The sequence below is a fragment of the Streptomyces sp. NPDC007896 genome (assembly GCF_042959425.1).
GTDB lineage: Bacteria > Actinomycetota > Actinomycetes > Streptomycetales > Streptomycetaceae > Streptomyces.
Map to the genome: position 1 here is coordinate 228,355 of NZ_JBIBKX010000011.1, position 54,565 is coordinate 282,919.

64 protein-coding genes and 1 pseudogene (2 of these 65 running past the window's edge) are annotated in these 54,565 nt (G+C 67.9%); 53 read left to right on the plus strand and 12 right to left on the minus strand.

Translation table 11 applies throughout. The features are described from left to right. Nucleotides 1-104 carry the final stretch of a DNA-directed RNA polymerase subunit beta' gene (locus tag ACFZDJ_RS32500; protein ID WP_097285836.1) on the plus strand. 3,796 nt of this gene lie to the left of the window's left edge, so 104 of the gene's 3,900 nt are visible here — the last part of the coding sequence; the start codon falls outside the window, past its left edge; its stop codon occupies nt 102-104. Between the two features lie 80 nt (nt 105-184). Here ACFZDJ_RS32500 and ACFZDJ_RS32505 read toward each other — a convergent pair whose 3' ends face one another. From ACFZDJ_RS32505 to ACFZDJ_RS32530, 6 genes are all read right to left on the minus strand, one after another. Next, nucleotides 185-1,210, minus strand: a complete 1,026-nt coding sequence (locus tag ACFZDJ_RS32505) for a M48 family metalloprotease (RefSeq protein WP_391064131.1) — start codon at nt 1,208-1,210, stop codon at nt 185-187. Nucleotides 1,211-1,627: 417 nt separating this feature from the next. Beyond that, nucleotides 1,628-2,131 carry a Pycsar system effector family protein gene (locus ACFZDJ_RS32510; protein WP_390934988.1) on the minus strand — a complete coding sequence of 168 codons (504 nt, stop codon included), beginning with the start codon at nt 2,129-2,131 and terminating at the stop codon, nt 1,628-1,630. Continuing rightward, complete coding sequence (locus tag ACFZDJ_RS32515) at nt 2,128-3,522, minus strand: PE-PGRS family protein (RefSeq protein WP_391064134.1); 1,395 nt, start codon at nt 3,520-3,522, stop codon at nt 2,128-2,130. Before ACFZDJ_RS32515 ends, ACFZDJ_RS32510 begins: the two co-directional genes overlap by 4 nt. Nucleotides 3,523-3,546: 24 nt before the next feature. Beyond that, nucleotides 3,547-5,703, minus strand: coding sequence for a hypothetical protein (locus ACFZDJ_RS32520; RefSeq protein WP_391064137.1), 2,157 nt, complete (start codon nt 5,701-5,703; stop codon nt 3,547-3,549). After that, the gene (locus ACFZDJ_RS32525; protein WP_391064140.1) at nt 5,700-6,560 is read right to left on the minus strand and encodes a hypothetical protein; all 861 of its coding nucleotides are present in this window, start codon (nt 6,558-6,560) and stop codon (nt 5,700-5,702) included. The genes ACFZDJ_RS32520 and ACFZDJ_RS32525 overlap by 4 nt, the downstream gene beginning before the upstream one ends. Before the next feature lie 336 nt (nt 6,561-6,896). Continuing rightward, nucleotides 6,897-7,553 carry a Crp/Fnr family transcriptional regulator gene (locus ACFZDJ_RS32530; protein ID WP_249938426.1) on the minus strand — a complete coding sequence of 219 codons (657 nt, stop codon included), beginning with the start codon at nt 7,551-7,553 and terminating at the stop codon, nt 6,897-6,899. Nucleotides 7,554-8,154: 601 nt separating this feature from the next. On the opposite strand from ACFZDJ_RS32530, the gene rpsL reads away from it, so the two are divergent. The 6 genes from rpsL to ACFZDJ_RS32560 all read left to right on the plus strand — a co-directional run bounded on the left by rpsL (nt 8,155) and on the right by ACFZDJ_RS32560 (nt 16,390). Beyond that, a complete protein-coding gene (gene rpsL, locus ACFZDJ_RS32535; RefSeq protein ID WP_003948652.1) occupies nt 8,155-8,526 on the plus strand; it encodes a 30S ribosomal protein S12 in 372 nt (123 codons plus the stop codon). Nucleotides 8,527-8,528: 2 nt separating this feature from the next. After that, nucleotides 8,529-8,999, plus strand: coding sequence for a 30S ribosomal protein S7 (rpsG, locus tag ACFZDJ_RS32540; RefSeq protein ID WP_003992340.1), 471 nt, complete (start codon nt 8,529-8,531; stop codon nt 8,997-8,999). 39 nt (nt 9,000-9,038) lie between these two features. Beyond that, complete coding sequence (gene fusA / locus ACFZDJ_RS32545; protein WP_060900338.1) at nt 9,039-11,165, plus strand: elongation factor G; 2,127 nt, start codon at nt 9,039-9,041, stop codon at nt 11,163-11,165. 168 nt (nt 11,166-11,333) lie between these two features. After that, entirely contained in the window at nt 11,334-12,527 is a 1,194-nt protein-coding gene (gene tuf, locus ACFZDJ_RS32550) for an elongation factor Tu (RefSeq protein WP_101400105.1), read from the plus strand. Between the two features lie 109 nt (nt 12,528-12,636). Beyond that, nucleotides 12,637-13,119, plus strand: a complete 483-nt coding sequence (locus ACFZDJ_RS32555; protein WP_391064142.1) for a DUF6193 family natural product biosynthesis protein — start codon at nt 12,637-12,639, stop codon at nt 13,117-13,119. Between the two features lie 211 nt (nt 13,120-13,330). Further along, nucleotides 13,331-16,390 carry a glycosyl hydrolase 115 family protein gene (locus ACFZDJ_RS32560; protein WP_391064145.1) on the plus strand — a complete coding sequence of 1,020 codons (3,060 nt, stop codon included), beginning with the start codon at nt 13,331-13,333 and terminating at the stop codon, nt 16,388-16,390. Here ACFZDJ_RS32560 and ACFZDJ_RS32565 read toward each other — a convergent pair. From ACFZDJ_RS32565 to ACFZDJ_RS32580, 4 genes are all read right to left on the minus strand, one after another. After that, nucleotides 16,380-17,636 (minus strand): cytochrome P450, encoded by a 1,257-nt coding sequence (locus ACFZDJ_RS32565; RefSeq protein WP_391064148.1) that lies wholly within the window; start codon nt 17,634-17,636, stop codon nt 16,380-16,382. The two genes, ACFZDJ_RS32560 and ACFZDJ_RS32565, sit on opposite strands and share 11 nt — an antisense overlap. A gap of 180 nt (nt 17,637-17,816) precedes the next feature. Continuing rightward, entirely contained in the window at nt 17,817-18,074 is a 258-nt protein-coding gene (locus ACFZDJ_RS32570; protein WP_391064151.1) for a hypothetical protein, read from the minus strand. After that, nucleotides 18,071-18,418, minus strand: coding sequence for a hypothetical protein (locus ACFZDJ_RS32575; RefSeq protein WP_390935008.1), 348 nt, complete (start codon nt 18,416-18,418; stop codon nt 18,071-18,073). Before ACFZDJ_RS32575 ends, ACFZDJ_RS32570 begins: the two co-directional genes overlap by 4 nt. 181 nt (nt 18,419-18,599) lie before the next feature. Then, complete coding sequence (locus ACFZDJ_RS32580) at nt 18,600-19,478, minus strand: helix-turn-helix domain-containing protein (protein ID WP_391064154.1); 879 nt, start codon at nt 19,476-19,478, stop codon at nt 18,600-18,602. 606 nt (nt 19,479-20,084) lie between these two features. Here ACFZDJ_RS32580 and ACFZDJ_RS32585 point away from each other — a divergent pair. The 8 genes from ACFZDJ_RS32585 to ACFZDJ_RS32620 all read left to right on the plus strand — a co-directional run bounded on the left by ACFZDJ_RS32585 (nt 20,085) and on the right by ACFZDJ_RS32620 (nt 27,757). Then, a complete protein-coding gene (locus tag ACFZDJ_RS32585) occupies nt 20,085-20,561 on the plus strand; it encodes a hypothetical protein (RefSeq protein WP_391064157.1) in 477 nt (158 codons plus the stop codon). After that, a complete protein-coding gene (locus tag ACFZDJ_RS32590) occupies nt 20,561-22,189 on the plus strand; it encodes a translation initiation factor IF-2 (RefSeq protein ID WP_391064160.1) in 1,629 nt (542 codons plus the stop codon). Before ACFZDJ_RS32585 ends, ACFZDJ_RS32590 begins: the two co-directional genes overlap by 1 nt. A 46-nt stretch (nt 22,190-22,235) precedes the next feature. Continuing rightward, nucleotides 22,236-23,477 (plus strand): type VII secretion-associated serine protease mycosin, encoded by a 1,242-nt coding sequence (gene mycP / locus ACFZDJ_RS32595; protein WP_391064163.1) that lies wholly within the window; start codon nt 22,236-22,238, stop codon nt 23,475-23,477. 147 nt (nt 23,478-23,624) lie between these two features. Then, nucleotides 23,625-24,068: a hypothetical protein gene (locus ACFZDJ_RS32600; protein ID WP_391064166.1), complete on the plus strand. Its 444-nt coding sequence runs from the start codon at nt 23,625-23,627 to the stop codon at nt 24,066-24,068. 8 nt (nt 24,069-24,076) lie between these two features. Continuing rightward, nucleotides 24,077-25,873 (plus strand): alpha/beta hydrolase, encoded by a 1,797-nt coding sequence (locus ACFZDJ_RS32605; RefSeq protein ID WP_391064169.1) that lies wholly within the window; start codon nt 24,077-24,079, stop codon nt 25,871-25,873. 64 nt (nt 25,874-25,937) lie between these two features. Further along, nucleotides 25,938-26,471 carry a hypothetical protein gene (locus ACFZDJ_RS32610; protein ID WP_391064172.1) on the plus strand — a complete coding sequence of 178 codons (534 nt, stop codon included), beginning with the start codon at nt 25,938-25,940 and terminating at the stop codon, nt 26,469-26,471. A gap of 209 nt (nt 26,472-26,680) precedes the next feature. Then, entirely contained in the window at nt 26,681-27,142 is a 462-nt protein-coding gene (locus ACFZDJ_RS32615; protein ID WP_391064175.1) for a hypothetical protein, read from the plus strand. Nucleotides 27,143-27,262: 120 nt separating this feature from the next. Further along, nucleotides 27,263-27,757, plus strand: coding sequence for a hypothetical protein (locus ACFZDJ_RS32620; protein ID WP_391064178.1), 495 nt, complete (start codon nt 27,263-27,265; stop codon nt 27,755-27,757). Nucleotides 27,758-27,899: 142 nt separating this feature from the next. On the opposite strand, the pseudogene ACFZDJ_RS32625 reads toward ACFZDJ_RS32620, so the two are convergent. Both ACFZDJ_RS32625 and ACFZDJ_RS32630 read right to left on the minus strand, forming a co-directional pair. Continuing rightward, nucleotides 27,900-28,131: pseudogene (locus tag ACFZDJ_RS32625) on the minus strand (transposase family protein); the annotation flags it as partial. 61 nt (nt 28,132-28,192) lie between these two features. Further along, complete coding sequence (locus ACFZDJ_RS32630) at nt 28,193-28,423, minus strand: hypothetical protein (protein ID WP_391064181.1); 231 nt, start codon at nt 28,421-28,423, stop codon at nt 28,193-28,195. Between the two features lie 1,385 nt (nt 28,424-29,808). Here ACFZDJ_RS32630 and ACFZDJ_RS32635 point away from each other — a divergent pair. The 38 genes from ACFZDJ_RS32635 to ACFZDJ_RS32820 form a co-directional block, all read left to right on the plus strand. Continuing rightward, entirely contained in the window at nt 29,809-30,321 is a 513-nt protein-coding gene (locus tag ACFZDJ_RS32635; protein WP_391064184.1) for a hypothetical protein, read from the plus strand. 95 nt (nt 30,322-30,416) lie between these two features. Next, complete coding sequence (locus ACFZDJ_RS32640; RefSeq protein WP_391064187.1) at nt 30,417-30,779, plus strand: hypothetical protein; 363 nt, start codon at nt 30,417-30,419, stop codon at nt 30,777-30,779. 587 nt (nt 30,780-31,366) lie between these two features. After that, complete coding sequence (gene rpsJ, locus ACFZDJ_RS32645) at nt 31,367-31,675, plus strand: 30S ribosomal protein S10 (RefSeq protein ID WP_003948644.1); 309 nt, start codon at nt 31,367-31,369, stop codon at nt 31,673-31,675. 17 nt (nt 31,676-31,692) lie between these two features. After that, on the plus strand, nt 31,693-32,337 hold the full coding sequence (gene rplC, locus ACFZDJ_RS32650; RefSeq protein ID WP_101400119.1) for a 50S ribosomal protein L3: 645 nt from the start codon (nt 31,693-31,695) through the stop codon (nt 32,335-32,337). A 5-nt stretch (nt 32,338-32,342) separates the two neighbouring features. Beyond that, complete coding sequence (gene rplD / locus ACFZDJ_RS32655) at nt 32,343-32,999, plus strand: 50S ribosomal protein L4 (protein WP_037747970.1); 657 nt, start codon at nt 32,343-32,345, stop codon at nt 32,997-32,999. Beyond that, on the plus strand, nt 32,999-33,415 hold the full coding sequence (rplW, locus tag ACFZDJ_RS32660; protein WP_168510318.1) for a 50S ribosomal protein L23: 417 nt from the start codon (nt 32,999-33,001) through the stop codon (nt 33,413-33,415). Before rplD ends, rplW begins: the two co-directional genes overlap by 1 nt. Nucleotides 33,416-33,453: 38 nt before the next feature. Beyond that, on the plus strand, nt 33,454-34,290 hold the full coding sequence (gene rplB / locus ACFZDJ_RS32665; RefSeq protein WP_075028519.1) for a 50S ribosomal protein L2: 837 nt from the start codon (nt 33,454-33,456) through the stop codon (nt 34,288-34,290). Nucleotides 34,291-34,302: 12 nt separating this feature from the next. Then, the gene (rpsS, locus tag ACFZDJ_RS32670) at nt 34,303-34,584 is read left to right on the plus strand and encodes a 30S ribosomal protein S19 (protein WP_015035577.1); all 282 of its coding nucleotides are present in this window, start codon (nt 34,303-34,305) and stop codon (nt 34,582-34,584) included. Nucleotides 34,585-34,625: 41 nt separating this feature from the next. Beyond that, nucleotides 34,626-34,973, plus strand: a complete 348-nt coding sequence (gene rplV, locus ACFZDJ_RS32675) for a 50S ribosomal protein L22 (protein ID WP_003974262.1) — start codon at nt 34,626-34,628, stop codon at nt 34,971-34,973. Beyond that, nucleotides 34,973-35,809, plus strand: a complete 837-nt coding sequence (rpsC, locus tag ACFZDJ_RS32680; RefSeq protein WP_067367107.1) for a 30S ribosomal protein S3 — start codon at nt 34,973-34,975, stop codon at nt 35,807-35,809. Before rplV ends, rpsC begins: the two co-directional genes overlap by 1 nt. Nucleotides 35,810-35,814: 5 nt before the next feature. After that, nucleotides 35,815-36,234, plus strand: a complete 420-nt coding sequence (gene rplP / locus ACFZDJ_RS32685; protein WP_010986348.1) for a 50S ribosomal protein L16 — start codon at nt 35,815-35,817, stop codon at nt 36,232-36,234. After that, entirely contained in the window at nt 36,234-36,458 is a 225-nt protein-coding gene (gene rpmC / locus ACFZDJ_RS32690) for a 50S ribosomal protein L29 (RefSeq protein ID WP_003998824.1), read from the plus strand. The genes rplP and rpmC overlap by 1 nt, the downstream gene beginning before the upstream one ends. Further along, nucleotides 36,458-36,745: a 30S ribosomal protein S17 gene (gene rpsQ, locus ACFZDJ_RS32695; RefSeq protein ID WP_099921127.1), complete on the plus strand. Its 288-nt coding sequence runs from the start codon at nt 36,458-36,460 to the stop codon at nt 36,743-36,745. The genes rpmC and rpsQ overlap by 1 nt, the downstream gene beginning before the upstream one ends. A 200-nt stretch (nt 36,746-36,945) precedes the next feature. Continuing rightward, nucleotides 36,946-37,314 (plus strand): 50S ribosomal protein L14, encoded by a 369-nt coding sequence (gene rplN / locus ACFZDJ_RS32700; protein WP_003998823.1) that lies wholly within the window; start codon nt 36,946-36,948, stop codon nt 37,312-37,314. Between the two features lie 2 nt (nt 37,315-37,316). Next, entirely contained in the window at nt 37,317-37,640 is a 324-nt protein-coding gene (gene rplX / locus ACFZDJ_RS32705) for a 50S ribosomal protein L24 (RefSeq protein WP_067367101.1), read from the plus strand. Beyond that, nucleotides 37,640-38,197: a 50S ribosomal protein L5 gene (gene rplE / locus ACFZDJ_RS32710; protein ID WP_075028517.1), complete on the plus strand. Its 558-nt coding sequence runs from the start codon at nt 37,640-37,642 to the stop codon at nt 38,195-38,197. Before rplX ends, rplE begins: the two co-directional genes overlap by 1 nt. A gap of 5 nt (nt 38,198-38,202) precedes the next feature. Then, entirely contained in the window at nt 38,203-38,388 is a 186-nt protein-coding gene (locus tag ACFZDJ_RS32715) for a type Z 30S ribosomal protein S14 (RefSeq protein WP_003948630.1), read from the plus strand. Nucleotides 38,389-38,598: 210 nt separating this feature from the next. After that, on the plus strand, nt 38,599-38,997 hold the full coding sequence (gene rpsH / locus ACFZDJ_RS32720) for a 30S ribosomal protein S8 (RefSeq protein WP_055614920.1): 399 nt from the start codon (nt 38,599-38,601) through the stop codon (nt 38,995-38,997). 24 nt (nt 38,998-39,021) lie between these two features. Next, entirely contained in the window at nt 39,022-39,561 is a 540-nt protein-coding gene (rplF, locus tag ACFZDJ_RS32725) for a 50S ribosomal protein L6 (RefSeq protein ID WP_101400121.1), read from the plus strand. Between the two features lie 3 nt (nt 39,562-39,564). Next, on the plus strand, nt 39,565-39,948 hold the full coding sequence (rplR, locus tag ACFZDJ_RS32730; protein ID WP_168510320.1) for a 50S ribosomal protein L18: 384 nt from the start codon (nt 39,565-39,567) through the stop codon (nt 39,946-39,948). Between the two features lie 41 nt (nt 39,949-39,989). Beyond that, complete coding sequence (gene rpsE / locus ACFZDJ_RS32735; RefSeq protein ID WP_055513610.1) at nt 39,990-40,592, plus strand: 30S ribosomal protein S5; 603 nt, start codon at nt 39,990-39,992, stop codon at nt 40,590-40,592. Nucleotides 40,593-40,594: 2 nt separating this feature from the next. After that, the gene (gene rpmD / locus ACFZDJ_RS32740; RefSeq protein WP_060901490.1) at nt 40,595-40,777 is read left to right on the plus strand and encodes a 50S ribosomal protein L30; all 183 of its coding nucleotides are present in this window, start codon (nt 40,595-40,597) and stop codon (nt 40,775-40,777) included. 2 nt (nt 40,778-40,779) lie between these two features. After that, nucleotides 40,780-41,235, plus strand: a complete 456-nt coding sequence (gene rplO / locus ACFZDJ_RS32745; RefSeq protein ID WP_060901489.1) for a 50S ribosomal protein L15 — start codon at nt 40,780-40,782, stop codon at nt 41,233-41,235. 228 nt (nt 41,236-41,463) lie between these two features. After that, nucleotides 41,464-42,777 (plus strand): preprotein translocase subunit SecY, encoded by a 1,314-nt coding sequence (gene secY, locus ACFZDJ_RS32750; RefSeq protein ID WP_168510322.1) that lies wholly within the window; start codon nt 41,464-41,466, stop codon nt 42,775-42,777. Next, nucleotides 42,777-43,427: an adenylate kinase gene (locus ACFZDJ_RS32755; protein ID WP_168510324.1), complete on the plus strand. Its 651-nt coding sequence runs from the start codon at nt 42,777-42,779 to the stop codon at nt 43,425-43,427. Before secY ends, ACFZDJ_RS32755 begins: the two co-directional genes overlap by 1 nt. A gap of 176 nt (nt 43,428-43,603) precedes the next feature. Then, nucleotides 43,604-43,984 carry a hypothetical protein gene (locus ACFZDJ_RS32760; protein ID WP_168510326.1) on the plus strand — a complete coding sequence of 127 codons (381 nt, stop codon included), beginning with the start codon at nt 43,604-43,606 and terminating at the stop codon, nt 43,982-43,984. A gap of 204 nt (nt 43,985-44,188) precedes the next feature. Then, nucleotides 44,189-45,406 carry a hypothetical protein gene (locus ACFZDJ_RS32765; protein ID WP_391064190.1) on the plus strand — a complete coding sequence of 406 codons (1,218 nt, stop codon included), beginning with the start codon at nt 44,189-44,191 and terminating at the stop codon, nt 45,404-45,406. Between the two features lie 115 nt (nt 45,407-45,521). Beyond that, nucleotides 45,522-46,358: a type I methionyl aminopeptidase gene (map, locus tag ACFZDJ_RS32770; protein ID WP_168517699.1), complete on the plus strand. Its 837-nt coding sequence runs from the start codon at nt 45,522-45,524 to the stop codon at nt 46,356-46,358. A gap of 415 nt (nt 46,359-46,773) precedes the next feature. Further along, nucleotides 46,774-46,995, plus strand: coding sequence for a translation initiation factor IF-1 (infA, locus tag ACFZDJ_RS32775; RefSeq protein WP_003948620.1), 222 nt, complete (start codon nt 46,774-46,776; stop codon nt 46,993-46,995). Between the two features lie 70 nt (nt 46,996-47,065). Then, nucleotides 47,066-47,179, plus strand: a complete 114-nt coding sequence (rpmJ, locus tag ACFZDJ_RS32780) for a 50S ribosomal protein L36 (RefSeq protein ID WP_003998809.1) — start codon at nt 47,066-47,068, stop codon at nt 47,177-47,179. Nucleotides 47,180-47,388: 209 nt separating this feature from the next. Then, on the plus strand, nt 47,389-47,769 hold the full coding sequence (gene rpsM / locus ACFZDJ_RS32785) for a 30S ribosomal protein S13 (RefSeq protein WP_060901485.1): 381 nt from the start codon (nt 47,389-47,391) through the stop codon (nt 47,767-47,769). A gap of 64 nt (nt 47,770-47,833) precedes the next feature. Beyond that, nucleotides 47,834-48,238: a 30S ribosomal protein S11 gene (gene rpsK, locus ACFZDJ_RS32790; RefSeq protein ID WP_003956432.1), complete on the plus strand. Its 405-nt coding sequence runs from the start codon at nt 47,834-47,836 to the stop codon at nt 48,236-48,238. A 115-nt stretch (nt 48,239-48,353) separates the two neighbouring features. After that, entirely contained in the window at nt 48,354-49,376 is a 1,023-nt protein-coding gene (locus ACFZDJ_RS32795; protein WP_003966937.1) for a DNA-directed RNA polymerase subunit alpha, read from the plus strand. Nucleotides 49,377-49,556: 180 nt separating this feature from the next. Next, the gene (gene rplQ, locus ACFZDJ_RS32800) at nt 49,557-50,066 is read left to right on the plus strand and encodes a 50S ribosomal protein L17 (RefSeq protein ID WP_060895277.1); all 510 of its coding nucleotides are present in this window, start codon (nt 49,557-49,559) and stop codon (nt 50,064-50,066) included. A gap of 91 nt (nt 50,067-50,157) precedes the next feature. Then, nucleotides 50,158-51,015, plus strand: coding sequence for a tRNA pseudouridine(38-40) synthase TruA (gene truA, locus ACFZDJ_RS32805; RefSeq protein ID WP_168510330.1), 858 nt, complete (start codon nt 50,158-50,160; stop codon nt 51,013-51,015). 443 nt (nt 51,016-51,458) lie between these two features. Beyond that, nucleotides 51,459-52,874 carry a glycosyltransferase family 2 protein gene (locus ACFZDJ_RS32810; RefSeq protein WP_168517701.1) on the plus strand — a complete coding sequence of 472 codons (1,416 nt, stop codon included), beginning with the start codon at nt 51,459-51,461 and terminating at the stop codon, nt 52,872-52,874. Next, on the plus strand, nt 52,874-53,881 hold the full coding sequence (locus ACFZDJ_RS32815; RefSeq protein ID WP_384909216.1) for a glycoside hydrolase family 26 protein: 1,008 nt from the start codon (nt 52,874-52,876) through the stop codon (nt 53,879-53,881). Before ACFZDJ_RS32810 ends, ACFZDJ_RS32815 begins: the two co-directional genes overlap by 1 nt. Further along, nucleotides 53,878-54,565, plus strand: partial view of a glycosyltransferase family 39 protein gene (locus tag ACFZDJ_RS32820; RefSeq protein ID WP_391064194.1) — the 5' end (the start) only. It continues 1,082 nt past the right edge of the window; 688 of the gene's 1,770 nt are visible here — the first part of the coding sequence; its start codon is at nt 53,878-53,880; its stop codon lies beyond the right edge, outside the window. Before ACFZDJ_RS32815 ends, ACFZDJ_RS32820 begins: the two co-directional genes overlap by 4 nt.

Genomic DNA, 54,565 nt, shown 5'->3' on the forward strand with positions numbered 1-54,565 from the left:
ACTCGGCCGTCGGCTACGACGACATCGACTACTCGCCGTTCGGCACCGGCTCCGGCCAGGCCGTTCCGCTGGAGGACTACGACTACGGTCCGTACAACCAGTAAGGCGTACGTCTGAAGTACTGAAGGGCGGCCACTCCGTTTCGTACGGGGTGGCCGCCCTTCGGCGTTGTCAGGGGTCGGGGTCAGCGGCTGAGCTGGAGGTAGGGCTCCAGGGCCTGGAGCCGGGTGTAGTTGTCCGGGTGGGTGGTCAGCAGCTTGGCCAGGCCGCCCGGTTCCTTGAGCTGCCTGCCCTGCGCCGCGGCCTGCGCCTTCACGGCGTCCTCCTGGGCCTGGAAGTGGTGCAGGACCTGCGCCAGCTGGGGTGCGAAGCCGAGGTCGGCCGCCTGCCGGTCGGCACGCAGCTCGCCCTGGCGACCCACGTAGGCGAGCAGATAGGGGGCGACGACGAGCGGCACGGTGATGTACCAGGCGGCGACGAACCCGCCGATCACGAACATCCCGATGAAGAGGTAGACCATCCCGGTCGCGGCGAGTGAGAAGACGCTCGCGACCCGGATCGCGATCCGGGCGATGCCCCGCATGAAGGCCCAGGCGATCCGGCCGGGCAGCGAGTACCAGTAGCCGAGCAGGCCCGTCCAGGCGTGACCGCCGGTGTGGTGCCCGAGTTCATGGGCGAGTACGGCGGCGAGGTTGCTGCTGGGGATCTCGTTCAGCGCGTACGTCGTGACGCCGACGACGTGGCCGGCGGCCGCCACGGCGTTCAGGTCCGGGCTGTTCTCCACCATCAGCTCGTACGTGTGCGCCTCGACGCCCGCACGGGCGGTGACCTCGCGCCAGATCGGCTCCAGACGGGCCCGCTCCTGGGCGAGCGGCACCCTGAGCTTCATCACGTGCCGGGCGAAGGCCAGCTCGGTGGGCCGGTGGAAGACGAGCGCCCCGGAGGCCAGCCAGGCGAGGATGACCAGCCAGCCCATGGCCGTGCCGAGGATTCCCACGGCGAACGAGGCGACCACGGCGAGGCTCACCAGGAAGCCCGGCACCTGGACCGCCAGCTGCCCGATCGCGGTGGCGTCGGCACCGCGCTGGTGCGCGGCCACGTGGACGCGGGAGCCCGCGTGCCGGTAGTCGAGGTCGTCGGGTGCGGGGGCCTCCGGCGGTGCTGGAGGTACGGGCGGTGCCGCGGGTGAGGCGGAGGGGGGCGTTTGCATGGGGGGCGTCTGCGGCGGGATGTACGGCGGTGCGGTGGCGGTGGGGGGCTGCGGGCCGCTCGGGTACGTGGGCGTGGCCCCCGGAGGGGCGGGCGGCGCCGCGGGGTACGAAGGTGCGGCACCGGCCCCCGGGTACTGGGGTGCGCCGCCCGGATAGGACGGGGGCGCGGGGGCCTCCGGGTACAGGGGCGGAGCGGCGGCCCCGGGGTACGGGGGCGGGGGAGTGGCGGCCCCGGGGTACGAGGGTGGGGGAGTGGCGGCCCCGGGATATGGCGGCGGAGTCGAGGTGGCCCCGGGGTACGGCGGCGGGGGCGCGGGTGTGCCCGGGTACGGGGGGTCCGGGTAGACGGGGCCGGGCTCGGCGGCGGCCGGGTCTGGTGGGTAGGACAAGGTGGGGCTCCTTCAGGGATGGGGACGTCAGCCGATGAGCAGCCCGGCGGGAAGCAGTACCGTGCCCGCGCAGAAGGCGATCAGGCCGGTGCGGATCCACTGGTGCTTGCGGGCGGCGATACGGCTGGTCTCGGTGAGCGCCGCGGTGAGTCCGGCGGCGGGGTCGCGGTCGGTGTCGGCGAGAGCGGTCGCCAACAGACCTTCACGTACGGCTTGTTGGATGTCGCCGAAGAAGCAGAGGGGCCGGCCCGGGGCCCATGAGCTGCCGCGGTACCGGGGGAGCACCGCGAGCAGCAGCGCGAACAGGGCGAAGGCGAGGGCCAGGGCGCCGGTCCACCAGACGGCCGTACCGGGCGCGGAGAGCGAGCTCGGCGACCAGTTCCGTCCGGCCAGCAGCCCGCTGAACACCCCCGCCGTCATCCCGAGCGCCGCCACGAGCACGGACGCCTTGCTGTCGGCCCGGGCGATCTCGCCCCGCAGCTCCTCCAGCAGCCGTTCGGCGGTTCTGGTGCCGGGAGCGGTGGTGGTCACTCCGGTCCCGCCCCGGGGGACTCCGGGGCCGGGGGCCGGGGAGAGGGCGGCGGGTACGCGGAGGGCGCGGGCGGAATGACGGGCGTGGGAGCCACGGCCGGGGGCGGCGGGGCCTGGTCGTACGGGCTGCCGGCGGCGGGCGTGGGCGGGGCCGGGGGCTCGGCCTGGTACGGCCCCGCAGGCACGGTTCCGGGCGCGGGCGGGACGTACGGCTGGTGGGACACGGGCGGCCCCGGCGGGGTGTAGGGGGCGCCCGGTAACCCTCCGGGGGCCGGAGCGCCGCCATAGGGCTGGGCGGCGGCCCCGTACGGCTGTGAGGGGTCGTACGGCTGTGAGGCGGCGTACGGCTGGGAGGGGGCGTACGGCTGTGAGGGGTCGTACGGCGGCTGCGGTACGCCCCCGGGCGGCGGCGCCGGTCGGTCGGGAACCGGCGGCTGCGGCGGGGGCTCCTGGCGGCTGTTCAGTTCCTTGACGACGCGCAGGGTGGAGCGGGCCGACTCGGCCTTCTGGTAGTCCTCCAGGGTGTCTCCGGCGATCAGCTCCAGCTGGCTCTCGATGGCGGAGAGCTGGTCCTTCTTGAGGGCGTTGATGACCATCCGGGTGTCCTCGGGGTGCGCGGCGAGGTGGAAGGCCCACTGGGCGACGCCCCCGTGCTGCAGGTGGTACTGGTAGAAGGCGATCTTCTGGGCCATCAGCTCCTGGGACTGGTGCTGGCGCAGCACCTCCAGCTCGTGCAGCTGCTGGGCCTGGCGCAGTCGGTACTCGTGCTCGGGGTCGAGCATGTCGGCCTCGTAGCGCAGCGCCCGTTTGCGCCGTCTGTGCGCGATCGCGTCGTCGTCCAGGCGCAGCCGCACCGCGCAGGTGACCGTGAGCCCGATGCCGTCGGCGAAGACGCCGCTCTCGATCGCGTACTGGACCTCGGCCTCGGCCTCCCGGCTGTCCTCGATGGAGAACCGGCGGCTGACCGGCCGCGCGAACTGGTGGATTTCACGGGTCAGCCGCGTGGGCACATCGCGTTCGCCGCCGGCCACGTACGCGATCGGGTCCGAGACGCGCCAGGTCAGATCGGCGGTCGCGCTGAACGAGAACGCGTCGTCGTCGCTGGGCAGTTCGAGTTCCAGCTGGACCGGGTGGCTGCCCATGTCGACCTCGTAGACCGAGGTGTAGCGGCGGGTCGCGGCGTCCGTGCGGCTCGGCCGGTGCGGGGGCATGTACGCGTCGTAGGCGCCGCCCACGGTGGCGAACACCAGCGCGTGGTCGATCGCGGAGACCGGCCGCCGGGCCGTGTAGTCGAAACGGGAGATCGGCCGCACGGTGAGCACCGGGTCGATCAGCATGGTGTGCCGGTCGGCCTGTTGCTGCCACTCCGGCGGGCGGCGGAATTCCGCCATGGGTCAACTCCTCGTAACTCTGTGTCAGGGTGTCGGGACGGTGGGACGCAGCGCGGCGAGCAGGCGGTCGGCGAGCGGCGGGCGCGGGCCGCCGTCCTGGCCGCGCAGGGTGCGCAGTTCATGGCTGAGGCGTTTGTGGTCGTCCGCTGTGACGACCAGTGCGGGCAGCAGCAGCTCCAGGGCCTGGGCCGCGTCCGGGCGGCGCTCGGCCACGTACACCCAGGTGTGCAGGGCGTTCAGGGCGCCTCGGGTGTGGGCGCGGTCGCCGAGGGCGGTGCGCCAGAGCGTGGCGAGGTCACGGGCCGAGTCCGCCTCGTACATGCCGGTGTCGGCGTACCACTCGACGAGCGCGCCCTCCTCGGCGTTGTCGCATGCCAGTACGAAGGCGCCCAGCGCCAGCGCGCGGACCGCGGGGGTGTCGTGGTGGAGCAGCCGCACCAGCTCGGAGAGCATCTCGCCGCGCCTGAGGCCCACGGAGAGCAGCAGGGCCGTGGACTCGATCAGGTTGGCCGCCTCGGCCGGGCTGCTGTTGTCGGCGCGGGCCCGGGCCGCGAGCGCGCTGAGAGCGGGGCCCACGAGTTCCGGTCGCAACGGCGTGAGCAGTCCGAAGGCGCGGATCGCGGTCCAGCGGCGGCCCCAGTGGGCGTCCGTGCACCACTGGGTGAGCAGGCGCAGGACGACGGGCGCGTCGAGGAGCTGCGCGAGCGTGAGGGTGTTCGCGGCGGTGACGCGGGGGCCGAACGTCTTCGCCACCGCCCAGCCGTCGATCAGCAGCGCGACCGCGGAGGGCAGATCGGCGAGCGCGAGCATGGCGGTGGCCGCGGCGGCCCGGGTCCGTACGACGGGACGCCCGTCGCGGGCCAGCTCTTTCAGCCAGGCGATCAGCGCGGGCCGGGCCGAGGGATGGCCCGTCCACACCTCCGAGAGCAGGGCGCGCGGAGTGTTCTCCTTCCGGAAGAACGCGGTGAACTGCGGCACCGGGCCCCATTCGGTCGCCTCGTCCCGCACTTCCCCCTCGGCGCGGGCCCGCGCGAGCCGGGTCTCGGCGGCGAGTCCGAACACCGGGATCTCCGGCGGCTCTTCGGGGTGCTGCAGGCGCTGGAAGTGCACGAACAGCTTGTCCGCGAGTTCCGCGGCGAGGACGTACGGCGACCGGTCGAAGACGGCGAGCGAGATGAGGAAGGCCTTGTCGCGCAGCGTGGACTCGGGGTCGCTCAGCCACTCCCGGCACTGCTGCTCCACGGCCGCCTGCCCGAACTCCGTGAGCCGGGCCGCGGCCGCCTCGCCACCGTCGTAACCCGCCACCTCCTTCGCGAACTCGGCCGCCTCGGCGGGCTGATGGTGCCCCCGGGCGAGGAAGTCCCGCACCGGGGCGAGGGCGAGGAGGTCGTCGGTGTCCTGCGCGCGGTGCTTGCTCACATACGCGCGGACGACCGCCGACGCCTCCGGCGGCTGCCAGACGGAGGCGGTGACGCCCAGCAGGAAGGGCGAGTTCTCGACGGTCACCACCAGGTACCCGTCGACCTTCTTCAGCTGGTCGCGGGCCGCGTAGAGATGGGTGTCGCGCAGCGGCCGGTTGCGGCTGAGCGGCAGATCGCGCAGGACGTGCCCGCCGGGCGCGGTGAGCGGCGCGCTCAGGGTCGCCGGGCTCGTCTCCGGCGAGAGGGCGTGCACGGCGGGCACGCCCAGACGGTGCAGGAGCATCAGCGCGGCGGCGTGGCGGCCGGTGGCGTGCGCGCCGGCGAGGACGAGGACGCGTTCTTCGCGGAGCCGGTCCAGGGCGGCGGCGAAGGCGGGGCTCTCGACGAAGACGGCGCCGAGGTCTTCGAGGTGGCGCCGCGGGATCTCTCCGGAGGCGTACGCGGCCGAAGCCGCCGGGCCGTGGTGGTGGATCTCCGTCTTGCCGCCCATGAACACGTCACCGGCGACCTCGCCGCCGGACACGCCGTGCTGGGCGCCGCCGACCAGACTCCCGCCGAAGGACGCGGCCGAGCCGAGGATGAATCCCGGGGTGTGCGCGAAGAGCTCGCGCTGAGCCGCGCGCGCCTCCTGCGTCCGCTCCTGTTCCCCCTCTCCTTCTCCCTCTCCCTCCTGGCGCCGGATGTCCGGTTCGGGGGCCGGGTGTACGTCCTTCGGGGGTACGTCGTCGGGGGCCGGCGCCGTGGGTGGAGGCACCGTCACGCCGACTCACCCCCGGACCCGCCGAGGTGGACGTCTCCGGTGACCTGGCCGCCGGACACACCGTGCTGGTCGCCGCCGACGAGGCTGCCGCCGAAGGTGGGGGCGCCTCCGTCGAAGTGGAAGACGGCGCCCGCGGGAGGGGCGGAGGGCTGGGGAGCGCGGGCCTCGGGGGCCCGGTGCCCGGACGCCTGGGCCCCTGGCTGGTCCCGCCTCGGTGCCGGACGCTCCCCCGAGCTGGCGCCCGGCACCGAGGTTCCCCCCTTCCCACTGTGGTCGTCGCCGCCCCCCGGCACCGGGCCGTGCAGCCAGGCGCGCAGCGGGCCGTTCTTGCTGTCCACGGTCACCGCGTGGAAGTCCTCCGCGGGGATGCCCGCGTGGCCGTGCCGCACGATCCCCGTGTGCACGCTCTCCGAGACGCACAGGGCGAAGTCGTCTCTCCGCTCCCGCAGGGCCGCGCGCAGCAGCTGGGCGTCGAGGAGGCGGCAGGCGTGGTTGAGGTCGGAGCCGACCCAGCCGTCGTGCTCGTCCACGGCGACGTAGCCCGTGGCGACGACGCCGCGCAGCCGGATCTGCGCCGAGCTGGACGCCATCCGGTTGACCGCGTGCAGCTGGGTGGGGACCTCGGTGAGCAGGGCGCGCAGCAGTGCGGTGACGGAGGCGTTGGCGTCGATCAGCTCCATCACGGAGTCGCCCCGGTCGGCGCGCAGGCGCAGGCGTTCGTCGATGCCGGCGCGCTCCAGGGTGCGGTCGGCGACGTCGTACAGCATGCGCCGCAGGTACGCCTGCTCGATGTCGTCCCGGTCGCTGTACTTCTCGATGTCGAGCAACAGGATCGTCCGGCTCACGGGGTCGCTCATGGTCGCCTTTCGCAGGTGGTGCGGCAGTGGCAGAAGAGTGGCGGGCGGGGTTGTGGTGGCGTGAGGGCGGATGACGCAGTCGGAGTGTGACGGCGTACACAGAACCGCCGGTCCTTCGCCCCCGCCGCCCCCACCCGCCCCATCTCCAGGGGCTCCGCCCCATCCCCAGGGGCTCCGCCTCATCCCCAGGGGCTCCGCCTCATCCCCAGGGGCTCCGCCTCATCCCCAGGGGCTCCGCCCCTTCGACCCCGATTCGGCTTCGAGGGGCGCGGGGAACCGCGCGACCAGCCCCCACCGGCCCGCGGTGATCCACCTGACCCAGCCCCCAGTCCCACCTCACCCCCGCGCAATCTGCCGCAGCACATCCGGCCGCACGATCACCAGCGCCCGGCGCCCCGTCATCACGACCCCCCGTTCCCGCAGGTCCTTCAGCAGGCGTTGGACCATTTCCCGGGAGGCCCCCACCGACCCGGCGAGTTCCTGTTTGCTCAGGGGGACGGAGAGTTCGATGCCCTGGTCGGTGCGGCGCCCATGGGTGCGGGCGAGGTCCAGCAGCAGGATCGCGAAGCGCTCCCGCACGCTGAGGGAGGCGAATTCCAGGCGGCGCCGATCGGCCGCCCGGGTGCGATCAGAGGTGAGGCCGAGGAGGGCGAAGGAGACGGCGGGGGAGCGGGCGAGGAACTCGGTGAAGCGGCCGCGTTCGACGGCGACCGTACGGACCGGCTCCAAGGCCGTCACGGTGGCCGACCGCGGGCGCCCGGTGAGCGCCGCGGACTCCCCGATGATGTCGCCGGGGCCGCGCAGCGCGAGCAGCGCCTCGTAGCCGTTGGAGGCGGCCGCGGTCACCTTCGTCCAGCCGTGCGTGACGAACAGGACGTGCGAGGACGGCTCGCTCTGGTGCAGGAGCACCATCCGGGGCGCGTACGAGAGCTCGTGCCCGAGACCGAGCAGCGCCGAGCGGTCCTCGCTCTCCAGCCGGGCCAGGAACGGCACCCGGTCGTCGAGCCCTCCGTCGCCGGGTAAGCCCGACGAATCCCATGAGTCCGGTAAGTCCGACGAGCCCGACGAGCCCGATGCCCCGGATGTGTCCGGTGGGTGTGCTGCCGTCATGTCGCCCCCCGATCGCCGCAGCCGACCGATCAAAGTACTGAAGGGCATGCGATGGTGGACAGAGATTGCGCGGTACCGTCCAGGATCGGAAACTTTTGGGGACGAGGGCCCGGAGAATGCGCTAAGGCCGGCCCGGCGACCGTCCCGTGGCCGCCCCCGACCGCACCGTCTCCCGCTCGCGTTCCCACTCGCGTCCGACCTGCGGGAGCACCGCGGTGACGTGGCAAGAAGTCCGGCGTGTCGCCCTGGACAGCATTTGTTTTGACCGAAGTCCTTGCGGTAGGTACGCTCAGACCTTGTGCCTGGGGTGTGCCCTGGCTCGCGTGCGTGCCTTCAAACCGCAAGGCGAGCCGTAACCGGCCACCGTAATCTGCGCCCTTTTCGCCTCGCGGCGGGAGTCTGCAGCATTCGACACACCCGACCGCGTGGGTCGGAGATGTTCCAGGTTAGCTTCACCATTCGGCACACAGAAACCGGAGAAGTAGTGCCTACGATCCAGCAGCTGGTCCGGAAGGGCCGGCAGGACAAGGTCGAGAAGAACAAGACGCCCGCACTTGAGGGTTCGCCCCAGCGTCGCGGCGTCTGCACGCGTGTGTTCACGACCACCCCGAAGAAGCCGAACTCGGCCCTGCGTAAGGTCGCGCGTGTGCGTCTGACCAGCGGGATCGAGGTCACCGCTTACATTCCGGGTGAGGGACACAACCTGCAGGAGCACTCCATCGTGCTCGTGCGCGGCGGCCGTGTGAAGGACCTGCCGGGTGTTCGCTACAAGATCATCCGTGGTTCGCTCGACACCCAGGGTGTCAAGAACCGCAAGCAGGCCCGCAGCCGCTACGGCGCCAAGAAGGAGAAGTAGAAATGCCTCGTAAGGGCCCCGCCCCGAAGCGCCCGGTCATCATCGACCCGGTCTACGGTTCCCCTCTGGTGACCTCCCTCATCAACAAGGTGCTGCTGAACGGCAAGCGCTCCACCGCCGAGCGCATCGTCTACGGCGCCATGGAGGGTCTGCGTGAGAAGACGGGCAACGACCCGATCATCACGCTGAAGCGCGCGCTGGAGAACATCAAGCCGACCCTCGAGGTCAAGTCCCGCCGTGTCGGTGGTGCGACGTACCAGGTTCCGATCGAGGTCAAGCCCGGTCGTGCCAACACGCTCGCGCTGCGCTGGCTCGTCGGTTACTCCCGCGCCCGTCGCGAGAAGACCATGACCGAGCGTCTGCTCAACGAGCTTCTCGACGCCTCCAACGGCCTCGGTGCCGCTGTGAAGAAGCGCGAGGACACCCACAAGATGGCCGAGTCCAACAAGGCCTTCGCGCACTACCGCTGGTAGTCGCTACCCCCATCGAGACCGAGAGAAGACCGAAGCCTTATGGCTACCACTTCACTTGACCTGGCCAGGGTCCGCAACATCGGGATCATGGCCCACATCGACGCGGGCAAGACGACCACCACCGAGCGGATCCTCTTCTACACCGGCGTCAGCTACAAGATCGGTGAGGTCCACGACGGCGCTGCCACCATGGACTGGATGGAGCAGGAGCAGGAGCGTGGCATCACGATCACCTCTGCTGCCACCACCTGTCACTGGCCGCTCGAGGACAACGACTACACGATCAACATCATCGACACCCCGGGGCACGTCGACTTCACGGTCGAGGTGGAGCGTTCGCTCCGCGTCCTCGACGGTGCCGTCACGGTGTTCGACGGTGTCGCCGGTGTCGAGCCGCAGTCCGAGACGGTGTGGCGTCAGGCCGACCGTTACGGCGTGCCGCGCATCTGCTTCGTCAACAAGCTCGACCGGACCGGCGCGGAGTTCCACCGCTGCGTCGACATGATCAAGGACCGCCTCGGTGCGGTGCCGCTGATCATGCAGCTTCCGATCGGCGCCGAAATGGACTTCAAGGGCGTTGTGGACCTGGTCCGCATGAAGGCGCTCGTGTGGTCCGCCGAGGCCGCCAAGGGTGAGATGTACGACGTCGTCGACATCCCGGCCACGCACACCGAGGCTGCCGAGGAGTACCGCGGCAAGCTCGTCGAGGCCGTCGCGGAGAACGACGACGAGATCATGGAGCTGTTCCTGGAGGGCCAGGAGCCCACCGAGGAGCAGCTGTACGCCGCGATCCGTCGTGTCACCATCGCGTCCGGCAAGTCCAAGGGCGTCACGGTCACCCCGGTGTTCTGTGGCACCGCGTTCAAGAACAAGGGCGTTCAGCCCCTGCTCGACGCGGTCGTGCGCTACCTGCCGACTCCGCTTGACGTCGAGGCCATCGAGGGCCACGACGTGAAGGACCCGGAGCTGGTCGTCAAGCGCAAGCCGTCCGACGACGAGCCGCTCTCCGCCCTCGCGTTCAAGATCATGAGCGACCCGCACCTGGGCAAGCTCACCTTCGTCCGGGTGTACTCGGGCCGCCTGGAGTCCGGCAGCGCCGTGCTGAACTCCGTCAAGGGCAAGAAGGAGCGCATCGGCAAGATCTACCGCATGCACGCGAACAAGCGTGAGGAGATCGAGTCGGTGGGCGCCGGTGACATCGTCGCCGTCATGGGCCTGAAGCAGACCACCACCGGTGAGACGCTGGCCGACGACAAGAACCCGGTCATCCTGGAGTCCATGGACTTCCCGGCGCCGGTCATTCAGGTCGCCATCGAGCCCAAGTCCAAGGGCGACCAGGAGAAGCTGGGTGTCGCCATCCAGCGTCTCGCGGAGGAGGACCCCTCCTTCCAGGTTCACTCGGACGAGGAGACCGGCCAGACCATCATCGGTGGTATGGGCGAGCTGCACCTCGAGGTGCTGGTCGACCGTATGCGTCGTGAGTTCAAGGTCGAGGCCAACGTCGGCAAGCCGCAGGTCGCGTACCGCGAGACGATCCGCAAGGCCGTCGAGCGTCACGACTACACGCACAAGAAGCAGACCGGTGGTACCGGTCAGTTCGCCAAGGTGCAGATCGCGATCGAGCCGATCGAGGGCGGCGACGCCTCGTACGAGTTCGTGAACAAGGTCACCGGTGGCCGCATCCCGAAGGAGTACATCCCTTCGGTCGACGCGGGTGCGCAGGAGGCCATGCAGTTCGGCATCCTGGCCGGCTACGAGATGACGGGCGTCCGCGTCATTCTTCTCGACGGTGGCTACCACGAGGTCGACTCCTCCGAGCTCGCGTTCAAGATCGCCGGTTCGCAGGCCTTCAAGGAGGCCGCGCGCAAGGCTTCCCCCGTGCTCCTTGAGCCGATGATGGCCGTCGAGGTCACCACGCCCGAGGACTACATGGGTGAGGTCATCGGCGACATCAACTCCCGCCGTGGTCAGATCCAGGCCATGGAGGAGCGTGCCGGTGCGCGCGTCGTGAAGGGCCTCGTGCCCCTCTCGGAGATGTTCGGCTACGTCGGCGACCTCCGCAGCAAGACCTCGGGTCGCGCAAGCTACTCGATGCAGTTCGACTCCTACGCCGAGGTTCCCCGGAACGTCGCCGAGGAGATCATCGCGAAGGCCAAGGGCGAGTAACGCACCCCGTTTACACGCTTTAGGCTTGACACCGACCGCCGGGGCTTCGAACCGGCAAGGGGACGAGGGATCGTCCCCCGGGGGAGAACCCCGGCGGGCGGCATCCCAGCAAAGATCACCTGGCGCCGATGAGTAAGGCGTACCAGAACCACTCCACAGGAGGACCCAGTGGCGAAGGCGAAGTTCGAGCGGACTAAGCCGCACGTCAACATCGGCACCATCGGTCACATCGACCACGGTAAGACGACCCTCACGGCCGCCATTACCAAGGTGCTGCACGACGCGTACCCGGACCTGAACGAGGCCTCGGCCTTCGACCAGATCGACAAGGCTCCTGAGGAGCGCCAGCGCGGTATCACCATCTCCATCGCGCACGTCGAGTACCAGACCGAGACGCGTCACTACGCCCACGTCGACTGCCCCGGTCACGCGGACTACATCAAGAACATGATCACGGGTGCGGCGCAGATGGACGGCGCCATCCTCGTGGTTGCCGCCACCGACGGCCCGATGCCGCAGACCAAGGAGCACGTGCTCCTGGCCCGCCAGGTCGGCGTTCCCTACATCGTCGTCGCCCTGAACAAGGCCGACATGGTGGACGACGAGGAGATCCTGGAGCTCGTCGAGCTCGAGGTTCGCGAGCTGCTCTCCGAGTACGAGTTCCCGGGCGACGACCTGCCGGTCGTCAAGGTCTCGGCGCTCAAGGCCCTTGAGGGCGACAAGGAGTGGGGCCAGACCGTCCTCGACCTGATGCAGGCCGTCGACGAGAACATCCCGCAGCCCGAGCGTGACGTCGACAAGCCGTTCCTGATGCCGATCGAGGACGTCTTCACGATCACCGGTCGTGGCACCGTCGTCACCGGTCGTATCGAGCGTGGTGTCCTCAAGGTCAACGAGACCGTCGACATCGTGGGCATCAAGCAGGACAAGACCACCACCACGGTCACCGGCATCGAGATGTTCCGCAAGCTGCTCGACGAGGGCCAGGCCGGTGAGAACGTCGGTCTGCTCCTCCGTGGCATCAAGCGCGAGGACGTCGAGCGCGGCCAGGTCATCATCAAGCCCGGTTCGGTTACGCCGCACACCGAGTTCGAGGCCCAGGCCTACATCCTGTCCAAGGACGAGGGTGGCCGCCACACGCCGTTCTTCAACAACTACCGTCCGCAGTTCTACTTCCGCACGACGGACGTGACCGGCGTTGTGACCCTCCCCGAGGGCACCGAGATGGTCATGCCGGGCGACAACACTGAGATGACCGTTTCGCTCATCCAGCCCGTCGCCATGGAGGAGGGCCTGAAGTTCGCCATCCGTGAGGGTGGCCGGACCGTGGGCGCCGGCCAGGTCATCAAGATCAACAAGTAAGTCCTTGTTGGCTTGACAGCCTGGTAGCTCCTCGCGAGCTCCTTGAAGGGGCCCGTACGACTTCGGTCGTACGGGCCCCTTTGCCGTGCCCATCGCGCACACTGCGTGCGTGGATTCCCATGACCTGGGCGCGGTGGGACGTCGGCCGCTGCCGGCGAAGCCGGATCTTCCGGACCTGGCGGCTGCGCATCGGCGTGGCCCGGCCGATGCCGTCGAGGCGCGGTGGCGGCAGCTGGCGCTGGCGTGGCAGTGGCGTCGCGAGCGGCAGGAGGTCCTCCGGCCGGGGGTGGGCTACCCGGGCATCGTGCACCTCATCGAGGTGGCCCACGCGGAACGGACGCTGCGGCAGCTGTATCCGTACACCAGCCACTTCGCCCTGCACCTGAGCAGCTGCACCCGGTACCCGTACGCGCTGCGGGTGCCGAGCGTCCTGTCTCGGCACGACGGGCGCTTCCAGGTCTTCGTGCCCCGCGTCGGGACCCTCCTCGGCGAGACCGACACGGCGGAAGCGGCCGTCGCCCTGGTCGTGGCCCACCTTCCGGCGGGACTCGGCCCGGCCGTGGCCGGCACCGCCGACGATCTTTGCCGATGACGGCCTTCGCGTGCCGATGACGGTCTCTGTCAGCGATGTCGGTCTACGTATGCCGATGTCGGTCTCCGTATGCCGATGGCGGCCTTCGTAAGCGTGATGACGGCCTCCGAAAGTGTTCGACGCCGACGGCCCATTCCCCCGCGTGACCCTCCCTCCCCTATTTGTCATGCCGCTGAGCAAATTAGTACGCCGTCGGGGCGAGGGGTGAGGCATGTCTGGAGACGTCAGTCGCAGAACCGTTCTCGGTGCCGGGCTCGGTGCCGGGCTCGCGGCGTTACCGGGGCTGCCGGGAGTGGCGTGGGTGGACGGTGGGCAGCCGGGGCCCACCGACCCCGGCGCGTACATCTCCTTCACGGGCGGAGCGTTCTCGCTGGTGGGCGCGCCGGTCGTGGTGTCCCCGGAGGACCACCTCGGAGTCGTACGGGTGGCGGGCGACCTCCGTGACGACCTCGAACGGGTGACGGACGTACGGCCCGGTGACGGGATGGCCCGGGAGGTCGTGCTCGTCGGGACGATCGGGCGCAGCCCGCTGATCGACGGCCTGATCGCCTCCGGGAAGCTGGATGTCACGGGGGTGCGGGGACGGTGGGAGACCTCCCTGCAGACCGTCGTGGAGCGGCCGATGCCTGGCGTCGACCGGGCCTTCGTCATCGCGGGCAGCGACCCCCGCGGCACGATCTTCGGCGCGTACGACGTCTCGTACGGCATCGGCGTCTCGCCCTGGTACTGGTGGGACGACGTACGCCCGGTCCACCGCGACGCGCTCCACGTGCTGCCGGGACGGCACACGCAGGGCACCCCCGCGGTGAAGTACCGGGGGATCTTCATCAACGACGAGAACCCGGCCCTCGGGACCTGGGCCCCCGCCTTCTTCGGCCCCGGCAGGGCGCCCGGCCACGACGGCGGCTTCAACGCCGACTTCTACGCGAAGGTCTTCGAGGTACTGCTCCGTCTGAAGGCGAACTATCTGTGGCCGGCGGTGTGGGGCCGCGCCTTCGCCGAGGACGATCCGCGCAACCACGCCCGCGCCAAGGAGTACGGGATTGTCATGGGCACGTCCCACGAGGCGCCCATGATGCGGGGCATCGAGGAGTGGAACCGGCACGCGGTACCCGCCGTGCGCGACAGCGCCGCAGCCGTCGTCACGCCCGGCCATGACCCGTACGGCGGTACGGGGGAGTGGTCGTTCCGCCGCAACGCCGACGCGCTCAAGGCGTACTGGCGCGACGGCATCCGCCGGATGGCCGACCAGGACTTCGAGGGCGTCGTCACCCTCGGGATGCGCGGAAACGGCGACACCAGCCTGCCGGACGGCGACGGCGTCGAGCTGATGCGGGAGATCATCGACGCACAGCGGACGATCATCGCCGAGGTGACGGGCCGCGACCCGGCCTCGGTCCCCCAGGTGTGGACGCTCTACAAGGAGGTCCAGCGGTACTGGGACCGCGGGCTGCGGGCCCCGGACGACGTCACCGTCGTACTGACGGACGACAACTGGGGCAACATCCGCAAGCACCCCGACCCGGCCGAGCCCGCGCGGCCCGGTGGCTACGGCCTCTACTACCACTTCGACTACGTGGGCGCGGGCCGCAACTACAAGTGGGTCGACACGGCCAACCTGCCCAACCTCTGGGACCAGCTCCACCAGGCGCACGCGTACGGCAACCACGGGCTGTGGGTGACGAACGTCGGCGACCTCAAGGGCAACGAGCTACCGACCGAGTTCTTCCTCGACTACGCCTGGAATTCCGGCCGTTGGGACGACCCTGGCGCGCTCGGCGAGTGGGAGAGGCGGTACGCGCGGCAGAACTTCGGCGCGCGGCACGCGACGGCGATCGCGGACGTACTGGCGACGTACGGACAACTCCAGTCGCGCCGCAAGCCGGAACTCCTCAACCGCCGGATCACCCTCGACCCGGCATCGGGCGCGGTGGTGTACGACGACCAGGCAACCCCCTTCTACGGCCGGGAACTCGAGCAGGTCACGCAGGAGTGGCGGACGCTCGCGGCACGGACCGGGCGGATCGCGCGACGGCTGCCGGACTCGGCGCGGGACGCGTGGTTCGAGCTGATCGGCTACGAGGTCGAGGCGACGGCCAACCTGTACGAGCTGCGGGAGGCGGAGTTCACGAACCTGCTCTACGCCGTCCAGGGCCGGGCGGCGACGAACGACCTGGCCGCGGCGGCGGAGGCGGGCCTGGAACGGGACTTCGCCCTCGCCGAACGCTTCAACCATGGCGTCGCGGGCGGCAAATGGGCGGGCTTCCAGACGCAGCCGCACATCGACTACGGAGATGTGGCGCGCTACGGCCCGAACGCGAGCTGGCAGCAGCCGGAGCTGAACAACGCGGCACTGCCGGACGTCCTGTTCCCCGCGGTGCGCCGCATCGAACTGCCGCCGGGCGCCGAGCTGGGGGTGGCGGTCGACGGCTCCCCGGGAGCGGAGGCGGTGCTGAGCCCGTACCGGGCGGGCCCGGCGCCGTATATCGAGGTGTTCAACCGGGGCCGGGACGCCTTCGACTACCGGATCGAGGCCTCGGAGCCGTGGATCACCGTGGACCGTCCGCGCGGGAGAGTCCGTGACCAGGCGCGGGCGGTGGTGAAGGCGGACTGGTCGCGGGCACCGCACGGTCGTACGGGGGCCCGGATCACGGTGAGCGGCGCGGGAGCCTCGGTGGTCGTGCCGGTGATCGCCGATAACCCGTCCGCCCGCGGGCTGCGGGGATTCGTCGAGGCGGGCGGGTATGTGGCGATGGACGCGGAGCACTGCGTACGGGCGGTGGGCACCTGGCGGCGGATCGACCGGATCGGCCGCACCGGGGCGGGCATGACGCCGTACCCCGTGACGGCCCCGCGCCGGACGCCGGGCGGCACGGCCTCCCCCCGCCTGGAGTACGAGGTGAGTCTGTTGAGCGCCGGCACGGTGACCGTGTGGGCGTACCTGTCCCCGCGCAACCCGGCCCTCCCGACGGGCGGCCTGCGCTACGCGCTCTCCTTCGACGACGCGCCGCCGCGGACGGGCGACATCCACGCGGCCACGGGAGCCGACGACGGCCTGATGAACAGCCAGTGGGCCCGCAACACGTCGGACAACGTGAACGTGACGTCGACGCGGCATGCGATCGCCGCTCCCGGCGTGCACCTCCTGAAGTTCTGGATGGTCGACCCGACGGTGGTGCTGCAACGGCTGGTGATCGACACGGGTGGGCTAAGGCCGACGTACCTGGGCCCGCCGGAGAGTCACCGTGTGGACCGGGGTGTCACCAGGTGACCGGCAAGGCCACCGGACCGCGGATCATCGTGCGCTGCCGGAAGGGGACCTGATCGGCGGGTACGGCGAGACGCAGCCCGGGCAGGCGTTCGAGCAGGGTGTCGATCAGCAGCTCGATCTGCATACGGGAGAAGACGGCACCCGTGCAGAAGTGCGGCCCGTTGCCGAACGACACATGGGCGCCCGCGTCCCGGTCGAGGTCGATCCGGTCGGGGTCGGGGAAGACGTCCGGGTCGCGGTTGGCGGCCAGGTAGGAGACGTAGACGGCGTCGCCGGCCCTGACGAGGGTGCCGTGGATGTCGACGTCCTCCGTGGCGATGCGGGGCAGGCCGACGGCGGCGCGGTGCGGGATGTAGCGCAGGAGTTCCTCGATGGCCGCCGGGCGGGAGGCGGGGTCGTTGTGGAAGCGTTCCAGCAGGTCGGGCCGGGTGAGGAGGAGGTAGAACATCTGGCCGCTGTTGTTGGTGATGGCCTCGCCGCCGATCTGGAGCGGCCCGGCGACACTGATCGCCTCCTCCAGGCCGAGCTCGCCCCGCCGCACGGCACCACCGAGCAGGGACAACACGTCCTCACCGGCACCGGCACCGGCATCGTCGCCTTCGCTGTCTCGGCGCTCGCGGACGGCCTCCCCGATCCACCCGAAGAGCCCCTTCTTGGCGTGCTCGGAGGCCTCGGCGCCGCCCGCCGTGGAGATGATCTCCCGCGTCCAGTCGTGCAACTTCTGCCGCTCGTCGACGGGTACGCCCATGACCTCGCAGACGACGTTGATCGGGAAGGGTTCGAGGACCCGCTCGATCAGGTCGGCAGGGGGGCCGGCCGCCACCATCCCGTCCACCAGGACGTCGAGCATCTCCTGGGCACGGGGGCGCAGGCGCTTCACGGCGCTCACGGTGTAGGCGTTCGAGACGGCGTGCCGGAGCCGGTTGTGGTCGGGCTGATCGGCCCAGGCCAGGGCTCCGGGCCGGGGCGCGAAGTGCGGCGCCAGTCGTGTGACCTGCCGGACGGAGGCCTCCCGCCGGCTGAACCGGGGGTCGTTCGTGATCATCTTCACGTCGTCGTAGCGCGTCGCCAGCCACGCCCAGCCCTCCCCGTACGGAAGCCGGATCCGCGTCAGCGGCCCCTCCCGCATCAGCTCCGCGAGCACCGGCTCGAACTCGATGGCGTTCAGCTCACCGGCGGGCCAGTCCCGAACAGGGGGAAGGGGCTGCTCGGGCCGCTCGGGGAGTGTGACGGTCTCTTCTGCCATGCGTTCAGCGTCGTCGGGCGGGGGTGGGGTGTCGCGGGGGAGTGCTCCAGACGGAGTGATGGTGCGGTGGTGGTGTAGTCCATGGACTGAACGAAGTCCCGCATGGCCTGGTACCGGCGGGAGCCGCCCTGCTGCGCGTCGTCCGCGGCGATGGTCATGGCGCTCGCTCCTCGTCTGACGTCAGAAGCCCAGGTAAGTGATCTGAACGACGTAGACACGTTCGCGGCGTAGGACGACCTGATAGGTGAACATGCCGCCAGGGACGATGATGTCGCCGCCCTTCGGATCCGTGCCCTGATGGGTCCGGCCGTGGATGTGGGCGGCTTCGGCTGCCCTGACGAGCTCGTCCGCCTTCTCTTCCACCCTGGTGAGGAAGTTGGCGGGAGCGGTGCGGGCGGCTTCTTCCGCACCGAAGGCGTACTCCCACTTCCAGCTCAACCGCGCACTGCCTTCATGGCGTCGTCCAGGACGGTGCCCAGCTCCCGCAGGGCTTCCTGGGCGGTGACGGGGTCCTCATGCTCCAGCTTGCTCTGCGCATGGGCGAAGCGGGCGGACAGGTCTGGGCGGCGGGCGATCTCGATGTCCCTGGCCCAGATCAGGACCCAGCTCTGTACGGGGCTCAGGGACTGCCACTCGACCGCCTTGGCGAAGGCTTCGTCCTTCGTGGCCTGCATCTCCTCCAGGCGGCCCGGGGCAACGGTGGCGAGAGCGGCGCGGAGCGCGTCCGGGTTCTGCTCGGGGCGGGGGATCAGCTCGTGTCCGTGGTCGGCCAGTGTGCTCATGGTGTCCTCCAGGAGTGCCCTGGCCAGGGTATCCGGCTGGGGCACTGGTGAGGGCGAATCCTGCGTCGCCACTGTGGCGGACTCCGGTGCAGGAATCTCACGTCCAAGGAGCCGGCCGTGCTGCCGCGGGACCTCCTTCGGACTGCAGTCGACGGGGCGGGGGCGGCAAGGATCGGCATATTCAAGCTGCGCGACCTTCATTGCGTGAGGATCGACATTCACGGCAGCGGCCGGGGCCGGGGGAGCGGAAGGCGCGGTCGCAGCCCTCGCAGTTCTGGAGCGGATGCCGTACGTCCGGGGGCGGCGCGGGCACGCGGAACGGCGGCGGAGGCGGCAGCTGCGCGGCGAGTCGATGGGCGAGAAGGGCGGCTGGGCGGCGCAGGTCTTCGGGTGGCAGGTCCGTGGTCAGTGCGTGTTGTACGGCGGTGAGGGTGAGGTCTCGTTCCAGCCAGGCGGCGACGCCGGGGGCGAGGTGCTCGGCGTCGGTGACGGAGAGGAGGAGGCGGGGGTCGTGACGGCGGAGGCCGGCGAGGAGGTCGGTGGCGGTCCGGAGGAGAGCGGGGGAGGCGTGCGCGGGTCGGGGCACGGTAGGGAGGAGCTTGCGGGGCGGGGGTTCGGCTGGGCCCGGGCGTCGGATGGGCCTGCTGGGGGTGTCGGCCGGCGTCCCGTGATGTCCGGGCTGATTGCAGGAGACGGTGCGGGTGACGATGCGGCCGCCGGGAGTGCGTTCGCGGGTGCGGCGGAGGTAGCCGTGGGTTTCGAGCTCGCGCAGGGCGGCGGCGATACGGGTCGGGCCTTCGGGGAACCGGGCGGCGAGGGTCTTGATGTCGACGCGGGCGCCTGTGGGGAGCGACTGGATGTAGACGGCGAGCCCGATCGCGAGTCCTGAGAGCTCCGGGTGCTGGGCGAGGTGGTTGCCGATCACCGTGAAGCGGGTGGTGTGGCGGGTGTTGTCGTGGATGACGCCACTGGGACGGGCGTGAGCGTTCTGGTGGGTGTGGTTTTTGCCCGCGATACGGGACTGGGCGCGCGGGGGCGCGCTAGGGTTCTGGGTATCCATCGGGAAGCTCTCTTCTTCCTCGGTGGTCAGGCCCTCGCATTGGGATTGCCGTCCCGGCGGGGGCCGTCGCATGTCTGCCGCATGTCTGCGGTTGTGCTCTGTCGCGCTGAGCGTAAGGCAGGCAACCGGTCCCGAATCCACCCGAGTTGGGCATATTCACTCGCGGGAGTGAGTTTGCGCGGCGGTCACCGTTTCGGCGGGCGGGCGGGCGGGAGGGGTGGGGCTTGGCGGGGTTCTTTCCCTCTCGTGTTTCTTGGGGAAGATCGCCGGCCGCACCGGAACACGCTCCGCCGTGCTCCGGTGACGCGAGATGGAGTTCGGCTCGGACGGGCATGCTCCCTCATATGAGTACGGGCACTCATGTGCCATCTCCTGCCCTGGGGTTGAGTGGAGCCATGCTCTTCCTCACCGGCCTCGGCGACTGGCCGAGCCGCTACTCGGAATGGCCCGATTCCGGTCACTCCCTGCCAGAGGCTGCCTGTGGACTGTCACAGCCGATAGCTAGAGTTGCTGGTGAAGCTTCGGCTGTTTTGGCTGTACGGGGGAGAGATTGTGTTGCCGAGCGATAGTGGGGCGGCGCCTGGACCGTCGTCGTGGGCGTCGGGTGTGTTCGACGCGGCGCAGAACGCGATCGGTGATGTGGTCACCGAGCTGTCGTCGTTCACGAAGTTCCAGAAGCGCGTCGACGACCTGATTCGCGACCTCAAGGGTTCGGCGGCGGGACCGGGCGAGGTGGGGCAGGAGCAGCTGGCGCGCCACCAGTTCGGCGGCGGAGCGGGCGAGTGGGCGGAGGCATCCGGACTGTTCACCTCGTACGAGACGGTGATCACGGAGCTGGAGAGCCTGTCGAAGCTGCTGTCCGACTCCATGGAGGGCATGAACATCGCGGTGCTGGCCTCGCACAAGGGTTACCAGAACATCGATCTGGACGTGCGCGACCGTATGACGGCGATCAGCGCGGAGACGACGAAGCACTACGGGGGGAGCTACGACCCCGCGCTGCCGAAGAAGACCCACGAAGGCGGCACCGGGTCGAAGCCGGACCAGACACCTTCAGGCGGCGACTCGGGAGGCACGATCTGATGTCCGGCAAGGGGACCGGCGACGGTACGTCTTTCGAGGGCATGAGCCACGAGCAGATGCTCGCGTGGCTGGACCAGGCGAACGCCGGCACGGTGCAGGGGGCCGCCGACCGGCTGATCGCCGCAGCCAAGGAGATCCGCAAGATCGCGGAGGAGCTCAAGGTCCGTCCGCAGTACGTGGAGTGGAAGGGCGAGGGCGCGGACGCGTTCCGCACGTGGAGCGGCGACCTGGCCAACTCGACTTTGCGCTTGGGTGATTTCAGCGAGGGCGCCGCGAAGTGGCTGGGCGAGGCCTCGGGGGCGATCGCCACGGCCCAGGCGTCCATTCCGCGCGACAAGGCCGGCGCACAGGCGAACCTGGACGCGGCCCAAGCGGCGCACAACGACCCGGACGCGGCGACGGTGAGCAGCAAGTCCGCAAGTGAACTCGCGGCGCTGGCAGCGGACAAGGAGAAGGTGCGGCAGGAGGCGGCCGCGCAGATGCGGAAGCTGGGCCAGACGTACTCGCTGTCGGCCACGCAGCTGGACGGGCTGGAGAGACCCAAGTTTCCGCCGCCGCCGAAGGCGATTCAGCCTGATCCGGACAGTGTCTGGTCAAACGAAGTCGTGTCGACCGGAGGCGGTGCCACCGACACGCCATCCAGCAGACACACGGTTCCCGCTTCGTTCTCCTCCGGGGCGCCGAGAACTGCGGCCGAAGCCACTGGGCGCGGAGGAGGGATAAGCCATGAATCCGGCTCGCTCGGGACAGTTGAACGATCGCGCCCCGAAGCCTCGGACCATGTGGGCGTGAAGATCGACGGGACGCAGGCACTGCCGCAAGCGCCCTCAGCACCTTCCGTGAGTCCGGCCGGCCTGCCGAGCGGTGGCAGGGCTGACGTCGGTGGCTCGCCACCCACGGGGACGATTCCGCCGATGCCGAGTGGCGTGCCGGGTTCGCCCGCACGCCTGACGGGGCCGGAGCGCGCGACGGCCGGTGGCCGTCCTTTGGTTCAGCCCAGGCGTGGGCCGGAGGGACCGCTCTCCCGAGGCGTACGGGGTATCGGAGGTGTGGCCGAGCCAGGGAGCTCGACAGGCACGGCACGTCCGATAGTCGGAGGTCGTCCTGCGGTCCCTCTGGGGCGCGGGAAGGCAGTCGCAACTCCCGGGCGGGCGCCGGGCAGTAGCGACATTGTCGGTGGCCGTCCCATGTCACCGGCTGCTGCTCGGCCCGCCCGTGGGCTGCCGCGCGGCACCGTCGTGGGGGGTGAAACACCCAACACGCCTGGTCGCGGTGCTAGCGGCCCAAAGCCCCCTGCCGGTGCCGGTGCAGCGCGTAACGGACAGCGCGTGACACCTGAGCTGCGGGGCACGGGAACCGGTCCAGAGAGCGGCGTAGTGGGTGGCCGCCCACAGCCGCAGAAACGCTCGGGAACCGGGCCGTTCACCCGCGGTGGGTCGGGATTGGTGCGGAACCAGGACTCCGATTGCGCTACGCCTACGTCGAGCGCCGTCGGGCGTACGGGCGCGCCGCCGAACGGTTCCCGGACATCGAACTCGCCGAGACGGAATAACGAGCGGGACAAGAGGGCCGGCAACCGAACCGAGGAGCAGGAGTCCGGAAAGCAGAATGGCCGCTTGGAGACCTAGCCACCAGAAGCCGACCGACCCTGCACAGCAGACCCAGAGGAAGCAGATGCCTGCCAGCACGATAAGGAAAGCCCGCCTTGGGAGTGCCGTCTCCGGAGCCGTGGGCCTGCTGTTGGTGGGCATTGCGGCCACGCCCGCCTACGCGGAGTCCATCCGGGAGCGAGAGTGGCACCTTACGGCCATGAAGGCCGAGCAGATGTGGCAGACCAGCACGGGCAAGGGCATCACCGTGGCCGTCATCGACTCGGGCGTGAACGCCGACCTGCCCGACCTGAAGGGGCAGATACTCCCCGGCATGGACGAGGCACCGGACTCACCCGGCGACGAGCACACGGATTACGAGGGGCATGGAACCGGGATGGCCCTTCTGATTGCCGGCACAGGCAAGGCCGACGGAGGCGCTGGCACTTTCGGCCTCGCACCGGGAGCCAAGATCCTCCCGGTACGGACACCTGATAGGGGATTGGACGGCGTCCGATACACCAAGGAGTTCAGCGAGACCGTGAGCCGCGGGATTCGCTACGCCGCCGATTCTGGTGCACAGGTGATCAACATCTCGATGGCAGTGCCCGAAGGATCGGAGCAACTCACCGCCGCTGTGAAGTACGCGCTGGAAAAGGGCTCGCTGATCTTTGCCGGCGTCGGAAACAGCGGCAGCGAAGACAAGGGAAACCCAGTGGAGTACCCCGCCGCGACTCCGGGCGTGGTCGGCGTGGGCGCGGTGGGCAAAGACCTCCGCAAGACCACCGAGTCCGAGTACGGCCCGCAGGTCGACATTGCCGCGCCTGGTGAAGAGATGTACTCCGTATGCCCGAACGGCGCGGGCTTGTGCCGCTCCCACGGCACCAGCGACGCCACCGCCCTGGCCTCCGCCAGCGCCGCCCTCATCTGGTCCAAGCACCCGACCTGGACCAACAACCAGGTCCTGCGCGTCATGCTCAACACCATCGGCGGCCCTACGGACGGCGCCAGGCGCAATGACTCCATCGGCTACGGCATCGTGCGCCCCCGCGTCGCCCTGCAGAACCCCGGTGACCCGGGCCCCGCCGCCGAGTATCCCCTCCCTGACCTCGCGGCCGCGGACTCAGCATCTCCGTCGGCAGAGGCCACGGGCCCCAACGGCACAAGTGCCAAGTCGAAGGAGAACAGCACCGCGGCCGCGGCTTCCGCCGAAGACGGAGGCAGTGGCCCCTTCTGGATCGGGTTGGGCGTCGGTGCTGCCGTACTGCTCGGCGGAGCCGTCACGGCTGTGGTCGTCGGCAGGCGCCGGCACGCCAGGGGCACCTGAGTACGCGTACTCACGCCTGATGGTTGTCGGTACGGATGAGACGCCTGACGAGGTGACGCTACGGTATTGCGTGATCACCGCAGCATTGCTGCCGCACGTTTACATGGGTTCGTCGGTGTACGGCGAGACACGGGGGAGGGACCACGCATGGCGTGGGAGGAGTGGGAGCAGCTCAAAACCGCAGCGGCTGAGCGGAACTCGGCCCGGATGCAGCTGAACCACGTACCGATGGATCCTGGGGGTGCCGGCGGCACGCTGGTGTCGAACAGGCCGGCCTGGGCTAAGGCCGGGGAAGGCGTCGGATCACTCCGTGAGGACATCGGCAAGGTGCTGGGGAAACTGGCGGACGGCCAGAAAGGCCTCGGCAAGGACTCAGGTTGCCTGACCGCAGAGGCCCAGAAGGACGTTTACGGCTCGTGGGAGCGCTACGTCCGGGACGTGAGTGGGCGCTGCGGGAAGTTGGCGGGTTTGCTGGAGAAGACGGGCAATGCCCAACTGGCGACCGACGAGGCGGTTGAGGTCGAGATCGGCAATCTGAAGGTCGAGTACGCGGACACGCCGGCTGTCGGCGGCCAGGCCAAGGGGCAGTGAGCACAGGCATGGACCTTGCAACGCTCAAAGCCCTCAAACCGACCGAGTATTCGGAAGCGGCTGACGGATACCGCAGCACGTCCGACATGGCGAGCGCGGCCAAGGATCGCATCGACAACCAGATCGCCGTGGCCATGAGGAACTCCCTGAAAGGCGAGGCCGCGACCGCGGCGATCAATCAGCTGACGGAACTGGGCAAGAACTTCCACTACGTCCAGGTCGAATGCGGTCTCGTCAGTACGGCTCTCGAAGCCTTCTCGTACGAGGTGGGAGCGGCCAAGAGCAAGCTCGACGCGGCTCTTGAGGGCGCACAGGCAGCGAAACTCACCGTGAACGCCGACGGCTCGATCACCTATCCGCCGGCCGGCGAGAAGGGCGAGGACGGCAAGACTCCCGAGGGCGGCACAGTGAGCGGCCTGACGGATGGGACCGCCTCCGCGGTGGGCCGTCAGGCGGCCAACTTCGACCCCAACCCCCATCACCGCCTCGCGCAGGACTACGCGGACCAGATCGCCGCTGCCCTCAAGGAGGCGACGGAGGCCGACGAGAAGTGGGCGCCGAAGCTGCGGGCGCTGAAGGCGGACGACGATCTGACCGTCTCCGACAAGGACTGGGCCGACGCTTCCTCGGACACGAAGGGTGTGAGCGAGGCGGGCAAGAAGTATCTCGACTCGCTGCCGCAGCCACCCACGAACGGCAGCCCGAAGGACAACGCGGGGTGGTGGAAGGGACTCAGTGCGGAGGAGCAGGCCGCGTGGGTCTCCATGCATCCCGACTCCGTGGGCGCGCTCGACGGGCTGCCCGCCACGGTTCGGGACGAGGCCAACCGCATCGTGTTCGACGAGGTACGGGGCGAGATGCAGACAGAGCTGAATTCGATACCGGCGCCGCCGCTCAATGAGTGGACCTGGATCAGCGCCGGGGGCTATGCGTCCAAGGTGCATACCGATGAATGGATGGATTGGTACAACAAGTACGGGGATCGGTACGATCACCTCACCGCATCCCTCAAGGGCATGGAGTCGATCCAGACCCGCTTCGACGCGACGGGTAATGGTGGGCTGCCCGAGGCGTACCTGCTGGGGTTCAACGCGGACGGCAATGGGCGGGCGATTGTCGCCAACGGGAATCCCGACACCGCTGATCATCAGGCAGTGTATGTGCCGGGCACAACATCGAATCTGGGCAAAATCGACGGCGATATCGGCCGAATGACGGACCTGTGGCGTGTGGCCAATACCGAGGCACATGGCGAGTCTGTTTCTACGATCACCTGGCTCGGCTACGACGCACCTCAGAATCTCGTCAAAGACTCGCCGTTCGAACACTACGCATATGACGGCGCTCCGGCGTTCCGCGACTTCATGGACGGCCTTGACGCATCACATTCCGGTGATTCGGATCCGCACCGAACTGTGATCGCTCACTCGTACGGAACGACCCTTGTCGGCGCCGCGGCCCAGACGGGGCAGCTCAACGCCGATGATGTTGTCCTCGCAGGCAGCCCCGGCGTCAAGGTTTCCCACGCAACGGACCTGGACGTCCCCGCGGGGCACGTGTGGAACGAGGAGGCCGACGGAGACCCTGTTCCGGACATCGGTCGTTTCGGCCACGGTGGGGATGGCTGGGTCGTTCCCAGTGATCCGAGCTTCGGCGCCAACCAGATGACCACGGATACCGAGGGCCACAGCGGTTACTGGGATGCGGGCTCCGACAGCCTGCGGAACCAGGCCCGGGTCGCGGTCGGAAAGGGTGACGACGTAGAGCTGAAGCCGCCGCCGGACCCCTGGGCGCATGTGAAGTAGGAAGCATGGCTGCCCGGCCAACAGGCCGGCCCGTGTCCCGGTTCGATCAAACGAGGTCCCCGATTTGAAGACGAAACTGGGCGCAATCGCGCTCACTCTGCCCATCGCCCTTGCGACCCTCACCGGATGCAGCGTGACTGACACCAAAAATTCCGACGACATCCCGTCTTCCGGCGTCAGCACGTCAAGTGACGCCGCCGAGCATGCGAAGAAGACTTCCAGCGATCTGTACAACCTGATCGACCTCAAAGGGAAGGCATCCGACACTGGGCCGGGAGTCAAGGAGTGCGGAAAAAAGGACCCGGATAAATACTTCCAGATCTTCCATTCCTGGTCCTTCACTCCGACCTCGTCCCAGCAGCTCGAGGGTGCAATGGAACAGCTGAAGTCAAAACTTCCCAAGCATGGCTGGAAGGTTGTCGAATACGGACCGGACAGCAGCCGGAACAAGAACCTCAGCCTCACGGCCGACAACGACACGAAGAAATTCAGCGTAAAAATCGTCTACCAGGCCAAGGACAATCCGTCGAACCTCAGCTTCTTCGTCGTATCCGGCTGCTATCAGGTTCCGGACGGCCAGAAGATCGAGCAGTTCTGATACGACCCGGACAGGTGGGCACGGCCGTGGGTGGTCATCAGGACACAGCCACTGCCACGCCCGTGCATGTCCCAGAGCTCGTCGTGGGCCCGGCACAGGCTGTGCTCCCAAAGGCGAGGAGCGGCAGAACCCCATCAACGATGGCCGTCCGAGGCATTGGGAGGGGCACTCAATCCCTCCGCGCGCGCATACTTAGGCAGGTTGATCCGATGGGCTTCTTCGACAAGTTGACCGGCACCAAGTACCCCGACAGCGGTGTCGTACTGGTGCCGGCCGTAGAACTCCGGGCCGCGCTGCTCGCGCTCAACGGGCCGGATGTGCCGTTTCGCGTGCGCAACGCCCTCCCCAAGGAGAAGGCCGATCTGGTCGCGGAGTGCCGGATCCGGGAAGTGGGCGTGGCCCTCAAGACCCGCATGCGCCTGATTCCGGAGAAGCACCAGGTGCGTTTCCTCGACGAGCGGTGGGAGAACCGTTCGTCCGACCATGCCGATGCGCAGTACGGACGTGGGCACGCGCCCGCGGTGTACCGGCAGTGGGAGACCAAGCAGGGCCCCGACGGCCGCCGGCGCAAGGTCGAGACGTTCCGCTTCGATACCCGGGAGATGACGGACCCTCTGCGGAACGTGGTGCTCGGCGCCGGATGGACCTGGCGGGGAGTGCTCAAGCTCTGAGCGTTCGGTGAGACACCGCAACGAGCTTGAAGTGCGCATAACCGGGGTGAGTGGGAAGTCGGCGGAGGTTGAGCACACGTACTCATGCTCGCGGTGCGGCCGCTGCGGACGATGCTGGACATGACACAGAGAAACACCGGCTTCGGGCAGCGCCGCAAGGCGATCAACGTCTTGGCCGCGGTGCTGGCCTCCGACTGGCCCGGGAGTGGTGTGGAGGCCGACGGTTCCGGCTGTTACTGCCGGGGGTTCAGCAACCTGTCCAAGCAGCTGAGCGACTCCCCGCCGAGTGTGCCGGGCGTGGTCGACGTGGACAGTGAGTGGGCGCTCGAGGGGGTCTCCTCGGCGCAGGCGAAGGCAGCGCTTCGGCGGGCGAGGGGCGAGTTGGCCCGGCAGGGGTGGAAGGTCACCTCGTACGAGGAGAGCAAGTTCCGGAACGAGCTGAGCACGCGGCCCCCGGGGACCGATGACACCGTCACGGTCGAGGCGTACCCCGGTGACCGTCTCATGGTGCGTGCGTATGCCGAATGCGCGCGCTATCCGTCGGGCACTCCCATGGGCGCGTACGGCGACCCGGAGCTCCCGAGCCAGCAGGCGCCCCTCCAGTTGCGCCGCTGAGACGCCTCAACGGGCGTGCGGAGCATGTGTTCGTAGGCGGGAGCCGGGGCTTAGGGATGCCCCTTGGCTCAGGCGCGGCGCATGATGCCGTTCTCGGGTGAGACGAGCCAGCGCGGCGAGGGGGCCGACCTGGCACGCCGCCCCGCGCAGGGTCCAGGCTGACTCTGCGCAGGGCTTTGAAGGTGACCTTCAGCAGGGCGTTGGCGCGTTCGGCGACGCTGTGGATGCCCCGGATCACCTTGTTGAACGTCTTCTGTTCGAGGAGCAGTTCGCGGCCCTCGGGACTATTTGACCGGGTGGTGGTATCCGTCGCCGGCTTTCTCGTGGCCGAGGTCGGTCAGAGTCGGGATGTCCAGAGTTGCGGCGCGCCGATGCGGCCGGTACGCAGCTCGACCCGACCGCGGCGATCGAAGTACGCGAGGATCTCCTCGTCCTTCATCGGTTGTTCTCGTAGCGGGGCAGTTCCTCGGGAAAGTCGCGGGGATCCTTGCACTCGGCCAGTTTGTAGGCGCGTTTGGTGAGTTGATAGGTGAAGTCCGTCAGGGCCTGCCGCAGTGGCACGCCCGTGGCCTTGGCAGGTCCGTGGATCCGGGCCTCTCCGACGACGGCATAGGGCTGGGAGGCGTTGTAGGAGGGGACACTTGGCGGAGCACAGGGCACGTACACCGATGAAGTGTCCGCACCGGGATTGACCTGAGCCAGAGCTTCTATGTTGCCGACAGAGACGCGGATGATCCGATTCTGGCCCCCGGACCCTCGATAGTAGGCGAGCCATTTCTCACGCGAGGTGGGCTGGACCCGGGCTTCCCCGGAGAGGGACGAGTCATTGCTGGTGGTGACATAACACCCGAAAGTAATCCCACCCCCCGCGCCCTGGCTGGCGGAGCCACTGTCGGCCGATCGCGCCGACGGCAGAACGCTTTTGACCATGTCCCGTTCGAGAGTGCCTTCACACATTTTGCCGGGGAGCAGATAGAGACCTTTGTTCAGGAAAGTCCATCCGGCGGCGCAGAAGAGCCCGAGAACCACTAGGAACAGAAGGACGACTCTTGTGTTCCGCCAAGAAGTAAGCGGCGTCGGGCTGTTCTGTGACTTCCCCACTAGGGACGCTCCTTCGTGTTGCTCCGGTACTCACTACTGGCGTCCCAGCCTGCGTTGACGGCGTTGCGGACGAGATCGTCGGTGCCGTCCTTGGGCAAGTTCACATGGTGCCGGGCAGCGCGTCGTCAGTCGACCATTGTGCTTGTTGCGAACCGCGGAAAGCAGTGTGCCGGTCGGCAGCGATCAGTTTGGCGTGCAGCACGCCTACGGACGCCACCCGGTGTCAGACGGCCACCTTGGGCGACAGCGCCGCGAACGCAGCCGATGTCTGAGCGGACTCCTCGAGCAGGAGGCCCACCTGGACGCGTCGGCCGACCGCCTCCGGTCTCTCCGTCACGACATCTTCCACTCCAGCGGCCGCGAAGCTGGAGGTCAGCAGCGAAGTGCTTGCCGAGCGAACGACCTCCGGGGCGGCCCCGCCCGTCAGCCGGTCGGGGGGCTTCTAGACGGCGGCGAGGGTCGGCGCGAGGCCGCTGCCGGGTAGGTCGGGGCTCTCGGAGCGCCAAACCTGAGCGATTGCCCTCAGCTGATCGGACAGACCTGCGGCCGATTCGACGGCGATGAAACGGTCTGGAAGCGGGTCGTCCGGACCGGTCGCTGTTCCCGGAACGAGTTCCCACGCGACGCCCGATTCTCGGGAAGCCTGTCGTACGGGGCCTGACTCGGCGCCCGCCACGGTCTCCGGACCGCTGTTCCGACGCCGGGGCCGGAGGCCTCGCTCTCTCCTTCGGAGACCCACCCGTCGGCGCCGGCCTCGCTCTGGCCGAGGGTGGCGCCGGATCCGACACCGGCCCGACCAACTGGACGTCGCCCATCCACGCAAGCCGTCGGTGATCCGCCTGGTCCTGACCGCCACCGCGTCCCAACACCCCGCCGTCCTGGGCGACTTCCGGGACTTCGTGCACAGGGTCCGCCCGGACACCGGCGGGGAATCGGCATAGGTTGACTTCATGGGACTCTTCGACAAGCTGACCGGAACCAAGCGCCCGGCCGACGATGTCGCCCCCCGATCCGCCGCCGAGGTCCGCGCGGCGCTGTTCGGGCTCAATCGCTCCGATGTCCCGTATGTCATCCGGGACGGCCGCGCGGAGGGCGCCGAGCTGGTGGCGGAGTGGCGGATGCTGGAGCCGGCCTGGCAGACCTTCTTCGCCCGCAACCAGGTGAGCCGCGTGTTCCAGGTCCGTATGCGCCTGGTCCCGGAGAAGAAGGAGGTGCGCTCCCTCGACCAGCAGTACGAGGTCACCTGGGTCGGCGGCACCCCTAGCCTGTCCATCTCGGCCGAGGTCCAACGCGGTCAGGTGCGGACGGTCTCGAAGCAGTGGACGCTCGGCGGGGGCGAGGACGGTGGCCTCGAAGTGACCGAGACGTTCAGCTTCGACAGCTCCGAGCTCAAGAACTCCCTGCACGACGCCGTTCTGGGCGCGGGGTGGACCTGGCGCGGAGTCATCACCGGCAAACTGTGAGGTCGGCGGGACCCCGAGCAAGGGGTACTTCCTTGAGTACCGGTTGAGTACGCACGCTCATGCCGCCCGCCCACGTCCGGCGACAGGCTGTCGCCATGAGCGTCACACAAGGTCCCGTACGCGTCGTCAAGCCCCGCGATCTCGCCGACTGGCCCGTCTTCGCCGGGCTCGCCCGGTTCTTCTGGGGGTGCGCGGCTCTGCTGATGGCCGTCGTGGCCGGCTTCTTCATCCTCGTGACTGTGATGAACTCGGCGGACTCGGAGGGATGGCGTTCACCCTGGCCGATCCTGCGGACACCGGTCACGCAGCTCGCAGTGGCCGCTGTCGTACTGGGCGGCCTCTACTTCGCTCCGGGCTTTCGCCGCTTGGCCCGAACGACCCGGCTCGCCCTGCTCGGGCCCCTGGCCTGTGCCGTACCCGTGTTCGTCGTCCTGTGGTCCTGTGCCGTCGCCGCATGATCCCGAGCCCGCTTCGCGCGGGATCCTCGTTCATCGGCTGTGCCGGCGCCGCCCACCGCGCGGCGGGCGTCACGTACTGTGCGCGGACTTCCACTCATCGTCACAGTTCGTCCCGGTCGGCCGACTCAAGGCCGACCAGGGCGACCTCCGTCGGGGCACGCAGGCGGCAAGGGTTTGACCTGCGTCACTCAAGGGGTACGATCCTCGGCTCGATTGGCCAGGCCCCCGCCCCGTATGGCAGACTAACGGGGTTGCTCGGTCGAGTGCCGATGCTGCGCGCCTCCCGTCGGGAGGACCGGAAGCGAGTCCCACAGTACTCGTCGCCTCAACTGCCGTAAGGCAGCGCTGGGGCGGACGTACGGGAATCTTTCGGGAAGTGTCAGCGGGGTGCGGGCCAGGCGCCCGGTGGGTGTTCCAGCCTCCGGTCCTGCGGTTGCTTTCGGGCGGGCCGCGTCCCTCGTAGGGAAATCCGTGACGGATATTTCTGCGGCAGGAGCGCGACACACCCGACCGCGTGGGTCGGAGATACGGGACGCGAACCCCCGGGTTCCAGAGCGTTTCACGAGACAAAGGACTACTGAGTAGCCATGGCGGGACAGAAGATCCGCATCCGGCTCAAGGCCTACGACCACGAGGTCATCGACAGCTCGGCGAAGAAGATCGTCGAGACGGTGACCCGCACTGGTGCGTCGGTCGCAGGCCCGGTGCCGCTGCCCACTGAGAAGAACGTGTACTGCGTCATCAAGTCGCCGCACAAGTACAAGGACTCGCGCGAGCACTTCGAGATGCGCACGCACAAGCGCCTGATCGACATCCTCGACCCGACGCCCAAGACCGTTGACTCTCTGATGCGACTCGACCTCCCGGCCGGTGTCGACATCGAGATCAAGCTCTAGGGATCGGTGATCTGAGAATGGCTAAGCAGATCAAGGGCATCCTGGGCGAGAAGCTCGGCATGACGCAGGTGTGGGACGAGAACAACCGTGTTGTTCCGGTCACCGTCGTCAAGGCCGGCCCCAACGTCGTCACCCAGGTGCGTACCAACGACATCGACGGCTACGAGTCGGTCCAGATCGCCTTCGGCGAGATCGACCCGCGCAAGGTGAACAAGCCCCTCAAGGGTCACTTCGCCAAGGCCGACGTCACCCCCCGTCGTCACCTCGTCGAGATCCGCACCGCGGATGCCTCCGAGTACACCCTCGGCCAGGAGATCTCCGCCGAGGTCTTCGAGGCGGGCGTGAAGGTCGACGTCACCGGCAAGAGCAAGGGCAAGGGCTTCGCCGGTGTCATGAAGCGTCACAACTTCAAGGGCCTCGGCGCCGGTCACGGCACCCAGCGCAAGCACCGCTCCCCCGGCTCCATCGGTGGCTGCGCCACCCCGGGTCGTGTGTTCAAGGGCCTCCGCATGGCGGGTCGCATGGGCAACGAGCGGGTCACCACCCAGAACCTGACCGTTCACGCCGTTGACGCGGAGAAGGGCCTGCTCCTTATCAAGGGCGCGGTTCCTGGTCCGAACGGCGGCCTCGTCCTGGTCCGCACCGCGGCCAAGGGGGCCTGAGGACTATGAGCACCATTGACATTCTGTCGCCCTCCGGCGACACCGCCGGGACCGTTGAGCTCCCGGCCGAGATCTTCGACGTAGAGAAGATCAGCATTCCGCTGCTTCACCAGGTCGTCGTCGCACAGCTGGCCGCCGCCCGTCAGGGCACGCACAAGGTCAAGCGTCGTGGCGAGGTCCGCGGTGGCGGTAAGAAGCCTTACCGCCAGAAGGGCACCGGCCGCGCGCGCCAGGGTTCGACCCGTGCGCCGCAGTTCGCCGGCGGTGGCGTCGTCCACGGCCCCACGCCGCGTGACTACTCGCAGCGGACCCCGAAGAAGATGAAGGCCGCGGCCCTGCGCCACGCCCTCACCGACCGGGCCCGCAACGCTCGCATCCACGTCATCACCGGCGTGATCGAGGGCGAGACCCCCTCCACCAAGGCCGCCAAGAGCTTCCTCGGCAAGGTCAGCGAGCGCAAGAACGTGCTCCTGGTCATCGAGCGCTCCGACGAGGCCGCGCTGCTTTCCGCGCGCAACCTGCCCCAGGTCCACATCCTGGAGCCGGGCCAGCTGAACACGTACGACGTTCTCGTCTCGGACGACGTGGTCTTCACCCAGGCCGCTTTCGAGTCCTTCGTGTCTGGCCCCCAGGCCGCTGACACCGAAGGGAGCGAAGCCTGATGGCTACGCGTCACCCGAGCATTGCCTCGAAGGCCGCCAAGGCCAAGAAGGTCGCGCGCGTCGCCAAGGCGAAGCGTCACGAGGCCGAGGGCAAGAACACCGTCGAGACGCCGCTGAGCAAGAGCTTCACGGACCACCGTGACGTCCTTCTCAAGCCGGTCGTCTCCGAGAAGAGCTACGCGCTGCTCGACGAGGGCAAGTACACCTTCGTCGTGGCGCCGGGCGCCAACAAGACCCAGATCAAGCAGGCCGTCCAGGCGGTCTTCTCGGTCAAGGTCACCGGGGTCAACACGATCAACCGCCAGGGCAAGCGCAAGCGGACCAAGAGTGGCTTCGGTAAGCGTGCTGACACCAAGCGCGCCATCGTGACCCTCGCTGAGGGCGACCGTATCGACATCTTCGGCCAGGCCTCCTAACGGAGCGCCCTGGTCCGATATCGGACGAGGACTGAGAAATGGGAATCCGCAAGTACAAGCCGACTACGCCGGGCCGTCGTGGCTCCAGCGTCGCCGACTTCGTCGAGGTCACGCGGTCCACGCCGGAGAAGTCGCTGGTCCGCCCGCTGCACAGCAAGGGCGGCCGTAACAATTCCGGTCGTGTGACCGTTCGCCACCAGGGTGGCGGACACAAGCGCGCCTTCCGAGTGATCGACTTCCGTCGTCACGACAAGGACGGCGTGCCGGCGAAGGTCGCGCACATCGAGTACGACCCCAACCGCACCGCGCGCATCGCGCTGCTGCACTACGCGGACGGCGAGAAGCGCTACATCCTCGCCCCGCGCAACCTGCAGCAGGGTGACCGCGTCGAGAACGGTCCCGGGGCCGACATCAAGCCCGGCAACAACCTGGCGCTCCGCAACATCCCGGTCGGTACCACGATCCACGCGATCGAGATCCGTCCCGGTGGCGGTGCCAAGTTCGCCCGCTCCGCCGGTGCCTCGGTGCAGCTGCTCGCGAAGGAGGGCACGATGGCCCACCTTCGTATGCCTTCCGGTGAGATCCGCCTGGTCGACCAGCGCTGCCGCGCCACGGTCGGCGAGGTCGGCAACGCCGAGCAGAGCAACATCAACTGGGGTAAGGCCGGCCGTAAGCGCTGGCTGGGCGTTCGCCCGACCGTCCGCGGTGTGGCGATGAACCCGGTTGACCACCCGCACGGTGGTGGTGAGGGCAAGACCTCCGGTGGTCGCCACCCGGTCTCGCCGTGGGGTCAGAAGGAGGGTCGTACTCGTTCGCCGAAGAAGGCTTCGAACAAGTACATCGTCCGCCGCCGCAAGACGAACAAGAAGCGCTAGGAGCGGGTTTAGATGCCGCGCAGTCTCAAGAAGGGACCCTTCGTTGACGGCCACCTCGTAAAGAAGGTGGACGCTCAGAACGAAGCCGGTACCAAGAACGTCATCAAGACCTGGTCCCGTCGCTCGATGATCATCCCGGCCATGCTCGGCCACACGATCGCGGTGCACAACGGCAAGACCCACATTCCGGTGTTTGTCACCGAGTCGATGGTCGGCCACAAGCTCGGCGAGTTCTCGCCGACGCGCACCTTCCGGGGTCACGTCAAGGACGACCGGAAGTCGAAGCGCCGCTAACGCGGGGTGGAATGACCATGACAGACACTGGAAGGACAACCATGGAAGCCAGGGCCCAGGCGCGGTACATCCGCGTTACGCCCATGAAGGCCCGCCGCGTGGTGGACCTTATCCGTGGCATGGATGCCACGGAGGCTCAGGCGGTCCTGCGTTTCGCCCCGCAGGCCGCGAGCGTGCCGGTCGGCAAGGTGCTTGACAGCGCCATTGCCAACGCCGCGCACAACTACGACCACACCGACGCCGACAGCCTCTTCATCTCCGAGGCGTACGTCGACGAGGGTCCGACCCTGAAGCGGTTCCGTCCGCGCGCCCAGGGCCGTGCCTACCGGATCCGCAAGCGGACCAGCCACATCACCGTGGTCGTCAGCAGCAAGGAAGGAACCCGGTAATGGGCCAGAAGGTTAACCCGCATGGGTTCCGGCTCGGCATCACCACGGACTTCAAGTCCCGTTGGTACGCCGACAAGCTGTACAAGGACTACGTCAAGGAAGACGTCGCCATCCGTCGGATGATGACGTCCGGCATGGAGCGCGCCGGCATCTCGAAGGTTGAGATCGAGCGCACCCGTGACCGCGTGCGGGTGGACATCCACACCGCGCGTCCCGGCATCGTCATCGGCCGCCGTGGCGCCGAGGCCGACCGCATCCGCGGTGACCTCGAGAAGCTCACGGGCAAGCAGGTCCAGCTGAACATCCTCGAGGTCAAGAACCCCGAGACCGACGCTCAGCTGGTTGCTCAGGCCGTTGCCGAGCAGCTGTCCTCCCGCGTCTCCTTCCGCCGTGCCATGCGTAAGAGCATGCAGGGCACGATGAAGGCCGGCGCCAAGGGCATCAAGATCCAGTGTGGTGGCCGTCTCGGCGGCGCCGAGATGTCCCGCTCGGAGTTCTACCGCGAGGGCCGTGTGCCCCTGCACACGCTCCGTGCGAACGTCGACTACGGCTTCTTCGAGGCCAAGACGACCTTCGGCCGTATCGGTGTGAAGGTCTGGATCTACAAGGGCGACGTCAAGAACATCGCCGAGGTCCGCGCCGAGAACGCCGCTGCCCGCGCCGGCAACCGCCCGGCCCGTGGTGGCGGCAACGACCGCCCGGCCGGCCGTGGTGGCCGTGGTGGCGAGCGTGGCGGCCGCGGCCGCAAGCCGCAGCAGGCTCCCGCTGCCGAGGCCCCCAAGGCCGAGGCTCCGGCGGCTGCCGCTCCGGCTGAGAGCACCGGAACGGAGGCCTGACCGACATGCTGATCCCCCGTAGGGTCAAGCACCGCAAGCAGCACCACCCCAAGCGCCGTGGTCAGGCCAAGGGCGGTACGCAGGTTTCGTTCGGCGAGTACGGCATTCAGGCCCTCACGCCGGCGTACGTGACGAACCGCCAGATCGAGGCCGCCCGTATCGCGATGACCCGCCACATCAAGCGTGGCGGCAAGGTCTGGATCAACATCTACCCGGACCGCCCGCTCACGAAGAAGCCTGCCGAGACCCGCATGGGTTCCGGTAAGGGTTCGCCGGAGTGGTGGATCGCGAACGTGCACCCGGGCCGGGTCATGTTCGAACTGTCCTACCCCAACGAGAAGATCGCCCGTGAGGCCCTCACTCGCGCAGCCCACAAGCTGCCGATGAAGTGCCGGATCGTCAAGCGCGAGGCAGGTGAAGCGTGATGTCGGCCGGTACCAAGGCGTCCGAGCTGCGCGAACTGGGTGACGAGGAGCTTCTCGCGAAGCTTCGCGAAGCCAAGGAAGAGCTGTTCAACCTCCGCTTCCAGGCGGCGACCGGTCAGCTCGAGAACCACGGTCGGCTCAAGGCCGTCCGCAAGGACATCGCGCGGATCTACACCCTGATGCGTGAGCGCGAGCTGGGCATCGAAACGGTGGAGAGCGCCTGATGAGCGAGAGCAACGTGACCGAGAACACAACTGAGGCGCGCGGATTCCGCAAGACCCGTGAGGGTCTCGTCGTCAGCGACAAGATGGACAAGACCGTCGTCGTCGCCGTCGAGGACCGCGTCAAGCACGCCCTGTACGGCAAGGTCATCCGCCGTACGAGCAAGCTGAAGGCCCACGACGAGCAGAACGCCGCGGGTATCGGCGACCGCGTCCTCCTCATGGAGACGCGTCCGCTGTCCACGACGAAGCGCTGGCGCATCGTGGAGATCCTCGAGAAGGCGAAGTAATCAAACGGGGGGCTCAGTCCCCCCGTTGCCCCCCGCCGGGGGTCTGCCGCACCGTCAGGTGCCCGGCCCCCGGCGGAGGTTTTCTCCCTCGACAGGCCAAGTAATTCCTGCGGGGCTTACCCGCAGGACGGTTCCGCCAGGCTCGCGGGGCGACCCGAAAGGGATCCCCGCGGGAACCGGCAGACAATCAGGAGATAGACGTGATCCAGCAGGAGTCGCGACTGCGTGTCGCCGACAACACGGGGGCGAAGGAAATCCTTTGCATCCGTGTGCTCGGTGGCTCCGGTCGCCGCTACGCGGGCATCGGTGACGTCATCGTCGCCACCGTCAAGGACGCGATCCCCGGCGGCAACGTGAAGAAGGGTGACGTCGTCAAGGCGGTCATCGTTCGCACCGTCAAGGAGCGCCGCCGTCCGGACGGCTCGTACATCCGCTTCGACGAGAACGCCGCCGTCATTCTGAAGAACGACGGCGACCCTCGCGGCACCCGTATCTTCGGCCCCGTCGGCCGTGAGCTGCGCGAGAAGAAGTTCATGAAGATCATCTCGCTCGCGCCGGAGGTGCTGTAAGCATGAAGATCAAGAAGGGTGACACGGTTCAGGTCATCACCGGCAAGGACAAGGGCAAGCAGGGCAAGGTCATTGCCGCTTACCCGCGCGACGAGCGCGTCCTGGTCGAGGGTGTCAACCGGGTCAAGAAGCACACCAAGGCCGGCCCGACCGCCAGCGGTTCCCAGGCCGGCGGCATCGTCACGACCGAGGCCCCGATTCACGTGAGCAACGTTCAGCTCGTCGTGGAGAAGGACGGCAACAAGGTCGTCACGCGTGTCGGTTACCGCTTCGACGATGAGGGCAACAAGGTTCGCGTTGCCAAGCGGACGGGTGAGGACATCTGATGGCTACCACCACGACTCCGCGTCTCAAGACGAAGTACCGCGAGGAGATCGCGGGCAAGCTGCGTGAGGAGTTCTCCTACGAGAACGTCATGCAGGTTCCCGGCCTCGTCAAGATTGTGGTCAACATGGGTGTCGGTGACGCCGCCCGTGACTCGAAGCTCATGGACGGTGCCGTCCGTGACCTGACCACGATCACCGGTCAGAAGCCGGCCGTCACCAAGGCCCGCAAGTCCATCGCGCAGTTCAAGCTGCGTGAGGGTCAGCCGATCGGTGCCCACGTCACGCTCCGTGGCGACCGCATGTGGGAGTTCCTGGACCGCACCCTGTCGCTCGCGCTGCCGCGCATCCGCGACTTCCGTGGTCTGTCCCCCAAGCAGTTCGACGGCCGTGGCAACTACACCTTCGGTCTCACGGAGCAGGTCATGTTCCACGAGATCGACCAGGACAAGATCGACCGTACCCGGGGCATGGACATCACCGTGGTGACCACGGCGACCAACGACGCTGAGGGCCGTGCCCTTCTCCGTCACCTCGGCTTCCCCTTCAAGGAGGCGTAAGCGAGATGGCGAAGAAGGCTCTGATTGCCAAGGCTGCTCGTAAGCCCAAGTTCGGCGTACGTGGCTACACGCGCTGCCAGCGCTGCGGCCGTCCGCACTCCGTGTACCGCAAGTTCGGCCTGTGCCGCGTCTGCCTTCGTGAGATGGCTCACCGTGGCGAGCTGCCGGGCGTGACCAAGAGCTCCTGGTAGTCCCCCCAACAAGGGATTCCAGGGCTCTCGGTAAGTAAAGGGTTCGGTCAGGTGCCCTGCCCTCCATGGCTTAGGCTAGGAGGGTTGGGCGCCTGACGCCCGTACGACTTACTACGCCGTAGGTCCCCGCACCGCACCCGTCCCGCCACTGAGTGGGGAGAGGGATGGCGCATACAGGAAACCCCGGCGAGAGAGGCCGAAGGCCAATTCATGACCATGACTGATCCCATCGCAGACATGCTTACTCGTCTGCGTAACGCGAACTCGGCGTACCACGACGATGTCGCGATGCCGCACAGCAAGATCAAGTCGCACATCGCGGAGATCCTCCAGCAGGAGGGCTTCATCACCGGCTGGAAGGTCGAGGACGCCGAGGTCGGCAAGAAGCTCGTCCTCGAGCTGAAGTTCGGCCCGAACCGTGAGCGCTCCATCGCGGGCATCAAGCGGATTTCGAAGCCGGGTCTGCGTGTGTACGCGAAGTCCACCTCCCTGCCCAAGGTGCTCGGTGGCCTCGGCGTGGCGATCATCTCCACGTCGCACGGTCTCCTCACCGACAAGCAGGCCGGCAAGAAGGGCGTAGGCGGAGAAGTTCTCGCCTACGTCTGGTAACGGAAGGGAACGGAGGAAACAGCTATGTCGCGTATTGGCAAGCTCCCCATCACGGTTCCCGCCGGCGTGGACGTCACCATCGACGGCCGTACGGTCCAGGTGAAGGGCCCCAAGGGCACCCTCTCCCACACCGTCGCGGCGCCGATCGAGGTCGCCAAGGGTGAGGACGGCATTCTCAATGTCACCCGCCCGAACGACGAGCGTCAGAACAAGGCCCTGCACGGCCTGTCCCGCACGCTGGTGGCGAACATGATCACCGGCGTGACCCAGGGTTACGTGAAGAAGCTCGAAATCAGCGGTGTCGGTTACCGCGTCCTGGCGAAGGGCTCCAACCTGGAGTTCTCGCTCGGCTACAGCCACTCGATCACCGTCGAGGCCCCCGAAGGCATCACCTTCAAGGTCGAGAACCCGACGCGGTTCTCGGTCGAGGGCATCGACAAGCAGAAGGTCGGAGAGGTTGCGGCCAACATCCGCAAGCTGCGCAAGCCCGACCCGTACAAGGCCAAGGGCGTCAAGTACGAAGGCGAAGTCATCCGCCGCAAGGTCGGAAAGGCGGGTAAGTAAGCCATGGCATACGGTGTCAAGATTGCTAAGGGCGACGCTTACAAGCGTGCTGCCATCAAGCGTCGCCACATCCGGATCCGTAAGCACATCTCGGGTACGGCTGAGCGTCCGCGCCTGGTCGTGACGCGCTCCAACCGTCACATCGTGGCCCAGGTCATCGACGACGTTAAGGGTCACACCCTCGCGTCGGCGTCGACCCTGGACACCACGGTCCGTGGTGCCGAGGGCGACAAGTCCGCGCAGGCCAAGTCGGTCGGCGCCCTTGTCGCCGAGCGCGCCAAGGCCGCCGGTGTCGAGGCTGTCGTATTCGACCGTGGTGGTAACCAGTACGCCGGGCGCATTGCCGCTCTGGCGGACGCCGCCCGCGAAGCCGGACTCAAGTTCTGAGTCGGTTCCGTAGCTAGCGGAAACAGAGAGAGGTAATTCCAATGGCTGGACCCCAGCGCCGCGGAAGCGGTGCCGGTGGCGGCGAGCGGCGGGACCGGAAGGGCCGTGACGGCGGCGCTGCTGCCGAGAAGACCGCGTACGTTGAGCGTGTCGTCGCGATCAACCGCGTCGCCAAGGTTGTGAAGGGTGGTCGTCGCTTCAGCTTCACCGCGCTGGTCGTGGTGGGCGATGGTGACGGCACCGTCGGTGTTGGTTACGGCAAGGCCAAGGAGGTGCCGGCCGCCATCGCCAAGGGTGTTGAGGAGGCCAAGAAGCACTTCTTCAAGGTCCCCCGTATCCAGGGCACCATCCCGCACCCGATCACGGGCGAGAAGGCTGCGGGCGTCGTCCTGCTCAAGCCTGCTTCCCCCGGTACCGGCGTTATCGCCGGTGGCCCGGTGCGTGCGGTGCTCGAGTGCGCCGGCGTTCACGACATCCTGTCGAAGTCGCTCGGCTCGTCCAACGCGATCAACATCGTGCACGCGACCGTGGCGGCCCTCAAGGGCCTGCAGCGTCCCGAGGAGATCGCGGCCCGCCGCGGTCTGCCCCTCGAGGACGTCGCCCCCGCGGCTCTGCTTCGTGCACGTGCGGGAGCGGGTGCGTAATCATGGCTCAGCTCAGGATCACGCAGACGAAGTCGTACATCGGCAGCAAGCAGAACCACCGCGACACCCTGCGTTCGCTCGGGCTCAAGCGCCTGAACGACGTGGTCGTCAAGGAGGACCGCCCCGAGTTCCGCGGAATGGTGCACACCGTCCGCCACCTCGTGACGGTTGAGGAGGTCGACTGATCATGGCGGAGAACAACCCGCTCAAGATCCACAACCTCCGTCCCGCCCCGGGCGCCAAGACCGCCAAGACCCGTGTGGGTCGTGGTGAGGCGTCGAAGGGTAAGACGGCCGGTCGTGGTACCAAGGGCACGAAGGCCCGCTACCAGGTTCCGGAGCGCTTCGAGGGCGGGCAGATGCCCCTCCACATGCGCCTCCCGAAGCTGAAGGGCTTCAAGAACCCGTTCAAGACCGAGTTCCAGGTCGTGAACCTCGACAAGCTGGCCGCGCTGTACCCGGAGGGTGGCGAGGTCACCGTCGAGGGTCTCGTCGCCAAGGGTGCCGTTCGCAAGAACAGCCTCGTCAAGGTCCTCGGCCAGGGCGAGATCTCCGTCGCGCTGCAGGTTTCGGTTGACGCCGTCTCCGGCTCCGCCAAGGAGAAGATCACCGCCGCCGGCGGTACCGTCACCGAGCTCGTCTGATCTTTCCAGGCGTCTCGATGACATGAGCGAACCCGACCGGGGGTGCCCCTACAAAAGGGGTATCCCCGGTTGGTCGTTCCTAGGGGGGCAGTCTCGCCGGTAAGGTGGCCTGCACTGCCGACTTTCGTCCGGCGTTCCATCGGGCGGCAGTCGACCGATACCTACCTATTCGTCGAACCTCAAGACCGTCACCTCTGACGCAGTTGCGCGGGGGTCGCAGGAGGCACCGTGCTCACCGCGTTCGCCCGGGCGTTCAAGACGCCCGACCTGCGCAAGAAGCTGCTCTTCACGCTCGGCATCATCGTGGTCTACCGGGTCGGTACCCACGTACCGATCCCAGGTGTCGACTACAAGAACGTCCAGACCTGTATCGACGTGGCCAAGGGCAACCAGGGTCTGTTCGGGCTGGTCAACATGTTCAGTGGTGGTGCGCTGCTGCAGATCACGATCTTCGCGCTCGGCATCATGCCGTACATCACGGCGAGCATCATTCTGCAGCTGCTGACGGTGGTGATCCCGCGCCTCGAAGCCCTCAAGAAGGAGGGCTCGGCCGGCACCGCGAAGATCACGCAGTACACCCGTTACCTGACGGTGGCGCTGGCGATCCTTCAGGGCACCGGCCTTGTCGCGACCGCCCGCAGCGGCGCCCTGTTCAGCGGCTGCCAGGTTGCCAACCAGATCGTTCCTGACCAGTCGATCTTCCAGACCATCGTGATGGTCGTCACCATGACCGCCGGTACGGGCGTCGTCATGTGGCTGGGCGAGCTCATCACCGACCGCGGCATCGGCAACGGCATGTCGATCCTCATGTTCATCTCGATCGCCGCGACCTTCCCGTCCGCGCTGTGGGCGATCAAGACGCAGGGCACGCTGGCCGGCGGCTGGATCGAGTTCGGCACCGTGATCCTGGTCGGCCTGGTCATGGTCGGCCTGGTCGTCTTCGTCGAGCAGGCCCAGCGCCGCGTTCCGGTCCAGTACGCGAAGCGCATGATCGGCCGCCGGTCCTACGGCGGTACGTCCACCTACATCCCGTTGAAGGTGAATCAGGCGGGTGTGATTCCCGTCATCTTCGCGTCGTCGCTGCTCTACATCCCGGCTCTGGTCGCCCAGTTCTCCAAGGACACTTCCGGCTGGAAAACCTGGGTTGAGCAGAATTTGACCAAGGGTAACCACCCGATTTACATCAGCATGTACTTTTTGCTGATCGTGTTCTTCGCGTTCTTCTACGTGGCGATCTCCTTCAACCCCGAAGAAGTCGCCGACAACATGAAGAAGTATGGTGGCTTCATCCCGGGCATCCGGGCTGGCCGACCGACCGCTGAGTACCTCAGTTACGTGCTCAACAGGATCACCTGGCCGGGTTCGCTGTATCTGGGTCTGATCGCTCTCGTACCGACGGTGGCGTTGGTTGGCTTCGGGGCAAGCCAGAACTTCCCGTTCGGTGGTACCAGCATCCTGATCATCGTGGGTGTCGGTCTCGAGACGGTGAAGCAGATCGAGAGCCAGCTTCAGCAGCGCAATTACGAAGGGTTCCTCCGCTGATGCGAATCGTCCTCGTCGGGCCGCCCGGTGCCGGGAAGGGAACGCAGGCTGCGTTCCTCGCCAAGAACCTGTCGATCCCGCACATCTCCACGGGCGACCTCTTCCGCGCCAACATCAGCCAGGGCACGGAGCTGGGCAAGCAGGCCAAGGCGTACATGGACGCCGGCAACCTGGTGCCGGACGAGGTCACCATCGGGATGGCCAAGGACCGCATGGAGCAGCCGGACGCCGCGAACGGCTTTCTGCTGGACGGCTTCCCTCGTAACGTCTCGCAGGCCGAGGCCCTCGACGAGATGCTCGAGGCCGAGGAAATGAAGCTGGACGCGGTGCTGGACCTGGAGGTCCCCGAGGACGAGGTGGTCAAGCGCATCGCGGGCCGCCGCATCTGCCGCAACGACTCGGCGCACGTCTTCCACGTGACGTACAAGCAGCCGAAGAGCGAAGGCGTCTGCGACGTCTGCGGCGGCGAGCTGTACCAGCGTGACGACGACTCCGAGGACACGGTGCGCAAGCGCCTGGAGGTCTACCACAGCCAGACCGAGCCGATCATCGACTACTACAAGTCCCAGGGCTTGGTGGTCACGATCTCGGCCCTCGGCAAGGTGGAAGAGGTCACGGGACGCGCCATGGAGGCGCTGCCGCGCCCCTGATCAGGGTTGCAAGGACGACGACAAGGCTGCTCCGGCTGGTCCGGAGCAGCCTTTGTCATGATCGCCGGGGGGTGATTTGATGTGGACATGCTCTGCGCGGGTGAACTAGTGTTCGGATCACTGCAATCTCACCGGCAACACCGGTGATGTGCAACCTCATTGGGGAAAGAGGGATCATGATCAAGTCAAAGCTCGCGCGTGCCGCCGCGGTCGTTGGCGCGTCCGCTGCCCTGGTCGTCGGGGTGAGCGCTTCGGCGCAGGCCGACAGCGACAAGCAGATCAACCTTCCGTCGGGCCGTGGGTACATGCACTTCCACGACGACGGCGATGTGTTCTCGGTCTGTGACACCAAGGCCGACGGCTACGGGGTGACCGGTGCTCTGTGGGTCCGGAACTCCGCCGGCATCACGTCGCGACTGTGGACCATTGACGACGGCGGCGACTCCGGCTGCGACAAGAAGGGCGAGAACATCGGCCAGCTCTCCGTCTACAAGATGGAGGTCTGGTGGAACGGTGGAGGCGCTTCCGTCTGGTCGCCGGACTGGTTCAACGAGTAAACCGCGGATGAGTTCGCTCTCGACCCATGATGCTTGACCTGCTCGTGGGCTGAGATCAACTGCAGAGGGGCTGCTCCGGTGTTGCGGGAGCAGCCCCTTCGTTGTCCGTGGCACAGGGGCCCGCACGCGGTGAACTCCTTCGCTGTCCTTCGCGCCAACCGGCCAGATTCCTGTCCCAGTCGTCTCTCCCATGGAGGTACGAGCATGGCTCCCGACCCGCATGCCCGCGCGGCGGTCAAAACGTCCTCTCCAGAGGCGCGACCGGCCGCGGACTCCGCCGAACGGCCACAGCCGCTGCTGCGCCGTCGCAAGGCTCGACGCCTCGTGGTGGCCGCCGTCGTCGCGGCGGTCGTCGCCGCGGGGATCGCGGTGTCGCTCGCCCTGCGCGGTGGTGAAGCGCATGGGCGGCCCGCGAGCGTGCCCGATGTCACGGGCGTGGCGGCACACCCGGATCAGTCGCCGCCTCGAGAGCTGATCGCGGCGGGGAAGGCCGCCGTCACGGCGTACTACACGATGAAGCTCGTGAAGCAGCCGAACGGGAACGCGATCGGCACCTACGAGTGGCGGTTGCTCAACACGGCCACCGGGCGGTACGGGAAGACCGACTGGGCCTGGCTGGACGTCGCCCCCGGGATGCAGACCGCGGCGGTGCTTGAGCGCGATCTGCCCGTCGACCGGATAGGGCTGCTGAACCTGGCCACGGGCAAGGTGCAGCGTTGGATCAAGGTCGACAGGAGCGTCGGCGGTGTGCAGTTCTCACCGGACGGCAAACGCCTGCTGGCGACGGCGTACAGCCTCAACCCGGACGGTCTGTTCAAGGACGCGTCCTACCGGGTGAACGACAAGACCGTGCCCGGGCCGAAGCAGAGCCGCACCGGCTTCTACGTGATCGATGTCGCCTCCGGCAAGGCGGACTTCGCCGAGCGGCCGGGCGAGAAGAGCGGGCAGGGGGCCCCTGCCGGTGGGCGTCAGGACTTCCAGTGGAGCCGTGACGGGGAGCTGGTGTGGGAACCCGGCAACAATGAGGCGGGCCTGATCTACTACGACGTGACCGGCAAGAGGATGCCTGCCCCGGATCAGGAGGCGCGTCCGTCCTACCCGGGGGCGGTCCGGTCCCCCGACGGGAACCTGGTGGCCGGCGCCTTCGTGGGGCAGGGCGACCAGATCGTCTCCGAGATACGGAATGCGAAGACCGGCAAGCGGGCCGCGGTGGTCCCCGGCCAGCAGCTGCTCGCGTGGGCCGACAACAGTCACCTCATCGCCTGGCGGTGTGATCCCGAGCGCTGCAGCCCCGGCGAGGGTGAGTTCCGCAACCAGCTGCTCCTGGTCGGCCTGGACGGCAAGGCCACTCCGCTTTCCGGCTTCCGGACGGCGAAGCTGCAGGACGAGAGCCGCTGGTTCCCGGTATTCACCCGGCGTTGACCGGGGTACGGCCGCGACCGGCGCGACCGCGTGTTGCCACCCCGCCGGGGGCCGTACTGTTGTGGTGTACAAAACCGGGCTCGCACCCGTGAGAAACCTGGAGAAGGCAGAGCTGATGGTGCAGATCAAGACCCCCGAGCAGATCGCCAAGATGCGTGAGGCGGGGCTGGTCGTCGCCGCCATCCACGCGGCGACGCGTGAGGCGGCCGTGCCGGGTGCGACGACGAAGGACCTGGACGAGGTCGCGCGCAAGGTGCTCGCGGAGCACGACGCGAAGCCGAACTTCCTCGGCTACGGCGGCTTCCCCGCGACGATCTGCACCTCGGTGAACGAGGTCGTGGTCCACGGCATCCCGTCCGACGAGGTCGTCCTCAAGGACGGCGACGTCATCTCCATCGACGCCGGCGCGATCATCGACGGCTGGCACGGCGACGCCGCGTTCACCGCGTTCGTCGGCACGGGGCACGCTCCGGAGCTGGTCGAGCTCTCCCGGGTGACCGAGGAGTCGATGTGGGCCGGCATCGCGGCCATGAAGCTCGGCAACCGCCTGGTCGACGTCTCCCGCGCCATCGAGACGTACATCCGCCGCCAGCCGAAGCCCGGCGGCGGCAAGTACGGAATCATCGAGGACTACGGCGGCCACGGCATCGGCACCGAGATGCACATGGACCCGCACCTCCTGAACTACGTCGAGAAGCGGCGCGGCAAGGGCCCGAAGCTGGTCCCCGGCTTCTGCCTGGCCATCGAGCCGATGGTCTCCTTGGGCACACCGCGCACCGAGGTGCTGGAGGACGACTGGACGGTCATCACGACGGACGGCACGTGGTCCTCGCACTGGGAGCACTCGGTGGCGCTGACGGAGCAGGGCCCGCTGGTCCTCACCGCCCCTGACGGCGGCAGGGCGAAGTTGGCGGAGTACGGGGTTACTGCGGCGCCGGACCCGCTGGCCTGACGGCGGCAGGCGAGGCCGGCGGAGCGCGGGGTCGCGCGCCGGACCCGTCGTCCGGACCTGTCGGTGTGGCCGGGCGGTGGCCCGTGCCGGGGCTGCCAGTCGATGCCGGTGGCTCTGCCCGGCCGCCGGAGTGCGGGGGCGCCGTGGCCGCCGAGTGGCCGGCGCGGGTGGGCTACGGCGGGTGGCGACGTGGTCGCCGTACGTCTCCACGGCTCCGGTACGGAACGCCCGCGCGGCGGCCTGCGGTCACGCGCGGCCGACCCCAGTTGCTTAAAGATCTCGGTAGTGGGGCATTCTTTCTCGATTCGTCTTTCCGAGGGCCCTGACGTAGACTGACTCGTCGGCTCTCGTGCACCCGCATGTCTGCATGCGCTCGTGCGAAGTCGATCAAGGTAGTCGATTCGAAGGGCGAAGCGTGGCCAAGAAGCAAGGTGCCATCGAGATCGAGGGCACTGTCGTCGAGTCTCTTCCGAACGCCATGTTCAAGGTCGAGCTCCAGAACGGCCACCAGGTCCTGGCACATATCAGCGGCAAGATGCGGATGCACTACATCCGCATCCTCCCTGACGACCGGGTCGTGGTGGAGCTGTCTCCGTACGACCTCACGCGTGGCCGGATCGTCTACCGCTACAAGTAGATCTTGCCTTTACTCCGTGCTCCCGGTTCCGGGACGCGGGGGGTGGCACTGACCCGGAGAACCTCACCCAATGAAGGTCAAGCCGAGCGTCAAGAAGATCTGCGACAAGTGCAGGGTGATCCGCCGTCACGGTCGGGTCATGGTCATCTGCGAAAACCCGCGCCACAAGCAGCGCCAGGGCTGACGCACGACCGCACCTTCTGCACCCGCAGATACTTCGCGCGACGCAAGCAGTACATGTTCATACGCAGAACCCAGGGCTGAGTCTCATCAGGCCTGACACCCCCGGTCGGAGGCCGGGGACCCGGTTCGTACCGAATCTTCAGCGTGAAGAGGACGGCGGGCGGGATCCGGTTCTGCGGAAGACCTCCGAACGACAACTGGAGCCATTGAATGGCACGCGTTTCCGGTGTTGACATCCCGCGCGAAAAGCGTGTGGAGGTCGCCCTGACCTACGTGTTCGGCATCGGCCGGACCCTTTCCCAGCAGACGCTGGCCGAGACCGGCGTGAACCCGAACACCCGCGTTCGTGACCTCTCCGAAGAAGAGCTGGTCAAGATCCGCGAGTACGTGGACGCCAACATCAAGACCGAGGGTGACCTCCGTCGCGAGATTCAGGCCGACATCCGCCGCAAGGTCGAGATCGGCTGCTACCAGGGTCTGCGCCACCGTCGTGGCCTGCCCGTCCACGGTCAGCGCACCAGCACGAACGCTCGTACCCGCAAGGGCCCGCGTCGCGCCATCGCCGGTAAGAAGAAGCCGGGCAAGAAGTAGTCCTCAGCGGACGCTTATCAGCGGTCTTCGCTGTAGGACCGACCACCTCCCGTAGGAGTAATAGATGCCCCCCAAGGGTCGTCAGGGCGCTGCCAAGAAGGTGCGCCGCAAGGAAAAGAAGAACGTCGCTCACGGGCACGCTCACATCAAGAGCACGTTCAACAACACGATCGTCTCGATCACGGACCCCTCGGGCAACGTGATCTCCTGGGCCTCCGCCGGCCACGTCGGCTTCAAGGGCTCGCGCAAGTCCACCCCCTTCGCCGCGCAGATGGCCGCCGAGTCGGCCGCCCGTCGCGCGCAGGAGCACGGCATGCGCAAGGTTGACGTCTTCGTGAAGGGCCCGGGCTCCGGTCGCGAGACCGCGATCCGCTCCCTCCAGGCCACTGGCCTCGAGGTCGGCTCCATCCAGGACGTCACCCCCACCCCGCACAACGGCTGCCGTCCGCCCAAGCGCCGCCGCGTCTGAGGCTCGGTTGTCTTGAGGTTGCGGGCGGTACGCCTCTTCGGAGGCGTGCCGCCCGTACCCTTGCAGTAGCAGCAGGGCGTCAAATAGCGGGCGCCCATGACTGAAGGATCGCAACATGCTGATTGCTCAGCGTCCCTCGTTGACCGAAGAGGTCGTCGACGAATTCCGCTCCCGGTTCGTGATCGAGCCGCTGGAGCCGGGCTTCGGCTACACCCTCGGCAACTCCCTGCGCCGGACCCTCCTGTCCTCGATCCCGGGTGCGGCGGTCACGTCCATCCGCATCGACGGCGTTCTGCACGAGTTCACCACCGTGCCGGGCGTCAAGGAGGACGTCACCGACCTGATCCTCAACATCAAGCAGCTGGTCGTCTCCTCGGAGCACGACGAGCCGGTCGTGATGTACCTGCGCAAGCAGGGCCCGGGTCTGGTCACCGCCGCCGACATCGCGCCCCCGGCCGGTGTCGAGGTGCACAACCCCGACCTCGTCCTCGCCACGCTCAACGGCAAGGGCAAGCTGGAGATGGAGCTGACCGTCGAGCGCGGTCGCGGCTACGTCTCCGCCGTTCAGAACAAGCAGGTCGGTCAGGAGATCGGGCGCATCCCGGTCGACTCGATCTACTCGCCGGTGCTGAAGGTCACGTACAAGGTCGAGGCGACTCGTGTCGAGCAGCGCACCGACTTCGACAAGCTGATCGTCGACGTCGAGACCAAGCAGGCCATGCGTCCGCGTGACGCCATGGCGTCGGCCGGTAAGACCCTGGTCGAGCTGTTCGGTCTGGCCCGCGAGCTCAACATCGACGCCGAGGGCATCGACATGGGCCCGTCCCCCACGGACGCCGCCCTCGCCGCCGACCTCGCGCTGCCGATCGAGGAGCTGGAGCTCACCGTTCGTTCGTACAACTGCCTCAAGCGTGAGGGCATCCACTCCGTGGGTGAGCTCGTCGCCCGCTCCGAGGCAGACCTCCTGGACATCCGCAACTTCGGTGCGAAGTCCATCGACGAGGTCAAGGCGAAGCTGGCCGGCATGGGCCTGGCCCTCAAGGACAGCCCGCCCGGATTCGACCCCACCGCTGCGGCGGACGCGTTCGGCGCGGACGACGACGCGGATGCCGGGTTCGTCGAGACCGAGCAGTACTAAGAGCTCGGGACCGGCTGCCGGTTCTTGGGTGCGGGTGCGCTGTGGCTTGTCGCGCAGTTCCCCGCGCCCCTTCCGGACTCGCCCCTTCAGGGCTTGTCCGGATCTCCGACGGGCAATCGCCCGCTCGGACACTGACCCCGGTACCTGATACGGCCGGGGCAGACACCTAGGAGAAACACCATGCCGAAGCCCACCAAGGGTGCCCGTCTGGGCGGCAGCGCCGCGCACGAGAAGCTGCTCCTCGCGAACCTCGCGAAGTCGCTCTTCGAGCACGGCCGCATCACCACCACCGAGGCGAAGGCCCGTCGCCTGCGCCCGTACGCGGAGCGTCTGGTCACCAAGGCGAAGAAGGGTGACCTTCACAACCGCCGTCAGGTGCTCTCGGTGATCACGGACAAGAGCATCGTGCACACGCTCTTCACCGAGATCGGCCCGCGCTACGAGAACCGCCCGGGTGGCTACACCCGTATCACCAAGATCGGTAACCGCCGTGGCGACAACGCGCCCATGGCCGTCATCGAGCTGGTGGAGGCCCTGACCGTGGCCCAGCAGGCCACCGGTGAGGCCGAGGCGGCCACCAAGCGTGCCGCCAAGGACGCCGAGGTCAAGACCGAGGCTCCGGCCAAGGTCGAGGACGCCAAGGTCGAGGACGCCGCCGAGGCTCCCGCCGAGGAGTCGAAGGACGCCTGAGGCACTGCCTGGCTGTGAGCGGGTCCGTCCCTTCGGGGGCGGGCCCGCTTTCGTGTTCCGGCACAGATGCCGGCCTTGAGAGGATCTAGGTGTGAGTGACGAAGTACAGCCCGGGTTCGTACGGGTGCGTTTGGATCTGTCGTACGACGGGACCGAGTTCTCCGGGTGGGCCAAGCAGGCCTCGGGGCGCCGGACCGTGCAGGGGGAGATCGAGGACGCCCTCAGGACCGTCACGCGGTCCAAGGACACCACGTACGAGCTGACCGTCGCCGGACGCACCGACGCCGGTGTGCACGCGCGCGGGCAGGTGGCGCACGTCGATCTTCCCGTCGAGCTGTGGGCCGAGCACGAGGAGAAGCTGCTCAAGCGGCTGGCCGGACGGCTGCCCAAGGACGTGCGGGTGTGGTCCCTGCGGGAGGCCCCCAGCGGGTTCAACGCCCGCTTCTCCGCGATCTGGCGGCGCTACGCCTACCGCGTCACCGACAACCCCGGGGGAGTGGACCCCCTGCTGCGGGGTCACGTCCTGTGGCACGACTGGCCGTTGGACGTCGACGCCATGAACGAGGCGGCCGAGCGGCTCGTGGGCGAGCACGACTTCGCCGCCTACTGCAAGAAGCGCGAGGGCGCCACGACCATTCGTACGCTCCAGAAGCTGAGCCTGGTGCGCGGGGACGACGGGGTCATCACCGCCACCGTCCGCGCCGACGCCTTCTGCCACAACATGGTGCGCTCGCTCATCGGTGCGCTGCTGTTCGTGGGGGACGGGCACCGGGGGCCGGACTGGCCCGGGAAGGTGCTCGCGGCCGGCGTACGGGACTCGGCCGTCCATGTCGTACGGCCGCACGGGCTGACCCTGGAGGAGGTCGGCTACCCCGCGGACGAACTGCTCGCCGCGCGCAACAAGGAGGCGCGGAACCGGCGGACGCTGCCCGGGGCCGGCTGCTGCTGACGTGATCTCGGTCTCCCTGCAGAGGGAGATTGGCCCGTTATGCGGCGTGCCGAAATGCGCGCGTAACCAGGATGTTCCCTCTTTATATCGCCCATCATGCGTGATATCCGACTTAGTGCGCAGGTTGTACCTTACGAAGCCCTTACCTCCCGGATATGATTTCGCCTCCCGGCCAATAGTTCGAAATGGGGTGGCTGGGGCGAGGGTGGGGGTCATCGGGTCATTTCCGACCCGGGGGTGGGTTGTGCATGAGTTCAGTTGGTCCTGTCCGCACGGGTGGGCGCCGCGCTACGCGGCAGAGCGGAAGGCGAAGAGCGGGGCGCGGCGGCCAGGTCTCCCTGGGATTGCTGCCGCTGCCGCCCAGCGAGGCTGAGAAGTACTCGTACGCCAAGCGGCATCTGTGGATTCTGACGATCAGTTCGCTGGTCAGCTTTCTCTGCCTGATCGTGAGCCAGTTCAAACTGGCGCAGTCCACGCCGGTGCTGTGGATCTACACGCCGCTGCTCGTCTTCACGGTGATCTATTACCTGATCTCGCTGCGGGTGAACGGCTTCACGCGGGACTTCGACATCAAGCACCACCGGCGTCTGGTGGCGAACTGGCGGCCCGAGGTCTATCCCTCGGTCGACGTCTTCCTGCCGGTGTGCGGTGAGCCCATCGAGGTGCTGCACAACACCTGGACGCATGTGCGGGCGATGGCCGACCGGTATCCGGGCGTCTGTGTGCCGTTCGTGCTCGACGACGGAGCCAGCTCCGAGCTCGAGGCGATGGCCCATGACTTCGGGTTCCGCTACGGCACCCGGGAGAACCGCGGCTGGTTCAAGAAAGCGGGCAATCTGCACTTCGGCTTCGCGCAGTCGGACGGCGAGTTCTGCCTCATCCTCGACGCCGACTTCACGCCGCGCGCCGACCTGCTCGAAGAGCTGCTGCCGTACATGGCCGAGGACCCGCGCGTCGGGATCGTCCAGTCCCCGCAGTACTTCCGCGTCCTGGACTCGCAGAACTGGATCGAGCGCGGTGCGGGCGCCGTACAGGAGCTGTTCTACCGGTCCGTGCAAGTGTCCCGGCAGGGCAGCGACGGCGCGATCTGCGTCGGCTCCTGTGCCATCTACCGGCGGGCCGCCCTGGACACCAACGGCGGAACCACGCTGATCGAGCACTCCGAGGACGTCCACACGGGCTTCGACCTGCGCGGCCTGGGCTGGGACCTGCGGTACGTGCCGGTCGCCGTTTCCACCGGGGTCTGCCCGGACAGCGCGGGCGCCTTCTTCAACCAGCAGTACCGCTGGTGCTCGGGCTCGATGAGTCTGCTCGGCAGCAAGAAGTTCTGGCAGCGGAAGATCAAGTTGTCCAGCCGCCTCTGCTACATGTCGGGCTTCTTCTACTACATCCACACGGCACTGTTCACCTTCGCGGCGCCGGTGATCCCGATCGTGCTGCTGCTGATGATGCCGGAGAAGCTCAAGGTCGAGAATCTGCTCCTGGTGGTGCCCAGCATCGTCTACACCACGATCATCTTCCCCATGTGGCACAAGGCCCCCTACCGGCTCGAGGCCTGGGCGGCCCGCATGATGTACGGCTGGGCCCATGTCTTCGCGATCTGGGACATCCTCCGCAAGAACCGCATGGGCTGGCAGCCGACCGGCTCCTCCGGCGCCAAGAAGAACAAGACCCGGCGCTTCTGGATCGGCATGTGGGTGTGGAGCGGCGGCACCGCCCTGATCTGGGTGGGTGCCGGGGCATGGCGGATGTTCACGATGAACGCCCCCGACTTCGCCCTGATCCTGTCCTCCGGACTCTTCTACGCCCTCGTCGTGGGCCGCGTTCTGGTCCAGCCCCGAGCGGAGGCGGCCGCCTGATGTTGTTCACCCGTGCACGGTCCGCCGTGCTCGCACTCTCCGCGCTGCTCATGCTCAGCGGCTGCTCGCTGCTCGGCGATGACACCGACACGTCGGCCTCCTCCGGAGGCGCGAAGACGGATCCCTCGGCGAGCGCCGAGTCGGACGTCCCGTACGACGTCGTACCGCTGCTCAAGCCGGCGAAGAAGTACTACGGAGCGGCCGTCGCGGGAGCCCCGACCTCGATGAAGAGCGTCGACGCGTACACGAAGATGACCGGTAAGCAGCCGAACCTGATCGAGTACTACGCGGGGTGGGGCGACGGCTTCGACGCCAGCGGGGTCCGCAAGGCCTGGGGCGAGGGCGCCCTGACGCTGATGTCCTGGGAGCCCTTCGACGTCTCGTTCACCGACATCGCGGCCGGTAAGTCGGACGCGTACATCAAGAAGTACGCGACGGCGGTCCGGAAGCTGAACCTGCCCGTCGTGATCGACTTCGCCGACGAGATGAATGGTCACTGGGAGAAGTGGGGCACCCAGAGCGTCACGCCCCAGCAGTACGTGGCCGCCTGGCGACACATCCACGACACGTTCCTCGACGCGGGTGCCTCGAACGTGATCTGGGCCTGGGCGCCCAACATCATCAACCCGGTCAAGACCGTCAAGCTGAAGCCGTACTACCCGGGTGACGCCTATGTCGACTGGGTCGGACTCGTCGGCTACTTCACGCTCGGCGAGGACAACGCCTTCGAGAGTGTCTTCGGTCCGACCCGGGACCAGATCCGCACCTTCACCAAGAAGCCCATGCTGCTTCTGGAGACCGGAGCCATGCCCGGCGAGCGGCGTCGCGCCGACATCCGCAACCTCTTCGCGGGTGTGGAGGCCGACGACAACATGATCGGCTTCATCTGGTTCAACCACCGCAAGCGTGCCGACTGGCGGCTGGAGGCGAGCCCGCTGGCCCTCGAGGAGTTCAAGCGCCTCGCCGCGAACGACCTCTTCGGCTTCGACATACGGAAGTCGCGATGAACGCCGGACAGAACCACTACACGCCGCAGCCCTACGACCCGTACGGCGCGGACGAGGAGGATGTCACGTGGTTCAACTCCGGGGGTGAGCCGGCCGCGTATCAGCAGCAGTACCAAGGGCAGTACCAGCAGGAGCAGTACGCCCCGGCCGTTCCCGAGCAGCGGCACGACGACCAGCCCACGTACGCGCTGCGCACCGTCGAGCAGCAGGTGCCCGTCGAACCCGCGTACACGATTCCCGAGACCCCGGACGCCGGGTGGGACGACACCCCCAGCCGACGGCGCTCCTGGGTGAGCCGCGGGGTGCTGCTGTTCGTCCTGGCGATCCAGGCCGTGCTGTCGCTGCGGCTGTCCAACACCGCCTTCCAGGACGAGGCCCTGTACCTGGCGGCCGGACACAACATCATCGACCACCTGATGAACGGCACACCGCTGCACAGCGGTTACGAGTCGTACTTCTCGGGGTCGCCGATGCTGTACCCGGTGGCGGCCGCGGTCGTCGACGGATACTTCGGGCTGTCCGGAGCGCGGCTGCTCAGCCTGCTGTGCATGCTGGGCGCCACCAGCCTGCTGTACTCCTTCACCCGGCGCATGTTCAACGAGCGCGTCGCGCTGGTGGCCGCCGCCCTGTTCGCGGTCACCCAGCCGACGATCGTGCTGGGCTGGTTCGCCACCTACGACGCGC

Coding starts and splice junctions, on each gene's coding strand:
- ACFZDJ_RS32505 (WP_391064131.1), bottom strand. CDS start 1,210: ATGCAAACGCCCCCCTCCGCCTCACCCGCGGCACCGCCCGTACCTCCA.
- ACFZDJ_RS32515 (WP_391064134.1), bottom strand. CDS start 3,522: ATGGCGGAATTCCGCCGCCCGCCGGAGTGGCAGCAACAGGCCGACCGG.
- ACFZDJ_RS32525 (WP_391064140.1), bottom strand. CDS start 6,560: ATGAGCGACCCCGTGAGCCGGACGATCCTGTTGCTCGACATCGAGAAG.
- rpsG (WP_003992340.1), top strand. CDS start 8,529: ATGCCTCGTAAGGGCCCCGCCCCGAAGCGCCCGGTCATCATCGACCCG.
- fusA (WP_060900338.1), top strand. CDS start 9,039: ATGGCTACCACTTCACTTGACCTGGCCAGGGTCCGCAACATCGGGATC.
- ACFZDJ_RS32560 (WP_391064145.1), top strand. CDS start 13,331: ATGTCTGGAGACGTCAGTCGCAGAACCGTTCTCGGTGCCGGGCTCGGT.
- ACFZDJ_RS32565 (WP_391064148.1), bottom strand. CDS start 17,636: ATGGCAGAAGAGACCGTCACACTCCCCGAGCGGCCCGAGCAGCCCCTT.
- ACFZDJ_RS32575 (WP_390935008.1), bottom strand. CDS start 18,418: ATGAGCACACTGGCCGACCACGGACACGAGCTGATCCCCCGCCCCGAG.
- ACFZDJ_RS32580 (WP_391064154.1), bottom strand. CDS start 19,478: ATGGATACCCAGAACCCTAGCGCGCCCCCGCGCGCCCAGTCCCGTATC.
- ACFZDJ_RS32590 (WP_391064160.1), top strand. CDS start 20,561: ATGTCCGGCAAGGGGACCGGCGACGGTACGTCTTTCGAGGGCATGAGC.
- mycP (WP_391064163.1), top strand. CDS start 22,236: ATGCCTGCCAGCACGATAAGGAAAGCCCGCCTTGGGAGTGCCGTCTCC.
- ACFZDJ_RS32600 (WP_391064166.1), top strand. CDS start 23,625: ATGGCGTGGGAGGAGTGGGAGCAGCTCAAAACCGCAGCGGCTGAGCGG.
- ACFZDJ_RS32605 (WP_391064169.1), top strand. CDS start 24,077: ATGGACCTTGCAACGCTCAAAGCCCTCAAACCGACCGAGTATTCGGAA.
- ACFZDJ_RS32615 (WP_391064175.1), top strand. CDS start 26,681: ATGGGCTTCTTCGACAAGTTGACCGGCACCAAGTACCCCGACAGCGGT.
- ACFZDJ_RS32620 (WP_391064178.1), top strand. CDS start 27,263: ATGACACAGAGAAACACCGGCTTCGGGCAGCGCCGCAAGGCGATCAAC.
- ACFZDJ_RS32635 (WP_391064184.1), top strand. CDS start 29,809: ATGGGACTCTTCGACAAGCTGACCGGAACCAAGCGCCCGGCCGACGAT.
- ACFZDJ_RS32640 (WP_391064187.1), top strand. CDS start 30,417: ATGAGCGTCACACAAGGTCCCGTACGCGTCGTCAAGCCCCGCGATCTC.
- rpsJ (WP_003948644.1), top strand. CDS start 31,367: ATGGCGGGACAGAAGATCCGCATCCGGCTCAAGGCCTACGACCACGAG.
- rplC (WP_101400119.1), top strand. CDS start 31,693: ATGGCTAAGCAGATCAAGGGCATCCTGGGCGAGAAGCTCGGCATGACG.
- rplD (WP_037747970.1), top strand. CDS start 32,343: ATGAGCACCATTGACATTCTGTCGCCCTCCGGCGACACCGCCGGGACC.
- rplW (WP_168510318.1), top strand. CDS start 32,999: ATGGCTACGCGTCACCCGAGCATTGCCTCGAAGGCCGCCAAGGCCAAG.
- rplB (WP_075028519.1), top strand. CDS start 33,454: ATGGGAATCCGCAAGTACAAGCCGACTACGCCGGGCCGTCGTGGCTCC.
- rpsS (WP_015035577.1), top strand. CDS start 34,303: ATGCCGCGCAGTCTCAAGAAGGGACCCTTCGTTGACGGCCACCTCGTA.
- rplV (WP_003974262.1), top strand. CDS start 34,626: ATGGAAGCCAGGGCCCAGGCGCGGTACATCCGCGTTACGCCCATGAAG.
- rpsC (WP_067367107.1), top strand. CDS start 34,973: ATGGGCCAGAAGGTTAACCCGCATGGGTTCCGGCTCGGCATCACCACG.
- rplP (WP_010986348.1), top strand. CDS start 35,815: ATGCTGATCCCCCGTAGGGTCAAGCACCGCAAGCAGCACCACCCCAAG.
- rpmC (WP_003998824.1), top strand. CDS start 36,234: ATGTCGGCCGGTACCAAGGCGTCCGAGCTGCGCGAACTGGGTGACGAG.
- rpsQ (WP_099921127.1), top strand. CDS start 36,458: ATGAGCGAGAGCAACGTGACCGAGAACACAACTGAGGCGCGCGGATTC.
- rplX (WP_067367101.1), top strand. CDS start 37,317: ATGAAGATCAAGAAGGGTGACACGGTTCAGGTCATCACCGGCAAGGAC.
- rplE (WP_075028517.1), top strand. CDS start 37,640: ATGGCTACCACCACGACTCCGCGTCTCAAGACGAAGTACCGCGAGGAG.
- ACFZDJ_RS32715 (WP_003948630.1), top strand. CDS start 38,203: ATGGCGAAGAAGGCTCTGATTGCCAAGGCTGCTCGTAAGCCCAAGTTC.
- rpsH (WP_055614920.1), top strand. CDS start 38,599: ATGACCATGACTGATCCCATCGCAGACATGCTTACTCGTCTGCGTAAC.
- rplF (WP_101400121.1), top strand. CDS start 39,022: ATGTCGCGTATTGGCAAGCTCCCCATCACGGTTCCCGCCGGCGTGGAC.
- rplR (WP_168510320.1), top strand. CDS start 39,565: ATGGCATACGGTGTCAAGATTGCTAAGGGCGACGCTTACAAGCGTGCT.
- rpsE (WP_055513610.1), top strand. CDS start 39,990: ATGGCTGGACCCCAGCGCCGCGGAAGCGGTGCCGGTGGCGGCGAGCGG.
- rpmD (WP_060901490.1), top strand. CDS start 40,595: ATGGCTCAGCTCAGGATCACGCAGACGAAGTCGTACATCGGCAGCAAG.
- rplO (WP_060901489.1), top strand. CDS start 40,780: ATGGCGGAGAACAACCCGCTCAAGATCCACAACCTCCGTCCCGCCCCG.
- ACFZDJ_RS32755 (WP_168510324.1), top strand. CDS start 42,777: ATGCGAATCGTCCTCGTCGGGCCGCCCGGTGCCGGGAAGGGAACGCAG.
- ACFZDJ_RS32760 (WP_168510326.1), top strand. CDS start 43,604: ATGATCAAGTCAAAGCTCGCGCGTGCCGCCGCGGTCGTTGGCGCGTCC.
- ACFZDJ_RS32765 (WP_391064190.1), top strand. CDS start 44,189: ATGGCTCCCGACCCGCATGCCCGCGCGGCGGTCAAAACGTCCTCTCCA.
- map (WP_168517699.1), top strand. CDS start 45,522: ATGGTGCAGATCAAGACCCCCGAGCAGATCGCCAAGATGCGTGAGGCG.
- rpmJ (WP_003998809.1), top strand. CDS start 47,066: ATGAAGGTCAAGCCGAGCGTCAAGAAGATCTGCGACAAGTGCAGGGTG.
- rpsM (WP_060901485.1), top strand. CDS start 47,389: ATGGCACGCGTTTCCGGTGTTGACATCCCGCGCGAAAAGCGTGTGGAG.
- rpsK (WP_003956432.1), top strand. CDS start 47,834: ATGCCCCCCAAGGGTCGTCAGGGCGCTGCCAAGAAGGTGCGCCGCAAG.
- ACFZDJ_RS32795 (WP_003966937.1), top strand. CDS start 48,354: ATGCTGATTGCTCAGCGTCCCTCGTTGACCGAAGAGGTCGTCGACGAA.
- rplQ (WP_060895277.1), top strand. CDS start 49,557: ATGCCGAAGCCCACCAAGGGTGCCCGTCTGGGCGGCAGCGCCGCGCAC.
- ACFZDJ_RS32815 (WP_384909216.1), top strand. CDS start 52,874: ATGTTGTTCACCCGTGCACGGTCCGCCGTGCTCGCACTCTCCGCGCTG.